This is a genomic window from Shewanella sp. 6_MG-2023 (assembly GCF_030547195.1).
Taxonomy (GTDB): domain Bacteria; phylum Pseudomonadota; class Gammaproteobacteria; order Enterobacterales; family Shewanellaceae; genus Shewanella.
Window position 1 is genome coordinate 1 of the sequence record NZ_JAUOQU010000011.1, and the last position, 57671, is coordinate 57671.

Consider the following 57671-nt stretch of genomic DNA (forward strand, 5'->3'; position numbering starts at 1 on the left):
TTGAGGCTATTGGCCTGTCGCCGTGTCAGTGGATGCGCATTATAGGCAAGTTAAGATTTAGCGCAAGGGCTTTTATGAAGAAAACGATAGAAAATGGCTTGTTCGTTGCTATTTCAAACGAAACGCACAAAAAAGGGACTAACCGTCCCTTTTAAGGCGCTATATCAGGCTTTACTCACCAAAGAATCTTGATTCTTGTTTGATGACAACGGCCTTATCATCAATGGTCGCGGCTACGATTAAGTTAATTTTAGTCACGGTTCGCTCTAACACCCCTGGATCGACAGCAATACTAATAGGTAAAGTGAGCACTTCACCCGCTTGCACTGATACGGTTTGTGGACCGCTCCATTCATATCCTTCAATACCATCCATCGAAAGTGCATATTGCTGTGCTTGCTCAGTTTTATTAAGTAGCTTTAAGGTATAGGTGTTCTGCACTAAGCCATCGTTGGTTATTCTATATAAAGCATTTCGGTCTCGGATAACATCCATTCGCACAGGGGCAATTGTGGCGCTGGCATAGATAAACACTAAGATCATGACTGTTAACGCCACACCATAACCCACCAATTTCGGTCTTATGATGCTTTCTTTAACGTTTTCTAATTTATTTTCGGTGGTGTAGCTGATAAGTCCCTTGTCATAACCCATTCGCTCCATTGTGGTATCGCAGGCATCAATACAGGCGCCGCAGTTAATACACTCATATTGCAGCCCATTACGAATATCAATACCGGTAGGGCAAACTTGGACACATAGGTCACAGTCAATACAATCACCTAAGCCCATTTCTTTAGGGTCTGCTTTGCGTGAACGTGGGCCACGGGTTTCACCACGTTTTGCGTCATAACCGACTATATAAGTGTTCTTATCAAACATGGCTGCTTGGAAGCGCGCATAAGGGCACATATGAATACACATGATCTCACGCATCCAGCCAGCATTACCGTAGGTTGCTAAGGTAAAAAATACTACCCAGAAATAAATGCCAATATCGGCATTAAGGGTAAATACATCAATATAGACTTCACGGCTTGGCACAAAGTACGACACAAAGGTCATCGCTGTAAGTAATGATATGAGTAACCAAGAAGTGTGTTTGGCTGTTTTACGCCATAGCTTATTAAAGCTCCAGGGCATCTGATCTAGCTTGATACGTTTATTTCGCGCACCTTCAAACTTCTCTTCTAACCAGATAAAGATAAATGTCCACACGGTTTGCGGACAAGTGTAGCCACACCAAACTCGCCCGAGATAGGTGGTAACAAAAAACAGTCCAAATGCGGCAATAGTAAAGAGTGCTGCCAATAGGGTTAAATCTTGCGGCCAAATAGTGAGATTAAAGATGTGGAACTTCTGTTCACCCAAATTAAACCACACGGCTTGTCTATCACCCCAAGGCAACCAAGGCAGGATAAGAAAGAAAGATAAAGTCGCCCAGCCAATACGGCGTCTTACCGTGGTCCACAGTCCTGTGACAGCACGGACATAGATACTGTTACTCGGATTAAAGCGATCCGCTTTACTGGCGTCGGGTTGATGAATCTTGATCCGGGTTTGCTTAGCATAATCTTTAGGTTGAGATTCTTGTGTCATCTTGATGCCTTACTACTCAAAAAAGGGGCAAATTCTGTTTAGGTTACAGAAAACGTTATTAATTTAGATAAAAATAGCCTGTAACTGCTACGCACTCGTTTATAGAGTGTTAATTGAGTGTATTATACTCGCATTGTTTAAACTTATTCACTTTAATTGGACTAAAAGATGAGAGGCTGGATCCTTATAGCACTGATTGGCGGCGTTATTTACTACTTTGCCACCGAAACCGACAAATTAGATGAACCTATTGCTGCAGTTGAGTCGGTATTCAACGATACAGAAAAAAAACTAAAATCAATGACGGGCACTAAGATCACCAGAAAGGAAGATATCATCCCCACCATTCCCAGTGAGGTGATTGAAAGACTGACAGCTAAAGAACTCACTGAACTGAAAAGCGTGTTTACTGACAATGAGTCTGTGAGTGCATTTAAAGATGAGTATTGCGGTTTTGGGCTGACACATCCTGCTATTAGTAAACAAAACCTGCAATTTATCTGCGATAAAATATAATTTTTGGCTTTCCTGCCCTATGTCAATTGACCTGAGAATTATTTCAGCCTAGCCTTTGGATAATCTATTGAAAAAGGCTAGCAAAAAATGACTCAGCAGGTTTCTGACATATTCGACCCAACACTTTGGGACACTGTAACTGACTTCGATTTTGAAGACATCACTTATCATCGCGCAAAAGATCAAGGTACGGTGCGTATCGCGATTAACCGCCCCGACTGTCTTAATTCATTCCGCCCAAAAACCGTTGATGAACTCTACACTGCGTTAGATCATGCCCGCCAATGGTCTGATGTCGGCTGTGTATTAATTACAGGTAACGGCCCATCAGCAAAAGGTCAGCACTCTTTTTGCGCCGGTGGCGATCAGCGTATCCGAGGTAAAGATGGCTATAAATATGAAGGCGCAGAAGAAGGTAAACCTAATGTGGCACGCATGGGCCGCTTGCACATATTAGAAGTACAACGCCTTATCCGCTTTATGCCTAAAGTGGTTATTGCTGTAGTACCTGGCTGGGCTGTTGGCGGCGGCCATAGCTTACATGTTGTGTGCGACCTCACCTTAGCTTCTAAAGAACATGCGGTATTTAAGCAAACGGATCCTGATGTAGGCAGTTTTGACTCAGGCTATGGTAGTGCTTATTTAGCGAAAATGATCGGCCAAAAACGTGCTCGTGAGATTTTCTTCCTTGGCTTTAATTATACCGCTGATGAAGCGTTTGATATGGGCATGGTTAACCGCTCTATCCCCCATGCTGAACTTGAAACTGAAGCATTAAGCTGGGCGAAAGAAATCAACAGTAAATCCCCAACCGCGATGCGTATGCTCAAATATGGCTTTAACTTGCCAGATGATGGTTTGGTTGGGCAGCAATTATTTGCTGGTGAAGCCACTCGTTTAGCTTATGGCACAGACGAAGCGCAAGAAGGCCGTGATGCATTTTTAGAAAAGCGCGACCAAGACTTTTCTAAGTTCCCTTGGCATTACTAATACTTACTGTTGCTTACTGTTGCTTACTGTTGCTTACTATCGTTAACTTAGAAGATGTTAGTCACTCATAGTAATAACTGCTAATTAAGCCGACCATTTCTCGGTCGGCTTAATTGAAAAATCAAATAACGCCTATCGATAAACTGACCTTTACAACCTAGATGATAACAATTATCATTTGCATCAAATTAATAAAACAGGTCATTTATCATGAAAAAAACAATCACTTTCGCCATCTTACATTTCTGTGTCGCTTTTACTGTCACTTATCTATTAACAGGCAGTATTGTTATCGGCGGCGCTATCGCACTATTAGAACCTGCTGTAAATACCGTAGTATTCTATTTTCATGAGAAAGTCTGGAAACGCATTGAGCAAGCTAAAGCTGAAGATACCTTGCAACAACTCAGCGCAGCTTAACCCCCATTTATAATGGCTTAGCCAATTACAGTATCAAATGATCTGATCGATCACTCTGCTTTATGCTGCTCTTTTTGCTCTAACCCAAGTTTATTGGCCAAGGGTGCAATAGCGCCGCCCTGAATAAACACAGACATCAATACAAAAAAGAACACCATGTGGACGATTTCTATCGCACCTGGTACGCCTGCCGCTGCAGGTATTAAGGCAAACACAATCGGAGTTGCCCCTTTTAGGCCTATCATTGAAATAAATAAACGCTTTTTCCAGCTGGCCTTCACAAACGGCAAGTAACATAACTGCACCGCTAACGGTCTCGCGACCAAGATAAGTAATAGCCCCGGAATAATAGAAATCCAAAAGACGTTCATTAATGTCTGCGGGAATATCTGCAGTCCGAGCACGATAAACATCAACGCCTGCGCCAACCAAGATAAACTATTAAAAAAGTGTAAATTAACCAGTTGGCCGCGCTTAATGCCATTACCTATCACCACACCAGCAATATAAGACGCCAGTAAAATATTACCGCCAAGCATCTCGGCGCTATAAGTAGCAATAATAAAGCTCGCTAACACAAATACCGGAATAAGCCCGAATTCAGCCAAACTAATTCGATTAAGCAGTAATACTGCTAATTTACCAATTAAGAAGCCCACCACAATGGCAACCAAAATCTGGCTCGCTAGGTGCAGTGATAAGGTTGAAATAGCAACCGCTTGATGAGAAGCCAGTGTCATATCGGTTAATACAATCACCATTAGCATTGCCACAGGGTCATTGGTGGCTGACTCGAACTCCAGCACAGTATCGGTTTGCTCTTTTAACTTAAGCTTTTTAGACTCTAAAATTGAAAATACTGCCGCCGCATCAGTTGAAGATACGATAGCGGCAAATAACAAGCAGGTGATTAGATTAAAATCCAGCAGTCCATAAAGAATTGCCGCAAAGATGAGTGTGGTAAATATCACCCCAAATGACGCTAATACTCCGCCTTCTTTATAGGCCACTTTAATTTTATCGGTGGAGGTATTTAAGCCACCGACAAATACAATCACATTAAGTGCCAACCCCCCTATCCATGCAGTTTGGTCGAGATTGTCATACACGAAATTAAACTCACCATTACCCAAGGATAAACCGACCCCCATAAATATCAGCAACGAAGGTATGCCTAAGGTGCGAGATGGATGGTGCAATAAAATGCCAATAACAATGAGTACTGAGATTCCAATCATGACCATTTCTGTTGTCATACATTTACCTTATATAGTGTGAATAATGTCGATGCTCTCTGCTGTAAGAGTGGGCGTTGCATGCGGTGTGCATATCTTAGTTGCTCGTAAACTTGGCAATGAAAAGGTAAAAAGACGATGTTGCAGTGTACATTGCGATGACTTAACCCCACTCAAACGGCGGTTAAGCTTACTAATTGTATATTATTTTAGCGCCTTAATTGATTGTCATAAAACTTTCATATTAGCCCAAATGTTAATAACCACTGCATAAAGAAAAACCCAAATATCGACACAAGGTTAAAATAAACTTAATTCACAATTAACTTAACACAGCAAAACAACTAGCTGACAAGCCCCGAACGCACCCAAGCACCCACTACAACTATATCCACATAAAGCCTGCAAATTTAAGAAATTAAAAGCCAACTTCCAAAATGCCTCACTCGACCACCCGTTACCGGTAACAACCAATTAACACCAACAAAACAACAATTAACCACAATTAATCCAAATTAATTTGCTCGCTTTTGACTGTAACTTAACTGTCATATTGATCTGTCTTAATGCACTCGCTTCAAATCGAACCTTAAAAGAGAAGCGCCCTAATGTTGATATCCAAATGGATTAAACGAACTACCTATATTAAGTGGAACTTGTGATGAAAAAAGTGATTGGTTTACTAACAGCTGTTGGTTTAATGGCAGCACCTCTTGTTCAAGCTGGTACAGTTACAGTGTCTGGTTCAACCTCTGTTGCCCACGTTATGGAAGTGCTGGCAGAGAATTATCAAAATACGACAAAAAAAAATGTTGAAGTACAGGGCACCGGCTCATCAGCAGGTATTCGCGCCGCTAAAGATGGCACCAGTATGATTGGTATGTCATCTCGTAATATCAAACCAAATGAATTAACGCCAAAAACAAAAGAAATTGTTATTGCTCGTGATGGTATTGCTGCTGCAGTAAATAAAGCAAACCCAGTTAAAGACCTGACTCAAGAACAAATTTCTAAAATCTACCGTGGCGAAATCAAAAACTGGAGCGAAGTTGGCGGCGAAGCACGTCCAATCGTTGTTGTTACTCGCGAAAATGGTTCAGGTACTCGTGGCGCATTTGAAGAAATCATGCAGCTACAACGTAAAGTTAATGGCCACACAGTAACTGCTATTACTCCTTCCGCTCAAGTCGGTAACGGTAACGGCATGATTAAAACCATCGTTGCTAACAACCCATACGCTATTGGTTATATTTCACTAGGTAGTGTTGATGATTCACTCAACGCATTATCAGTCAATGGTGTTGCAGCTACCGATAGCAACATTGCCGCTGGCGACTATCAAATTGCCCGCCCTTTCATTGCGTTAATAAATGAAGACGCACCAGCAACAGCAAAATCATTTATTGAATTTATTATGTCTGCAGACGGTCAAGGTATCGTTGCAGAAGAAGGCTACATCCGCGTTCAGTAATTACTGATTGAATGCATGGCATAAGAAGGCCTAGACCTTCTTATGCTGCTTTTTGTTTATATAGAGGTTGTAACATGGAAACGGCTAGCAAAATAGACATGACGACAAAGGTGTCACTGTCTCCTGCCAAGAAAATTGATTGGGTTGAACTACTCTTTCACGGGTTATTTTTTCTCAGCGCCATGGTCGGCGTGGTATCGGTCATCACTATTGGCTGGTTCGTTTTCTATGAAGGATTACCCGCATTTAAAGAAGCGGGAGTGTTAAACCTCATTTTTGGTAAAGAATGGCTACCACCTGCGCTTTACGGTATAGCCGCCATGATTGTCGCCTCGCTTGCTTCAACCATGGGCGCGGTAATGATTGGCGTACCAGTCGCAATATTAACCGCTGTCTTCTTAGCGGAAATTGCCCCAAAGTGGCTCGCCAACATTGTTAGACCTGCTGTTGAGCTATTAGCGGGTATTCCGTCGGTGGTTTATGGCTTTTTCGGTTTGATTGTTATCGTGCCAGCTATTGAAAGCATTTTTAATATTCCTGCAGGTAACACTCTATTAGCGGGGATTATCGTGTTGGCGATTATGATTTTGCCAACGGTTATTACGATTTCAGAAACATCACTACGCGCACTCACCCCGACTTATAAAGAAGGTGCTTTAGCCTTAGGGGCATCGCACATTTACAGTATTTTTAACGTATTAATTCCTGCTGCTAAAAGCGGAATTTATACCGGTGTGGCTTTAGGTGTCGCCCGCGCCATTGGTGAAACCATGGCCATTATCATGGTGATGGGTAATGCTCCTGCTATGCCAGGTTCACTACTTGAACCTGCACGTTCATTAACGGCTAACATCGCTATGGAAATGTCTTATGCAACCGGCATCCACTCAAGTGCTTTATACGCTACAGGCATTGTATTACTGGCCTTTATCGTTTGTTTAAATGCTGGACTACTTTATCTAAACCGTAAAAGAGGGCATGCATAATGACTCAAGTATCAAACAAGCAATCCCGAGTGTTTAAAGACAAGGCTGCACTGGCAGGCGTTTGGGCATCTGCAGCGCTCACCATCGTATTTTTACTTTGGGTCGTGTGGCACATTTTATCTAACGGCTTAAGCCATGTCAGTTGGGAGTTTATTACCAGTAGCTACACACGCATTGGCGAAGCATCAGGTATTTGGGCGATGATTGTATCAACCGTTTATATGGTTGGATTGTCACTGGGTATCGCAGCGCCACTGGGGATTATGACCGCTATTTACTTAACCGAATACGCCAAACCTGGCAGTAAATTGGTTGAAGTGATCCGTTTTTGTATTGAATCATTAGCCGGTATTCCATCGATTGTTTACGGTCTGTTTGGTATGACCTTCTTTGTGACAGTACTCGGCCTTGGGTTCTCTATCCTTGCTGGCGCGCTGACACTATCAATGCTGATTTTACCTGTGATAATCCGCACCACTGAAGAAGCGCTAATGGCGGTACCTATGAGCTACCGTGAAGGGGGTTATGCACTGGGCAGTTCAAAGATTTATACCATTTGGCGCCTCATTTTACCTAACGCATTACCGGGTATTGTGACCTCAATTATTTTGAGTACAGGCCGGGTTATTGGTGAGTCGGCACCGGTATTTTTAACCGCGGGCATGGTGACACAAATTCCTGAATCAGTATTAGATTCTGGCCGCACCTTAACCGTGCATTTATATAAACTCACCCAAGAATTATTTACTCAACATGAGTGGGATCAGGCCTATGCCACAGCCACCATCTTGATTGTATTAGTGCTAGTACTCAATCTAGCCACCAAAATTATCGCAGCTCGATTTGATAAACATTCACATTAAGGCAATTTAAAAATGAACAAGCTTGAAGTCAATAATCTCAACCTTTTCTACGGCGAAAACCAAGCGCTGAAGAATATTTCATTGCCTATTCCTGCTAAACAGGTCACGGCGTTAATTGGCCCGTCAGGTTGTGGTAAATCAACCTTATTGCGCACCTTAAACCGCATGAACGACTTAGTGGCAGGGGTAAAAATTGATGGTGATGTGTTATTTGAAGGCGAAAACATATATTCAGACATTGATGTAAAACAACTGCGGATGCGCGTGGGCATGGTATTTCAAAAACCCAACCCATTCCCAATGAGTATTTATGACAATGTTGCCTTTGGCCTAAAAGCGCAAGGCGAAAAAGACAAGTCAGTGATTGATAAAACCGTAGAGGAGTCTCTACGCGGTGCAGCATTATGGGATGAAGTGAAAGAACGCCTTCATAGTCCAGCACTTGGTTTATCAGGCGGTCAGCAGCAACGTTTGTGTATTGCACGTGCTATTGCTATGCAACCTGAAGTGATTTTGATGGATGAACCAACCAGTGCGCTTGATCCTATCGCCACCCATAAAATTGAAGAGTTAATGGACGAGCTACGTAAAAAGTTCACCATCGTAATTGTGACTCACTCAATGAATCAGGCAAAACGGATTTCAGATAAAACCGCCTTCTTCTGGATGGGCGAGTTAGTTGAACATGCAGATACCGCCACCTTATTCCAAAACCCAGTAGATAGCCGCACTCAAGGTTATGTTAGCGGTGAATTTGGTTAAGCTGTCTACTAAATAGTTTATCCAAGCCTGCTTATACTGCCCGCTAAAGACAAAAAGCCCGAGACTAACATGGTTAGCTCGGGCTTTTTTGATTGGTAATAAATAAGACTGCTTATTAGGCAGCCTTATTGGCCATTAACCAATATGCACTTCACCTTTCCAGCTTACTGTTTTACCAGCAATTTCAAGGCTTGTGTGGCTGTCTGCATTGACATCAGCTTTGTTTGATACAAACACATTAACCTCTTGGCCTGACACCAGCGTCAGTTTCACAGCTGATGCATCAGCTGTGTGAGTGAGTACTTCAACCTTGCTCACTTGACCGCGAGCATCAGTGCTCGCTTCAATCGCTTCATTGAAATAGCCATGGGTTTCATAGACGTTAGCAAATAAATGCGTCTTGCCTTGCTGACGTAACAGCATTACCGGCTCGCTGCGTAAGTTAAAATCAGGATCATTGGCGCCAGTACGGGCAAAAATGACTTCACTGTCTTGGGTTGCGCTGCTCACCATTGAATAGTAGCTGCTGCCCATTAACCAGCTTACCAAGCTGCCTTGCTGATCAACCTTGCCTGAAGCAATGTTCCACAAGTGCTGATAACCTGATTTTTCACCGACAGGCTTAAGCTTAGACGCCGTTTGGTACTCAAAATCAGTACGGATAATTTGACCGCTGTGATGCATTACATAATCATAGGTATGCTGCTCGTCACTGGTTAAGCGGAATAAATCCAATACGATTGGCTTAGCAATGCCGGCAACTTCGAACATCACTACTGTGCGTTGTTGATCAACCCCTGGGTAGTAGCCACGTACAAATGCACTCATGGCTTGCATGTTGTTATCACCTGCCACAAAGAAGTGCGGTTCACCCCAACGTGCTTCAGCAGTGGCGGTGTCACCTTGGTTTTGACTGGTTTCATCAACCACAACTGTATTGTGAGCAACAGTTTGCTTACAGTAGCTTTTGTTTTCAGGAATATAACGACCGCCAAATTTTGGCTCAACGTTAACCCAACGGCCAAAGCCATAGTCGTGGGTCACTTCTTGACCGTGATTAAACAGGCTGAGGTGTAAACCATCAAAATGACCGTGATCTAATGCTGAATGCAATTTATGGTCACTGCCGTGTTGGCCGTACCATAGTAGCGCCATGCTATCGTCAGCTTTAACATCACGATGACGTAAAATTGAAATACCGCCGCGCTCGCCTTGTGGGCCATCGGTTAGCTGTAAACTACCCCAGTTAAAGCCTGCGAGTTTTTCAGAGTTCGCTACACCGTCAGATAATGCGGCACCTGATCCATGTACCCAAACCTTGTCTTGATGCACTGCCATTGATTTAAGGTTGTCATCTTGGGAGTAACGCTTAAAGCACACGCTAGTGGCAATTAAAACGCCTTCATCTTTAATGTCCATGGTTTTAGATGAATCATTAAGCGCTGGCAACACACCATTAGGGAACGCGGTAGACATCACGGCGTAAGTGGTGGTTTTAATCACTTGATCTTTCAAGTTATAGATATCGATTTCAGGCTGACGACGTTGAATAGTCTCAGCAAATAAGTAAATCGGTCTAAGCGAGAAACGGTGATAATACGGACCTTCCATATAGTAACCATCTGGCGAGAACAGTTGCGTCAGCTGAGCAATAAAGCCACCTGATACGCTGTCACCCGCTAAGCCATAAAGTGCTTTATCAACACTGGCTTGGTCGTTAATGGCGTAACCACAAATACCCACACCCGCCACAGCCCAAAGGCCATGGTTATGGACGATGTCAAAATCGTGGGCATAAGTATCAACAAACAAGTCAATCATAGGACGGAATAAGTCGTTTTCGATTAACTGTTGTTCGTCAGTGGTTAACTCATGACGAATACACGAATAAGCACAAGATGCATACAGCATCCACATGTTTTCATTCAGTGTCTGATGGAAAATACGCCCCGGTGGGTTTGAGTCACGGCTAGTGTTCAGCTCAAAGCTGGTATACACCTTAGCGTACTCAACCAACATGGTTTTAGCGTAATCAAGGTAGCGCTTATCTTGAGTGATCAAGAATAAACGCCCTGCTAAATCCAGGTGGATGTAGTTTTGCTTGTGGCGGTTATGCTCATAACCGCCCGCTTCACCGTGGCCAGGAATTTCAATGCCGACAGGTAAATAAGCTTCAAGGGCTGCCACTTCAGTAGCAATAGAGCGGCCCATTAAGCTGTCTGTATTTAGATGAGTACGTAACTCGGCAGCTTCTTCAAAGCTCATTAATAATGGTTGGTAACTCATGGTATTAACCTCTTACTTCAACAGCAAAGTAACCCTGCCATTGGAAATCTTGATTGTTAAATGTCACGCTAGTTTTGCTCTCGTCAGTCACGCCAACTTGGTTACTGACCATCACAATGATTGAGTAATCTTTAGCGATAATTTCGATGACCGATCCCTGCTCATTGGTGCCAATAACCTTAACCTCGGTAATTTGGCCGCGGGCTTCAGTACTGGCTTCAATGGCTTCATTAAAGTAACCATGAGTCTCAAGTACGTTGGCAAATAGCGTGTCTTTTGCATTGCGACGTAATACTAAGCCTGGCTCGCTGCGTAAGTTAAATGATGGGTCATTGGCGCCGCTGCGAGTAAAGATAACTTCGTCTTCTTCGCTTGATGCCGTAAGCCAAGTGTAATAGCTGCTACCTTGTAACCAGCTCACTAAAGTGGTGTCTTTTGCTTTACCTTGACCAACATTCCAAAGATGTTGATAACCAAAATCATCACCTAGCGTCGATAACTCGGCGTGAGTTTGATAATCAAAGTTTGTCCGCACGATTTGACCATCGTAATGCAGTGCGTAGTCATATTGATGCGCCACCTCACTGGTTAAACGGTATAAATCAACCAAGATGGGTTGTGCTAAACGCTCGTCGTTTATCATGAGCAAGCTACGTTGCTGATCAACCCCTTCATAGAAGTCACGACAAAATGCACTCACACCTTGAATTTCTTTATCATCACCGCTAAAGAAGTGTGGTTCACCGTGGCGGCTATCAGCTAATTTAACGTCAAAGTTGTTTTGACACTTTTGATCTACCGCTACCGCATTATGGGCAATAGTTTGGCGAGCATAAGATTTGTTTTCATCTAAGTAACGACCACCAAATTTTGGCTCCACGTTAACCCAGCGACCAAAGCCGTATTCACGTAATACTTCTTGGCCATTGTTAAAGAAGCTCACTCCTAAGGTATCAAAGTGACCATGGCCCATGCCGTGTTGACCGTAGTTCATCACTAACTGGCTCACATCGCCTTTATTACTTTGCATACGTAAAAATGCCTGCGCGCCACGATCGCCATTTGGGCCTTCGTTTAGCTCAACACTGGCCCAGCATGGGTTAAGCGCTGCGTCATTGTTATCAAATGCGCTTGACAGTGCTTGCCCGCAAGCATTAACCCAAACGCTATCTTGAATTTGTGCCATACCTAAGATGTCATCATCTATACCGTAATGTTTCGCATATAAGCTCAATGCAACCACAACGCCCGCATCACAAATATCCATGGTTAATGAAGCATCATTTAATGCAGGGAATACCCCATTTGGATAAGCTGTTGCTAGCATTGCCTTAACGGTTTTGCCAATAACTTGGCCATTAAAGTTAAAGATATCTAACTCAGGGCGGTGACGGTGAATCGCTTCAGCGAATAAACATAATGGACGGATCGCATAACGGTGATAGTAAGGCCCTTCCATGTAGTAACCAGAAGGAGCAAACAACTTACTGATTTGCGCTAAATAACCGCCTTCAATGTCATCACCTTTAAGACCGTGAATAGACATTTCAACATATTCAGGCTTATCGATGGCTAAACCACACATGGCAACAGCTGCTACAGCCCAGATGCCGTGGTTATGGATGCGGTCAAAATCGAATGCATACTTATCAGTAAACATATCTAACATTGGCTGGAATAAACCATCGATAATGGTTTGCTGCTGCTCAGCAGATAACCAATGGCGAATACAGCTATAACCTAAGCTAGAATAAAGCAGGAAGACATGTTCATTGAGGATTTGATGAAACAAACGACCCGGTGGGTTAGTGTTCAATTGCTCATGATAATCAAGCTTCAAATACTTATCTGCATAAGCAAGTAACAGGTCAGCTGTATACTGAGCGTACTTGTCTTCACCTGTTACCAGAAACAAACGTCCTGCTTGGTTAATATATTGATAGTTTTGTTTGTGACGATTATGTGCATAACCACCCGCTTCACTATGGCCAGGGACTTCAACCCCTAACGCCATAAACGCGTCAGTATCTTCAATTAACTTGGTTAAGCTTTTACCCATTAGGCTATCTTTACCTAATTCATTGGCGATTGATGTGATTTCCGACTGTTCAAAAAGTACCGCTTTAATGGCTTGCGACATATTAACCTCAAACTAAAAGTGCTCATCTGAATCTAAAATAATACAAATAAACAAAAATTTCAGCATATATAAACTAATAATAGACTTGGATCACTGACTATTAGTTTTAGTTTTCACTATCAACTGTGCTTATTAAAATAATGAATAAATTACATAATTTATTTTTAACCCGATAAATCAATCAGATAGATGTATGACCTGTAAAATAATATAAAACAAATACGAAGCCGATCACAGTTACGGTAGATTTGTATTACAAATAAAAGTATTTTACTAGTACACTTAGATCATACTAAACAAGGTGGCGTTCGATTAACGTACAAATTGAGCGGCAACTTTAGCCAAGATAAATAGTCGATACCACAAAGTTCAATCAAGCACTAAGGCCTGATGAATATAGCTTACTTGCTGCTATCGACAATAAAAGGAGATTGTAATGAACGCATTTTATGAAGACGACAAAACCGCTTGGGAAGACCTAGGTGATGGTTTGAGCCGCAAAATAATTGGTTATACTCCTGATTTAATGGCTGTATTTGTAAAATTTGATAAAGGTGCCATCGGCCACCCGCATACTCACGACATTCACGATCAAATTGGTTATGTGGCTGCAGGCAGCTTTGAAGCTGAAATCGATGGTGTTAAAAAAGTGCTTAAAGCTGGCGATGCTTATATTGCGCCTAAAATGGTGATGCATGGTGCCGTCGCGTTAGAGCAAGACAGTATTTTAATTGATATGTTCAATCCTGCTCGTCAAGATTTTCTATAAAACCAAATAGGAGCTGATATGTCTATGTTAAAGGTCGGTATCATTGGCGAATGCATGATTGAACTGCAACAACGTGATGGCGAACTTGTCCAAAGCTTCGGTGGTGACACCCTGAATACTGCGGTGTATTTATCTCGATTAACTCAAGATAAAAATATGACCATCAGCTACTTCAGTGCCTTAGGTCAAGACCCCTTCAGCCAAAACATGCTTAAAAGCTGGCAACAAGAAGGCATAGATACCCAGCACGTTCAAATTATGTCTGAAAAGCTGCCCGGTTTATACGCTATCGAAGTCGATGACGAAGGTGAGCGAAGCTTCCATTACTGGCGTAATGATGCCGCGGCAAAATTCTGGTTAGAACACGCTTCAGCAACACTGCTAACAACGATCAGTCAATACGATGTGTTGTACTTATCAGGTATTAGCTTGGCGATTTTAACCCCTAAAAGCCGAGCAATACTGTTCGACGTCCTGCAAAAGTGTAAAGACAATGGCGGCAAGATTATTTTTGATAATAACTTCCGTCCCAGATTGTGGCAGTCACATCAACAGGCCCAAGAAAGCTATCTTAAAATGTTGGCCCTAACCGATATTGGCTTACTCACGTTTGAAGACGAACAAGCCTTGTTTGGTGACACGCAACTGGCAACCTGTATCGATCGCAGCCTCAGTGCAGGCATGAGCGAAGTAGTCATTAAGCGCGGTGCAGAAGAGTGCCTCATCGTCACCAAAGACGGCCAAGTTAGTGTGCCAGCCACCTTAGTAGAAACTGTGGTTGATACCACCTCAGCGGGCGATTCATTTGCTGCTGGGTATTTGTCACAACGTTTACTGGGCGCAAGCCAACAACAGTCAGCGCTTACCGGTCATGCATTAGCAAGTGAAGTGATCCAGCACAAAGGTGCCATCATTGATATCAGCGTAATGCCAGCAATACCAATGGCCTTTGATTCATAGCGCTAAGTATTTTCTGCAACAGTTTTAGGTAATCCATTTGGGCGAATTACCGCTAGTTATTATTCAAAAGGAAACAATATGAGCACGCTAAACGAAAGACTAAAACAGCTAAAAGTTATCCCGGTCATTGCCATAAAAAATGCCGATGATGCGGTGAAACTCAGCCAAGTTTTAGTTGAAAATGGTATGCCTTGTGCGGAAATTACCTTCCGTACTCCAGCAGCGGCTCAAGCCATTAAGAATATGCGCGCAGCTTACCCTGATATGTTAATTGGTGCGGGCACGGTATTAAATTCAGCAACGGTAGATGCGGCTATTGATGCAGGCGTGGATTTCATTGTTAGCCCAGGTTTTAACCCAAGCACGGTTAAATACTGTCAGCAACGCGGTATGCCGATTATCCCTGGTGTAAACAACCCATCATTAGTTGAGCAAGCAATGGAAATGGGTTTAGACACAGTTAAGTTTTTCCCAGCAGAGCCTTCTGGCGGCATATCAATGCTAAAAGCATTAACCGCTGTTTACCCAGTAACTATCATGCCTACTGGTGGCGTTTCACCAAAAAACATCAATGACTACTTAGCTGTTGATGCTGTGGTTGCCTGTGGTGGAACTTGGATGGTGCCAGCGAATTTAGTTGATAATCAGCAATGGGATGAAATTGGCCGTTTAGTTCGTGAAGCGGTAGCTGCACTAAACTAATACCTGTGGTGAATATAATGAGTTGCTGCAAATGAGCAAGTTGCAGCGCTTATTAAAAGATTAACAGAAAGACCAAATCATCATTTTAAATCCGATATAAAAGCTAGTGCAGAAACTAGCGAAAACCTAATCCCCATGCTCAAATAATAATAAAAAAATCATACTCCCACTCCGGTGGTATTCTTTCCCCAATATGGATATTGGGGATTTTTCGCTTTATGCCTGCAGCTAACTAAACCACGATTAAACCACAACGTTAAGGGCGATAGACCTGCTTAATCTCTCCTGTTTGATTGCCAAATAATTTCGTGCATAAGGCCAAATAAAGCTCTGCGGTAGCCACTGCATCAACCGAGGCACTATGACCATGGTATTCAGGTAAACCGTAACGCTGTCGTATCGATATCAGTCGATAATCACCATCTTGTTGACTAGCTTTGTTCAAGGTCATCGACTTTTCAATCGCTAAGGTATCAAGCCACAACAGTGGCATGGGTGGTAGCTGATATTTTTTCATCAAATAATGATCAATAAACTGCTGCTCAACTTGCTTACCATGCACTAACAGTAACTTACCCTGCATCTGCCGAAACAGATGCTCCATCACAATATCCAACTTCTGCGCCCGATTAACCATCTGCGGCATAATGTGGTTTATCACCGCGGTTTCTGGCCTCACCACACCTTTAATATAGGTATGGCCGACACTGGCTAAGTCAATTCGCTTGCCACGCATAGTAACGTAACCAACACTCAAAATATGATCTTGCTTAGCATCCAAACCACTGGTTTCAATGTCTAGCGATAAATAGGTGAGTTCAGTGACCTTAGCTCCAAGCTCTGGCAACGGCTGGGTTAATAACGCCAATAAAAAATCCGGTAATTGCGGATGCGCAGCAATATAATCCTGCCTGGCTTTATTGAGTCGCGTTAGTGGGTGAAAGTGGTTTAGCCATTTTTTTATCATTTAATTACCACTAAAGCGAAGCTTGGCCGCATCCTGAAGGTTACTGATAATTCTAAAAGCATCTTTTAAATGTTTACGCTCAAATGAGCTGATCGAGCTCGGCTCCATGTGATTATTGGGTTTTTGCCCCTGACGCAATGCCGATAGTTGATGGTTATAACGCACTTGAGTCACAAAATAGAAGGCCTCAATAATATCTTTAAAGTCATCTTCATGGAGTAGCTTTTGATTCACGGCATACTCAAAACGATGTCGAGTCCCTGACTCTGAACACCCCACAGCTAACCCATAAATACGTGCTAAATCGACAATTAAATTCAAGGCATACTTTTTAATATTAAGCACCTTAGTGTTATTACCGCTTTTTTCTACCACCAATTTATTAAAAATCCCTAAAGGTGGCTGCACTCGAACGGCATCAGTAACCAGCGAATGCAAAAACTGATGATCTTGGGCAATTAATTGATGTAAGTGCTGCTGCAGTTCAGCGGAAAAATTAGCATTGCCATGTAAGCTTCGCACCTCTAAAAATACGCTGACATTCATCAGCATGCCATATTGGGGATTGCTGACCCACTTGCGGTAAAACTGTTTCCATACAGATAAGGTCTGACACCATTTAGGGTTCGATGCCATGTAATGACCGGTACAGGTGGGATAGCCGCAACCATCCAAGCCTTGATTAACGAATTCACTAAGCTTAATAAAGTAAACTTTATCTTCTTCTGTCGCACTGTCATCCATAATAATGGCGCTATCTTGATCTGACAGCATATGAATTTCATTGCGGGCGTGGGAGCCTGCAACCACCCAATTGTAATCACAAGGTGGTGCGCCAAATTGCTCTTCGGCCATTTGAATTAAGCGGCGATTATAGGCATCCATGATCATCGACATCACTTGGCCGATAATTTCGGCGCTTACCTTGCCATCAACTAGGGCCTCAAAAATCGCTTGCCGCTCTGAAGTTAACTCTGCCAACCCTGCTGTAGTCTCGGTGTATTTGATTTTCTCAATTAAGAAAATCGCCTGCATCCGATGTTTTTGCACCAAGTGCGACGAGGTTAGTAACCCCAAAACTTCATTGCCACGTACCACAGGTAAGCTGCGAATACCCGACTGCATCATTAAAGATGCCGCTTTTAAAATTAAATCATCAGGGCCAATGGTAATAGCAGGCGTAGTCATTACCGTATGAATAGGCAAACTAATATCAAGGCCATCTGCAATGACTCGCTTGGTCATATCTCGGTCGGTAATAAGGCCAACAATGTTAGCGTCTTTTTTGATAACTGCGGTTGAGGTGCGGCAGGTATCACGCATTTCTTTGGCGACATCTTGAATGCTCATATCAATATCAACCACTGCAGCATGACCACTGGCCACTTCAGAAACTTTCTTTAAAAATAGGCCTTTCTCTTTATTGGACCACACCACATTTAAGGCCGAACGTAAGCGCAGTTGCGCCGCTGAGGAGATACTTTCACTAAACTGTTGATGTTGGGCGGTCAGTTTAAGCAGTTTTGAATGAGGAATTAAATACAGCAAGGTGTTTTCGATGGCGGTCGCGGTATAACCATCGAGGATATTCTTTAGGGGCTCTAAAAAGGTAAACCCGAATAAGTCTTCAGGGCCCATTTTTGAACGCAACACCCCGTCAGGCTTACGCTGCTCCATGGAGCCGGTACGAATAATATATAAATATTTTTCATTCGAACCGTCGCTGAATTGGATCTGCTCACCACGGCCAAGGTAGGTAATACTAATGCAGCTGGCAACATCTTTTAAAACGTCCCCTGACAGTTGATCAAACGGGTCAATTTGCCCAATAAAATCAACAATATTAGGAATTAGCGATTCATCCATTATCTTCTCTCAATCAGCGACGGGTAGATACCAAGGTCAAAAACCTTGGCATTTGTATGATTTAATATTAACGCATTTTGAGGAATAAAACGTTAACCAGACAGCAATCTTCTGCGAAAAACTGCTACTTTTTAACTTATAGAACAGCTCACAAAAAAAGGCCAACCTGTCAGTAACAAGTTGGCCTTTTTTAGCGATTAAAGCTTACTGCTGAATCGCTTCTAATTCTTGGTCACTTTGATTTAGCAACTCTTCACTGGCTTGACGAGCCTTTTCTGCATTACCCGCCATAATCGCTTCGTAAATTAAACGATGCTCTTCAATACAGGTAGTGCCACGCTTTGAGGCATGGTGGAAGAAACTCTTAAACATGGTGGTCAACACATTGGCAAACGGTAAAAAGAAGCTGTTACCAGTCGAAATAAAGATTAACCGATGAAACTCTAAATCGGCATCGACCCAACCTTCATGGTCAAACCCTTTAGAAATTCGATCCATTTCTTGAAATAGTGCGGATAACTGCATCCGCTGCTCAACCGTGGCATTGCGGGCGGCGCAAGCACAGGCTTCAGGCTCTATCGCTTTACGCAGCGATAAAAACTCTTGATAGAGATGCTCGGTTTTTTCCATGTCAATGAGCCAGTCAAGTAATTGAGAATCAAGATAATTCCAATACTCTTGCATTCGCACTCGGGTACCGACTTTGGGCTTAGACTCCAACAAACCTTTAGAGGTCAATAGCTTAATCGCTTCTCGCAATGCGGTACGGCTGACACCAAACTGAGTACAAAGGTCCATTTCCCCAGGGATAATCTCACCCTGTGGCAAATCACCAGAAATAATACTACGAGCCATTTCACATGCCACTTGCACATGTAAGCTGCGTTTTTCGCCACCAATTGGTGTAAATTTTGTGCTCATGTAGTAATACCCACCTATGATTTACACATTAATTAATACAAAAGACATAATAACTTGTATCACAAAGATACAAAGCAAAGGAGCCTTGCTGATAAGCAGAGGTTTAACAATGGCAATTGATAACCACAACATTTTAGCTAAGTTAGGCCTTGACGCAAATATTAAAGTCAGCAGTATAAAATATTTTTACATTATATATTAGATGATTAGCAAGTAATAACAGTGAAATCTATTATACTTGTCAGCTAATAAAGTTTGTTAAACTATGTCTTTTACAATGAACTATAACGCCGACTGATACTCTTTTAACTAGTATTTGGCATCGTTTAACATTCACCAGTTTTAGACCAGTAATAATATTAATGTAATTATAATAACCTTAATTGAAGATTAATACTTAATCCTTGTTCATAGTTAATACTGACAAGCTCACAAAAATCAAAAATAATCTTTATTTCAGTGTTAAGGGTAAAAAAAATGCTGCCTGTCACCAAGGACAAAGCAGCATTTCAAGTCAGACTTCTTGTTAATTAATCACTAAAAACCAAGGAATTAGATAAAATCCCAATAGTTATTTATTCATTAAATTAACAGCTAAACATTAGAAGCTGTATTTATAACCAAGCTCGATAGCGTTATCACGCTTACCGTACCAATCGTAACCACTGTTTTCTACCATATGGCTGTCTTTAAGCATCTCAGTTTTCAGCTTAAATTTACCGTATACTGTGTGCTTTTTCGCATGTGGGAAACGGTAGTTCGCGGTAAACTCGTGCTCAAATAAACTGCGATCACCATTACTGTATACATGCTGCTCTACACCACTGTCGTTCTTGTATGATGAGATTTTGCTATAGTGGATCAAGTTATAAACAAAGCGGAAGTTATCCCAACGGTACGTCAGCCACATGTCGTAACGCATTTCTTTGTTTTTGTCATCGCGGTAGTAGCTATCGGCCGGATCATCTTTTAGTGAGATACGGTCAAGGTGCTGACTATAACGTGCACGCACTTTTACCTGCCAATCGCTATTAATTTTATAACCATAGTAACCACCAAATCGGATACTGTTGGCAGTTTCTTTGGTTTGATAATCTAATACTGGGCCCGCCTGGTGCTCGTTATTATCGCCCCAACGCGTTTGATAATCTGTTTTGAATGTCAACTCGTACTGCTCAGGGGCAAAACCCACTTCTTTTTCAGACTTGCTGCGATCATATTGCCACGCTTGTTCAACACCAAACTTAAAGCCGTTGCGCATACGATGGCCAAACTCGACTTTAGGGCGGTCGGTACGACCATCAAGCAGTTTATGTTCCCATTTAATGGCAATGGTACTTTTACCAGGGCGTAGATTATCATCATCTTCTGCTGCAGCGTTAAAGCTTAAGGCACCTAAAACAGCAATTGCTAAATACTTTTTCATTCTGATATTCCTAATTATTTTTTTAATCAAATCCAGTTAATAACGCGAGCTTATTCAGCTGACTCTGGGCCAACCTCTGCTTCAGTAAGGATCACTAAGCCTGTTGCGCCTTTACCAGCAACATTACCTTCTGGAGTTGCAAGGAATAATTTTGAATCTTCAGCAGATTCTGTTAATTCAGCAGTGCCATTACCTAAGTTTTCACGCTCTCCTGTCACTTCTTCGTAGTTACCATTGCTTGATAACGTGGTTACCGCAAACATGTTGCCAGACCAAGTAGAACCTTCACCAAGTAAGCAGTCATCACGTACACCCTTGTCACTAGAATCAACACCGTCAACACCGTTTGCCACTAGGTTGTCGGTAAGATTAACCACTGAGTCATCGGTACATGCACCAGATTTACCAAAGATGAAACCTTGTTTGGCACTCACAATCGTGTTGTTAGCAACTGTTGATGGGGCTTTGAGCGTTACGCCAGAATCGATTTCTTCATCTAGTACTGAAATAGCGCCCACTTCATTACCGGTTTTAGAACGGCTATTGTTGTAGACATAGTTATTAGTCACTGTGTGGCCTTTAGAGATAATACGAATACCCGCTTCGTACTTACCATCATCTTCACCTGAGCCATCGTTGATCATAATATTGCTAGCTACAGTGTTGTTTTCACCACCTTCTAATGACACAAAGCCATTGCTGCTAATAAAAGTGTTATTTTCAATAGTGTTACTACTTAAACGCACATAGATCATCCGGCGTGATGCATTTACGTCAGTAAATAGATTGTCGCTGATGAGTGTATTGGTCACATAGTCTGTTTTAGATGAGCTTGAAGTGCCTAAACGAATCGCAAACACGTCATTGGTGCCGCTAAAAGGGTTATCAAGGGCTAAGTTGCTGAAATGGTTGTGACTAATAACCACATCTTTATGTGATGAACTCGTACCTTGAACAGTAATGAAAGAGCCTTCTTCTGTCGGTTTGTTAGTAAAGGCGTTATAGATGATTTGAGTGCCTTCACCGCGCACCATAATCCAATCTAATGGATCATCCTGGCCATTTGATGCAAGGTTTTCACCATCAATGGTCAGTTGTGATAACACCACGCCAGCAGGCTTACTCTCAACGGTTTCATAAGCCTCACCCATTGATGATGAAGTACCTACGTTGATTAGGGTGGTGGTTGAACTGTCTTTACAGATTGGAGTAACGTCTTTAAAAGTAATGTTACGTAACTGAATGTTATCAGCAGAGATAACCACACAACCTTCGCCACCTGTAATTTGTGCCGCCGCGCCATATTCAGAGCCTTCTAGGCCATCATAAGTCGGTTCACCACCTAATAATACTAATGGGGTTTCACTGTCTAAGACTAAATTGCTTAAACCGCTAAAGCTGGCAGTATTATCTAATAAGATAACGATTTGACCATCTTCATTAACGTCAGTCGCGCCGTCAATAGCCGCTTTAAGAGTGCTCAAATCAGCATCACTAAATACCAAATCAGGGACTAAATCGCCTACCGGTTCAATTGGGTCGGTTGGATCTGTTGGATCTGTAGGGTCTGTTGGATCTTCAGTTATCGGCTTATCATAAAAATCACAGGCAGATAGCGTTGTTACAGCGAAAACAGCACTAATAAATAACGATAATTTATTAAGTTTCATACAACTTCCTTTTTTCTAAGTTTATTATTTTAATCGAATTCTTTTTTGCATTACTTTTGGATTGTGTAACTGGCACCAACATCTGCCATGGTCAGTACTTTTAAGCCCTTCGCGCCCACATCTAAATCTGCCGCTTCAAGCAAACCATTCGGTGCAACAATAAGCTTTGGCTCAGCAGTGCTAATACCTTCTGCTGGTAAATCTACCGCTTGGATAGGACCAAAATAGACTTCGTTGTTATAGGTAGGGTTAACCAGCTTAGCTACTTCATCATTACCTTTTAGGGCTAAAGACTTTTTCACTGCGGCGTAAGATAAGTTGTTATTAAAGGTCATATCGACACCAGCAAATACCGTCGATACTTTTTGATTGTCATAGAGGCTTACGCGGTGTTTTTTGTCTGAATATAAGACGTTTTGACGCGAGTTAATAACAGTGTTGTTTTCGATTAACACCTTGTTTGGCGTCGCTTGTTTGTTTAAGCCTTTACCTTTGACGTCTTGGCTTAATCGCTCACCTTGTTGCACATCGGTAATGCCGGTATTAATGGCGATGCCACCACGGACATTGCCGGTACCCATGACTCGCTCAATATAGTTGTTACGAATGGTATGGCCTTCATCATATAAACGAATACCACCTGAGTAACGTTTGCCATTACCAAGGATGACATTGTCTTCAACCACATTATTGATACCGTGACGCAATGACACCATTGAAGCGCTGTTAATAATGGTGTTACCACGTAGCACGTTGCCAGCTGACTTAAATGACACTAACTCTGTTTCACCATCACACTCGTAAAATAGGTTACCTTCAATGGTGGTTTTTGATGGATAGATTGAGCTTTTTGAATCGCCGACACGAATGGCTTCCCAGCTATTTGAGTTGTAACGGATCGCATCGCTAATATCGAACTCTTCATACTGGTTATGCTTTTGGTCATAAAACAAATTACCTTTAATGACATGGTTATCTGCAGTTTCGTCACCTTTAGCTTTCTGAATACCTATCAAGGTGCCGCGTTTATGCTTACCTTCGAAGGTGTTGTTCAATAATTGATTGTTTTTGCCGTAAAGCGATAACCATAAATACTTTGGATATTCATCACGCTTAGAATCTGGCTGATAAGCGTATTTATCATTGAAGAAGTAAAACATCGAGTTTTGTAGAGTGTTGTTATTACCGCGGAAAGTGATGCCGCCCATACGCTCAGCAGGGCCACCTTCGGTAAAGACCACACCATCGAGGGTAATATTGTTACCCACAAGGTTTAGCTGCACTAAGCCGGTAAACCAAGTTTGCCCTGGTACTTTTGCTTTAATAACAACGTTACTCGCGGTGATATCGAGACGACCTAAATCAGCATATTTGCCCGGTTCAAGAATTAACTCTTCCCCATCAGCAAGTGAAGCCAGCTTGCTTTTTAACGCTGCGCTATCAATGGCCTTGATTGAGCCTGAAGTAATCACTGCTTTTTCGTGAGCAACAATATTGTCTATTGCGACCTTATTAGTCTGTGTACCCTCATCAACTTTTGAATAGTTTTCGGTGGCACATCCGCCCAGTAAACTTAACGTAACTAAACCTGCAATTAAGCTAATCTTCATTAAACCGTCCCCTTATTTGTATTATGTTATTGTTTTATTTTTGTCGTATCATATCTGTGATATTGCGCAAACTTTTTTAAACTTTTTTATTATCAAAAGTGCAACAATCAAAATTAAACAATATAAACCATAAAAAACAGCAACTTAAAAAACTTGACCATTTAAGTCAAAAAACGTTAATCTTGTTTTTTGACGCGGGTCACATTTATGGTTCGGATAATAGCAATCAAAAAGCACTGGATCTATTGTATTATTTATTAATTAGAGGGGATTTGGATAAAAAATGACTAAAAAGACATCAGTGCCGCTTTTAACCAGTGTTATTTTTATGCTAATTGCTTGCGGAGGTGGCAGTTCAGAAACGGTTCCGCCTGAAGAAACGGTTCCGCCCGAAGAATGTGAAAGTTGCAGCTGGAACATAGATCAATGGAAACTCACCCTACCTGTGAGTAAAGATGATTACTACGGCACGGGTGGCGACTCTGCCGCAGAGCTAATTCCAGCTGATTGTAGCGGTAAAACTCGACTATCAAACGACACCAACGAACCCTACTTCTGGGTTGATGACAGTGATGAGCGCATGTATTTTCAGGTCAACTTAGGTGATAGTGGCGCGACTACCATCAATTCATCTTATGTACGTTCAGAATTAAGAGAGCTATATCACTATCAAACCCAAGACCCTTGCAGTAGCAGCAATCAAAACTGGGCTATAAATCAACAACATCAACTATCAAGCAGCCTGCGCATAGAGCAATACCCACAGATAAATGGCCAAGATCCTAAAGTGATTGTCGGCCAAATCCACGCTTATCAAATAAAACAAGCACTGGTTAAACTGCAATGGGATGGACCAAACAAACCAATCCGCGCCATTTTGAACGATAGCTTTGCCCCTAATAACGACAGCTGTGATAGCTGCCAGTCGTTCAGTGTTGAACTAGGCACAGTGGATGCCGGTACTCAGTGGCACTATGACATTGTGGCCAACCAGCAAGGATTAACAATCACCACTGAGATCAATAATACCACCACAGCAAGAACCCTAGCTTGGGGCGAGCCTGTACTGGCAAAAGACGGTAAGTATTACAGCTTAACAGAAGCTTGGTTAGAGGAGACTTACTACTTCAAAGCTGGAATTTATCCGCAAATCCAACCTGACGAAGACTACCAAAATCAGATTTTTGAAGTGTCATTTGACAAGATCACAATCCAGCACCAGTAGCGTTAAACGTAAATGGCAGCCGTAATATAAGGCTGCCATTAACTTATAAGCGTTAATTCCATTCAACCCAAACGCCGCATTAATGTATGACAAATTTACAATAAGGGTTAGCAGCACTATTTACTATAAACCTTATATAAGCAGTGGCTGACGCCATATAAGATTACACTCAAACCATTAATTAAAAAACCAAATAAACCTAAGCTAGTAGCAAATGGCGCAATAGTTTGCCATTAACACAATACAATAAGATCTGGATCACAGCATCGAAACCGCTAGACAACTACCCTATTTGTATTATTTAATCTTTATAACAAATTCTATGAAGGATGATATTGTGACCCAAATGACCCTACGCCCAATTGCACTACTTATAAGTGCATTAGCACTCAGTCACCAAGTACAAGCCGCCGATTTTGTGTTCTTAAATGAAGATGTTTTGCAGCAAAATCGCACCATCCTTCAAAGCAAAGATGCTAGCGCCTCAATGAAGCAAGCTTATGAACGCTTGCTTGAAGAAGCCGACATCGCCATGAAACAAGCGCCTTTTAGTGTGGCTGAAAAAGGCATGACTCCACCAAGTGGCGACAAACATGATTACATGAGTATCAGCCCTTATTGGTGGCCAGATGAAACCAAAGCTGATGGTTTGCCGTGGATCCGCCACGATGGCAAAACCAACCCAGCCTCAAAAACCACAGAAACTGACTCTAGACGCATTGGTAACTTTACCCGCTCAACCCGCGCGGTCGCCTTAGCGTATTACTTTAGCCAAGATGAAGCCTATGCCAAAAAAGGCATCGAATTTGTGCGTACATGGTTCTTGAATGAAGCCACTAAAATGAACCCTAACGTCAATTACGGTCAAGGGGTTCCCGGCAGAGCAGAAGGACGTCGAGGCGGTATTATTGATACCCGCACCCTTGCCGACAGAATGCTAGATGCCATTGCTATTTTGTCGCAATCAAAGCATTGGACTGAACAAGATGAGCAGCAAATTAAGCAGTGGTACAGCGAGTACTTAGATTGGCTAATTGTTGATGATCTGTCTGGCGGCCCTAAAGGTGAGGCGGCAGCGGCTAATAACCATGGCACTTGGTATGACTTCCAAGTGGCCAGCATCGCTTACTTTATTGGTAATGATCACCTGACTAAACAGATGGTGCAAAAAGGAAAAATGCGGGTTGATACCCAGTTTGAAGCTGACGGCTCACAACCCCATGAGATTGAGCGTACTCGTGCCTACCATTATCACTATTTCAGTATTGTGCCATTAGTGGGCATTGCTGAACTCGGTGAAAAAGTCGGGGTTGATTTGTGGAACTATGAAAACGACAAAGGCGGCTCGATGGCTCAAGGTATCCAGTTAATGGCCAACTACCATGATCCCGCAGTGAAATGGCCTTACTCACAAAAAGATGACCGTCGCCGCGTTGAGCGCATGACTAGCATCTACTTAAAAGCCGGTGAGTCACTGAATAAACCTGAGTGGATAAAGCTTGCCAAAGACACCGACTTTAGCCAGTTCAGCGTTAAAAAGAACTTAGCCGAAGTGTGGGAGCAGCGTGACATTGAGCTGCTTTATCACAAGCAATAATCATTAATAAAATCCTAACACCCAGTCGCAAACGCTACTGGGTGTGTTATTTATAGTGTCAAACAGGAGGCAAGATGCCACACCGTTTAATAAAAACTACCATTGCTACAGCGATGACAATAGGGCTTTGTTCAAGCGCCTATGCCGCCACAGACTTAGCCACTCAGCAGCAAGCCTACAAAGCCAAACTCAGCCAAGCATTAAGCCCGACGCTGGCACCTGCGCAAAATTTTGATTTATCGCAAATGAAAATCAATCTGCCTATTCCTGATCATCGCCCTGCGCGCCAAGGTCAAGTAATGGAAATTGAAGTGGATGAACTTAACGATAGCGTGCGCCCGTACACTAACCACTTTTGGTTTTACAGCCACCCTGAAACTGGCGCCATGGTAATGGCATCACCTAACACAGCACCCACTACTAAAAACAGCGCCAATGCCCGCTCTGAACTGCGGATCATGCTCAATGGTGAAGGGACCAAGGTCAACCCCAAGCACCCAAGCAATAACTTTGTCATTGATACTCACCCTAACAAGCAAGCTTATGGCGCTATCGGCGGCCAGTTAAGTGCCACCGTTGCGGTTGATTGGGTTAGTGTTAGTGGCGATGACAGTAAATTCCCATCCCACTCGGTGGTGGTTGGCCAAATTCATGGATCAAGTAAAGTTGAACCACTTAAAATTTACTACCGCAAAATGCCAAACCATGAATATGGTTCACTGTTTTGGAACTATGAAGTTTACCCAGCAGATATAGACCAACGCTACGATATCCCTATTCCAATTTGGGGCAGCGATACGTTAACCAAGCAAAGTGACGACCCTGTTGATGGCATCAAGCTAGGGGAGCTATTTAGCTATGACGTCAATGTTGTTGGCAGCTTGATGACGCTAACCTTTGTCAAAAATCCCGGTACTGATGCCGCCCAAACCAAGGTATTTAAAACCGATTTAAGTCAGCCTTACCCAGGTCACCCCATTGATCAAGGTTATGGCAGCGACAACATGTACTTTAAAGCCGGTGCTTATAACCAATGTAATCAAGGTACTGCGCACCCAGTTTGGGGCACGGGATGCACTAACAACGGCGTCGCCGCAGGAGATTACACCCAAGTGAGTTTTTATAAGCTGAACTTGAAACAGTAGTGTTGTGGGTCATTTAAGTCAGTAACTAAGCCAGCTACAAGCTGGCTTTTTTTGGCTAAAAATAACACTCATTAGCTAGCATTTATCGTTAATTTCGAGCTTGAGATCTTGATTTTTTAAACTGCAAACGAAGTTTGATAACTAAAAACCTATCGCCATAACCTTATTGTGCCCAGCAGGTAATAAGCACCGAAAATACAACAAATGACAGAACTGACAACCCAAAATGTTAGCGAGTTTTGGTGCACCAGGGGATCGGATGTGAAAAACGGTACAATTAACCCTGCAATACCGCGCACTAAATACACTGCGGAGATTAAGACTAAGCAGGTTTTTAATAGAGGAAGCTTGAAGATAACCCCAGCGCCAGATAGGGCGTAAAAGCCCCAGCCCGCTAGAATAGCAGCGATGATAAGCGTGACTATCGTTGGGTATGAGTCACCAGCTGCAGCCATCTGCGCCATCCCCTCTCCAGCACCGAAAAAACGGTACCAATCCGGCCCGCCGAAAATACAGCCGATGTGTAATAACGCAGCGAAAAAGCTTAAGTACGCAGCAACAATAAGTAAATTATTTCTTTGCATCTAAATCCCTTTAGAACATAACGTTTATAGCCAGCCAATGACTGTACATTCAGCAAAGCTATTGATTAATAAGTACTCTAGCAAATCAAAATCGAAATCGAAATAACGAGTAGGCTTAATGGCCAACACTCACTTCTAATTACAACGTTAATCTTTTTAAATCAGCAAACCAAGTTTGAAATACTCAATTTCCCATTGGCAAATAGCCAAAAAAAAACCACCTAGATAACTAGGTGGTTTTCATGGTCAACATTTTGTAGGGAACTGAGTTAACGGTTCAATCTAACCATATTTAAAGCTTAGCTATTGCTTGCTTCTGCCTCAAGGGCTGCATCTTCAATCTTGTCGTCTACCGCTTTAATCAACACTAGACCCACGGTAAGTACAATGCCGCCACACAAGATAAAGATAAAGCGTCCGGTCATTTCGTTAGGAATGAAGAACATCGACATGATCCCAATACCTGCCACCGAAATCAGTGAACCGAGCATTTTACGTTGCTTGTTATCTAATTTCTGCTGCTCTTCACCTTCTGAAATCAACGGTGTATCAAGGTTCTCGAAGAATTTATCTACATCTTTTTGACGCTCTGCAGTTAATGGCTTGTAGAACAATGTTGATGCCACGAAGAAGCCAGCAGTAAACACTAAGTGACCCACTAAACCAATGGCAACCACAAGCTCTGACCACTCACGAGAGGTTAACTGATTGTCTAAGTTAAACGCAGTTTCTATCATTTCTGGGGTAATAATAAAGCCCACAAAGAATGAAACAAAACCACCGACAACTAAGGTACCCCAACCAGCCCAGTCCGGCGTTTTCTTAATAAAGAAGCCACAGAAAGCAGGGATAGTCATCGGGAAACCAATCAAGGCGCCCACGTACATCATGGTATCGAATAAGCTTAACCCTTTGAGCGAGTTGATAAACAATGCCACCAAGATAATCGCAACACCAAAGAAAGTAGAGGTTAGCTTAGAAACCACCACTAGCTCTTTCTCGTTCGCTGTTGGGCGAACAATCGGCTCATAGAAGTTTTTAACAAAAATACCTGAGTTCTTATTCAGACCAGAATCCATAGAAGACATGGTTGCTGCAAACATGGCCGCAATCAATAACCCAACCATACCTGCAGGCATGTAAGTTTCTACAAAGTAAAGGTAAGCAAAATCAGAGGCTTTGCCAGCTGCATCTGGGTAAGCCAGTGCCAAGTTAACCCCTTCACCAGCTATAAACCAGCTTGGCATGAACCAAATTAATGGGCCCATGGTCATTAAAATACACGCTAACAATGCTGCTTTACGGGCATTTTTAGAGTCTTTTGCAGCAAGGTAACGGTATGAGTTCAGCATGTTATTGGTAATACTGAACTGCTTTAAGAAGATAAACACACCCCACATAGCAAAGATGCTCAAGTAGTTCATGTCGTTACCAACAATGAATGACTCAGTTGGGAAGTTTTCAATGATGTTATTTACACCACCACCTTGAATAATTGCCACTACCGCACAAGTAACGGTTACGGCCATAATCACCAGCATTTGCAAGAAGTCTGAGGCGATAACCGCCCAAGAACCACCAGTCACTGACATCACTAATACCACAAGACCCGTTAGGATAATGGTGGTGGTCATGTCAAAGCCAAAGATGCCAGAGGCAATAATAGCCAAACCATTTAACCAAATACCCGCGGTAATAACGCTGTTTGGCATGCCAGTCCAAGTAAACACTTGCTCGTTAACTTTACCGAAGCGCATTCTAATGGCTTCAATTACGGTAACAACGCGAAGTTGGCGGAATTTAGGAGCGAAGTAGAGGTAGTTCATCAGGTAGCCAAAGGCATTGGCTAAGAACAATATTGCGACGGCAAAACCGTCGGTGTACGCTTTACCTGCAGCACCGGTAAAGGTCCAAGCACTAAACTGCGTCATAAACGCCGATGCACCAACCATCCACCACAGCATGTTTCCGCCGCCACGGAAGTAATCACTTGTATTGTTAGTGAACGTTCTAAACATCCAACCAATACCAATCAGGAATAAGAAATATATTCCGACAACAATCGTGTTAAGTTCCATTGTTCAACCTTAATCTAATACGCTTGAGTTGACTATAATCTAAAAGCCCCATTTAATTGTACTACAATATAGCAAATGTGTGATCAAACACATAATAGTTATTCGGCTATTTTATTTGCAGTCGCATTTTATGATTTAGATTCATTTTCAACAAAAACCAAAAATAAAATAAAACGATAAAAAACAGGAGTATATCAAGTTTAAGTGAGTGAGTTCACACATTTTATCTTAAAGAAAAAACACAAATAATTATTACATTATGACAGTTAAGAGTAGTTACTCTTTCACCACAACCACCCAATTGTAGTATTTATTAACCATTTAGAGAGAGATTTCACTCACGAAGATTAAACAAAGTCACTTTCAAACCACCTCAAAAAGCTGTTATGTGTGTAAAATACACTTAATTAATATTCAAAAAGTTTGACAGCACTGCACTCATAGTAAGTGACAGCAACAAGCATTAAAATAGCACCTAAGTGCGTTGCCCACTTTCTCAATTAGCAGCTTAAAAGATGTCGCTAACCTTACTGAATGAGACTTTAATGGCAAAACCCAACCCTAAAGGCCCTAGTCGCACTGTCGATATCTTCTGTGGCAAATGTAAAACCCAACTTTTTAAGTACCGCAAAGGGGGCAAAGGCGCATTAGTAAAATGCTTTAAAGAGCGCATTGTAAATGATTACACTACCAGCCCATGTATATGTCCGCAATGTGAAAGCACTTTTGCCAGAGACACCTTGGTTCGTGGTACCCCTGCCTTTAAGATGATTGGCGGCAAGGTAACCATGAAATAAAGTCTATTAAGTCGCTGCGTTATTCAAGTCATCGCTTAACAAGCTAATCGACCCGCTGCTGATAAAGCCCATAAAAAATGCCGCCCATTACCATAAGGTATTGGGTGGCATAACGGTTTCATACTAACAAGCAGTCTCACCTAGCGTTTACATCCAGGTAAGCACTTATCATCATTAGTCTAAATGGCTTACCGCTTCTAATGTCAGCTTGATCATGTCATTCAAGGTCTGTTGACGCTCTTCAGCGCTCAAGTGTAAACCTTGTCTTAAATGATCGGTCACTGTCATCATTGCTAATGCATTAGCGCCGTATTCCGCAGCGACGCCGTAAAGCCCAGCCGCTTCCATTTCAACGCCTAAGATGCCGTACTTTTCCATTAGGTCGTAACGTTCTTCATCTGCACTATAAAATAAGTCAGAAGAATATAGGTTACCGACATGGTAACTTGCACCTTGTTTTTCAGCTGCATCAGCCGCTAAACGCAACATGTTAAAGTCAGCAATCATAGCAAAATCGGTATTAGCAAAGCGCGAACGGTTAACCGCTGAGTCTGTGCTTGCACCCATTGCCATAACCACATCCATCAATTTAATTTTATCGCTCACAGCGCCACAAGAACCGATACGGATAATGTTCTCAACGCCGTATTCGGTGATCAACTCTTTAGCATAGATAGAGATTGACGGAATGCCCATACCAGAACCCATAACTGAAATCGGCTTACCTTGAAACTCACCGGTATAACCCAGCATGTTACGAACATCAGTCACTAGCTTAGGGTTATCAAGGAAGTTTTCAGCAATATATTTAGCACGTAGAGGGTCGCCAGGCATTAAAACTGTCTTAGCAAAAGCACCTTCTGGGGCATTAATATGTGGGGTCATGTGTTACTCCAATAAAAAGCCTGCTACTGATAAGCAGGCGTAAAAAATTAAGGTTATTAGCCGGCTAAGCTAAATAATAAACCGGCAATAGTACCGCTCATTAAGTTTGCTAGTGCAGCGGCAATTAAGGCTTTCATGCCAATTTCACCTAGGTCATGACGACGCTCTGGGCACAATGCCGCTAAACCGCCAATCACCATGGCGAGTGAGCCAATGTTAGCGAAGCCACAAAGGGCAAAACTGATAATAATTTGGGTTTTTGGCGACAGCTCTGAAGCCACTTTTAAGAAGTCGAGATAGGCAACAAACTCATTAATCACCATTTTTTGGCCGATAAATGAAGCCGCTTGGGTCGCTTCAGACCAAGGCACACCCATTAACCATGCAAGTGGCGCTAATAAGTAACCTAAGATGGCTTGTAGCGTTAGATCTGCAATACCAAACCAACTACCTACGCCACCGATAAGACCGTTAACCATTGCAATCAGTCCCACAAATGCAATCAGTAGCGCAGCAACCATCATCACCTGCTGTATGCCCATCGCTGCGCCATTGGCGGCAGCATCAAGTACATTGCTCGGTTTGTCTTCTTGCTCATCCATGACCTTACCAATGTCATTGCGAGGCGTTTCAGTTTCTGGCCACATAATTTTGGCAAACAACAGTCCTGCTGGTGCAGTCATAAAGGCAGCGGTCAGCACGTACTTAATATCAACACCCATTTGGATATAACCAATCATGGTGCCACCAGCAACAGAGGCTAAACCGCCAGTCATCACTGCAAATAGCTCTGAGCGGGTCATGTGTTTTACAAAAGGACGCACCATTGAAGGGGCTTCAATCGGTCCCACAAAAATATTGGCGGTTGCCGATAAGGACTCAGCGCGGCTAGTGCCAAGTATTTTTGATAATGCGCCGCCAATAATGCCAATAAACAGCTGCATGATGCCAAGGTAATACAGCACGGCGATGAGCGAGCTAATAAATACCACAATAAATAACACGTTAATTAAGAAGATGAATCCAACACTGAATTTGGCTAAGTCACCAAACACGAAGCTTAAGCCTTCATTGCCGTAGCTAATTACGTGCATCACGCCATTAGAAGCGCTATCCAATATGGTTTGACCCATTGGCACGTACATTACAAATGCACCAAAGGCGACTTGGAATGCTAACGCACCGATAACCGTTCTTAGGTTAATAGCCTTTCTTCGTTCTGACAGTAAAACAGCTAAACCAATCAAGGCACACATGCCTAGTAAACTGATGAAAACATCCATACATTTTTAACTCACTAAACTCTACGATACGAGCAGTTTAGCGAGCAATGGCACGGACTCAAGCAATAGATACCAGTCGGGATGATTATTTTTATTAGACGATTAAAAGCCTGATAACGCCTTATAAATAACAACACAAAGCCTAAATGGCGCTTTCATAAGGAGCAGGCAGGCAGGTAGCAATCAAATTACAACTTAAAAACATCACCAACATCAACCTCACAAGGGTGACCAACTGAATCAATAGAGGCGTGATTTCAAACAGAATAAAATGTCACTTTATCCGATCAAATTATTACAACTAAGTAATTTTACAACACTAAAAAACGTTAAAAATTAGCCCCAAAATGCTTCACTTTCGAAGTACTCAAACAAGAACAATGATTCAAATAAGATAGATGAAGATGAAAAAGCCCGTTAAACGGGCTTTTTATTTAGAATGACCATTAAATAGCACTGCGGTAACTGTAACGATAAATCAGTTCGTATTCAGTTTGGTCACTGGTAACTTGGTCGATAGCCCTGCTGCGATGGCAACAAAAGCCGCCGAGATCCACAAGCAGGCTTCTAGACCATAAAACTGAAACACTGCCCAGATAATACCGTACCGATTAATCGCCCCATGGCGTTAGCCATATAGTAAAAGCCCACATCAAGGGACACTTCATCACTGTCGGCAATAATTGTGACTATTAATTAGTGCGTAAATTAGTGCGTGCTCAGTTTGGTCACAGGTAACTTGGTCGATAGCCCTGCTGCAATAGCAACAAAAGCCGCCGAGATCCACAAGCAGGCTTCTAGGCCATAAAACTGAAACACTAGCCCAGATAATACCGTACCGATTAATCGCCCCATGGCATTAGCCATATAGTAAAAGCCCACATCAAGGGACACTTCATCACTGTCGGCATAGCTCACGATTAAATAGCTATGCAGTGATGAGTTCACCGCAAACACAGCGCCAAATATCAGTAAGCCAATGATAATGCTGCTTTGCACATAAAAGTCCATCTGTAACGCCAGTGCGATAGCCGCAGGAATGACGCATAAATAGCTGGCCCACAATACCGCTGCACGGCCGCTAGGCACTTGGCCATGCTTTTTACCAGTAATGTAAGGTGCGAAGGATTGCACAATGCCGTAACCAATAACCCAACTTGCCATAAAGCCGCCCACCCACCAGTGATCCCAATTAAAGGTCACCGCCAAAAACACTGGCAAGGCCACCACAAACCACACATCACGAGCGCCGAATAAAAACATTCGCGCTGCAGACAATATGTTGATTGAACGACTTTTTGAAAACACCTCTTTAAACTTAGGCTTACTCTTGGCTTTACCTAGATCCTGCTTAAGCGTAACTAAGCTAAATAGCCATACCAGCGCCAACAGTGACGCCATTAAGATAATCGCCCCTCTGAACTCAAGTAATGTCAGTAATAAGCCGCCTAAGAAGAAACCCACCCCTTTTAAGGCATTTTTAGAACCGGTAAGAATAGCGACCCACTGATATAATTTGCCCTCAGCCCCTGCTGGCACCAAGAGCTTAATGGCGCTTTTAGCACTCATTTTATTTAAATCTTTAGCAATACCTGACAATGCCTGTGCCAACATGACATAGCCAATACTAAGCATGTTAGCTGGAACCGCTAACATGGCTAAGGCGATAATTTGCAGCCCTAAACCAATATTCATGGTTTTATTCAGCCCCAAACGCGCCCCAAGCCAACCGCCCACTAAGTTAGTGACCACCCCAAAGATTTCATAAAACAAAAACAGCATGGCAATATTGAGCGGGCTATAACCTAAGTGGTGAAAATACAGCACCACCAGCATCCGCAGTGCACCATCGGTTAAGGTAAACGCCCAATAATTACCGGTTATCACCAAGTACTGCTTAATCTGTGGTGATAAATTGCTTAATGATAAAAGCCCCATTAACTCATAACCTATATCTAGTTTTTGTCAGCCAAACCAACCATGCGTACCAATTCCGCAGTGCGATTTGCATAGCCCCACTCATTGTCGTACCACACATACAGTTTTACTTGAGTGTCATTGACCACCATAGTGGATAAGGCATCAATAATGCTTGAGCGCGGGTCGGTTTTATAATCGATTGAAACCAGCGGACGCTCCTCATAACCTAAAATATCTTTAAGCTCGTTTTCTGCAGCCTGTTTTAGTACTTGGTTAATCTCAGCAATATCGGTTTTACGCTCAACTTCAAATACGCAATCGGTTAAAGAGGCATTGGTTAATGGCACTCGAATCGCGTGACCATTAAGCTTGCCTTTTAGCTCAGGGAAAATATGGGTAATTGCCGTTGCTGAACCTGTGGTGGTAGGAATTAAGCTAGTGCCACACGCTCGGGCGCGACGTAAATCTTGATGCGGTGCATCAATAATGGTTTGGGTGTTAGTAATGTCATGAATAGTGGTCATCGAGCCATGCTTAATACCAATTTTTTCATGAATAACTTTTACCACAGGGGCTAAACAGTTAGTGGTACAAGAGGCTGCGGTCACAATAGGGTGAAGCGCTTTATCATATAAGCCTTCGTTAACACCCATCACGATATTCAGCACGCCATCTTCTTTAACCGGCGCAGTAACAACGACCCGTTTTACGCCTTGATCTAAATAAGCTTGCAGCAATGCTTTGGTTTTAATTTTACCCGACGCCTCAACCACTACATCACACTGTGACCAGTCAGTATCTTGGGTTGCCACATTTTGAGTACATGGGATGGTTTTGCCATTAATGACCATGGCTTGAGTGCCATTCACTTCAGTATGGCTTGCTTCATGATGCCAACGGCCATGAACAGAATCAAAGGTCATTAAGTGCGCTAGTGTTGCGGCATCGCCCGCGGGATCATTGATATGCACGATTTCAATGTCATCCCAATCAAATGCGGCGCGCATTGTTAAACGTCCCATACGGCCAAAGCCATTAATTCCGATTTTAATCGTCATGTGAAAATCCTCTGCTATTACTAATCAATTACTTTTAAGGTTATTTTGAAATAGGTGAACATTACTTACAAAAACTGGCCTTATTCGGACGACATTGCATCAATGCCAATCTTTGTAAGTCTTCTGAAATCAATGGAATATTATTTTCAGTAGTTTGGGCAATAACACACTTAGCCCACATGGGTAAGTCTGGATTAATGCGGTAGAACACCCATTGGCCATGTTTTCTGTCGGTGATAATGTTGGATTTTTTGAGTACCGCTAAGTTGCGAGAAACCTTAGGTTGGCTTTCTTCTGCCAATGCTTCTATTAACTCACATACGCATAACTCACCATGATAATGCGTCAGCATTAAGGTTTTTAAGCGGATATCATCAGTAAGACTCTTATAAAAAGCTGTTGGTTCAAGGCTAATAGCTAGCTCAGGGCTGCTAGTTGACTCTACGGAAGCTGTTCCTGTAGTTGGTCCAGTAGTAGATTGGATTAACTCATCTTCAACGAGAATGAACATCGATAGACGATTATTGATTTCAGTGAGTGTCGCAGAAAAAGCGTTGCTGTCTACACGCATTTTAGGATCGGAAAAATCCCACGCAAACTGCTTACCAGCTCCAGGGTAACTCCGGCATTCATTATTCGCTCGGTCACATAAGGTGATAACGTAATCAAAACTTTGCTTAAAGTCAGTTATATGATTAGACACTAAGTTTTGAGTATCAATACCGAAACGACTTAGCGCGTCAATTGCACGATCATCCACTTTTTCAGGATGTGTACCTGCACTAAAAACATCAAACCTATCACCCGCGCGATGCTTTAATAAAGCTTCAGCCATTTGGGATCTTGCTGAGTTACCCGTACACAGGAATAACACGGTCTTTTTTTCGATAGTCATATATATAATAACTCAAACTGAACATTTGAAATATTATATATATGAAATACCATATGCAAAGAATTTTAGTTATCTATATTTGATTCAATATTTTTAAGCATTGCCGACATTATTTGTTGATTACTGAGAGAAGACTTTTGGCACAAGGTAATACTGACAAAGTTGTTGCGCTATTACCAAATTGCTATACCCTGATTCTTCGTTTGTTTTGTCATTTATATTTCTAGATACTTGGCTTAGCTTCGCTACCTCACTAGGATGTAAAAATGACACCCTCTTTACGCGTTCGTTACCAAACGATTGATGTTGGTCAACATGATATTCATTTATGTACTCTGCGTGATAAACAACAGTATAGCGATCCTGAAAACATTGCAGAAAACCTAGGAATATCTTCAGCCTCTTGGCCTATTTTGGGGGTGGTTTGGCCTTCAAGTATCGTCATGGCTAACCATATGTTGAATTTTGATATTCTAGGTAAGCGTATTCTTGAAGTAGGTTGCGGCATGGCTTTATCAAGTCATGTTCTCAATAAGCGCCAAGCTGATATTACCGCAACAGATTACCATCCTGAAGTTGAGCCTTTCTTAGTAAGAAATACTGAACTTAATCATGGGCAAGCCATTCCATTTGAACGAGCTGACTGGGCTGATGATAAGAGTTAGTTAGGCAAGTTTGATATAATTATTGGTAGCGACTTATTATACGAAGATGAACATATCGCTTTATTAGCAAGCTTCATCCAAAATCATGCTAATGAAAAATGCGAAGTCATTCTTGTGGATCCTGGTAGAGGACGTAAGAATAAACTGACTACCAAAATGACTGAATATGGTTTTACTAATAACCATATTAAACCAGCTAACACTGATTATTTGCAAGAACACTTCAAGGGTTTCATTCTGCGCTTTGAACGTTAGATTTTTTAATTTAATCAAATAAAAAAGGCTTCCGAGGAAGCCTTATTAGATCGTTCTAAAGCTCACTTTTTTATTTTCCAGCCTGTGTCAGTCAAAAACACTGTAAACATAACAAATATGATTGGCGCAAAACATGTCAATGATAACGCAGCTTTAATACCATATTGAGAAGCTAACCAGCCTGTCAGGGCAGCACCTGAAGCACCGCCAAAACCAACCATTGAAAGGATAAACCCAGTCCCCATTGAGACTGCTCTGGGAGACATGCCGGTCTTATAAAGCGAGCTGAAAGCGAGAGGGACAAAGTTATATGCGGCATACCCTGCAATAAAAGAGATCAAGGACAATACCAGGATATTGTCGAACAACATCAAACCGTAATAAGCAAACGGCAATACGACGCCAGACGCTATGATAAAGGGTTTATCATAGCCACACTTTTGTGCCAAAACAGGGGCAACTAAGCAAGCAATGGCAGATCCTATAGGCAGAAAACCAAGAACCATGCCTGCTTCTGTTATTGAAAAAGAAAGCGTTTCAACTGCATAGGTAACCCAGAATGTATATATCGCTATCCAAGTTAGCGACGTGGCAGGCCACGCCAAGGCTAACAGCCATGTGTTTTTATAAGCTAATGCTTCTTTCAGAGGCTGGAGTACAGCCACTTTTTCATAACCGACTGAATTTAACACTTGATGTCGCTCTTCAGCCACGAGAGCCCAAACTAACGCAAGTAAAAGAGTAAATAGTCCCATAACGATCATGACTTCGCGCCAGCCAGCCATCATCGCCAAAAACATTGGAAATATCGCGGTACCCAATAGCTGTCCTGCTGGAGCAGTAAACATCTCGATACCGTTTACTACACCCATTTTCTGTTTTGGGATCCATTGGATCTTAAACACAACCAACACTGAAATAATGCCAGCAGCGATACCCATAACAAACAATCGGCCCACAAACAGCATCAATGTGTTGGTTGCAAAACCTTGTAAAAGCATACCCACGCCAAGAAGCACAAGCATGTTAAGCAACACCGTCTTTGGCTTTCCTTTGCTAATTAAGCAGATAATTGGAATGGTTAACAGCCCCCGACCAACCCAAGCGATGCAACTCAGGTATCCAGCGGTTTCCAGATCGAAGCCAATATCTGATCTCATATCAGGCAAGATCACCCCAAAGGCAAAGTTGGTTAAATTGGCCACCATAAATGCCAACCATACTATCCATAAAATTGACCAGCCTCGAACAGGTATTTTATCCTCTGTGATCATTGGTGCTATTCCTGTAACGAAGATTAAAATGGATCAATTAATACCAACATGATGATGCACTGACTGTGATTGTATTTGGTGCTAGTGCTAGTACCACACATGCCGCTTAAAATAGTTTCATACTGAAAATTTAGTACTCTGGAACCAAGTGTTATTTACTCTTCACAGCATTAAGAGTTATAAAATTGGAATATATAGTAAAAGCCCTTATTGAATAGAGATAACGCGCACAATAAGGATTATTCAGTGCGGCTTACTAAGCCATGAAATGTAGAAATTCGCGAATCGGCAGGTGAGTTCTTATTTAGGCTCGTCATGTCCATACGAAACAAAAAAAGGCGTAACGGTTATGTCCCGCTACGCCAACTTACTTATCAGTGCTTAGCCTCTCCAGAAACTAGATTCTATGACCGACAATTTGTTAAAAACACAGATTACATCTCTTCAAACCAAGTACGATGACACTCTGAACATACTGGCTTTTTGGTTTTATGCTCTGCGTGGCAAGCTAGACAACTCGCACCTTGCTCATAATGTACGCTTTTATGTGGGTTCGCTTCTGGCATTTTCAATTGAGATACATCAATTTCAATCTCACTAATTGAGCCATGACAGTCCTGACAGGCACTATCATCCACAAACTCTTTGGCAGAACCGGTATGGCATACATCACAGTTGTTGTCATCATACAAAGCTTCGTGATTAACACGACCTTGCATACCTTTGTTCATCTCAGTCAAATCGCCCGCAGTGGCACTACCTGCCATAATCAGAGCAATACTGATGATAAAAATAATCTTTTTCATTGGATATTCTCCTATTAAGCGTCTGCTTTAATGGTATTTGGAATGATAAAACCGATAGCTAAGCCTTCAAGACATGCACACGAACTCAAACGAGCATGACCATGAACACCACCAGTAGCTTCACCTGCAGCATAAAACTTCTTCATTGGCGCTAGCGTCTTGGCATTGATAACACGACCATCAAGGTCAGTTTTTAAGCCGCCCATACAATAGTGAACTTTAGGCCAAACTCTTGATACAACAAAAGGTGCAGCTAATTTAACGGCTGTATCCATCTTACGGCTAAAATCAGGGTCATTTTTATCAGCAACGTAACCATTCCATTGCTTAACAGTCGCCTCTAATTGCTTTAATGGCACATTAAACTTTTTCGCCATTAGCTCAAGAGAATCAAATTCCCAAGCCATTTCATCGCGAACAGCACGCGTCACGCGGCTATCACCTAGATGGTCATTTTTATTAAAAAAGACCAGTGGATAAGCAGGAGAACCATCTTTATGACGACAAGCCATAATAGCCGTAGAACAAGTCAGTCTATCAGCACGTTCGTCCATGATCCGTGTACCCGTCGTTGGATTAACGGCAATACCTTTATGCCAACCAATGGATAACAAGGCATTAGACCAACCAAAACCACCTTCATCAGGCGAACCCCAATGACCCGTTTGGATCATATTCATATGAACCGGTAACGCTCCGTGAGTCATGGCAGCTAAAGTTGCTTCACCCGTTGCGCCAAGGTGGTTAGTACAATCTAAAGACGGATCAAGAGATGGATCAACAATCGATCGCAACTTCATGTTGCGAGAGAATCCGCCAGAAGCCATCACCACACCTTTACGTGCTCGGATATTGACCAAGTGACCAGTATCTTCTTCAGGGAAGCGATAGCCTTTACGGACCACAACGCCTAAGATCTCATCTCCATCCATAATGAAGTCTTCAACTTTATGCTGTAGACGGTAATCAACGCCTTCGCGCACACCAGCTTCATACAACTTAGTGATAATACCGCCACCAGTGCCAGACTCTAGTCGAACAGCACGGGCCTTATTATGACCACCGACTTGGATATTAAAGTCTTTTTTGAATTTAACCCCTGCATCAAGACACATGTTATAAGCAGGAAGCGCCATCTCAGCTAACCGAGTAAGCATTGCTTCGTTACCCATACCGCGAGCAGCTATCATCTGATCTTTAACTAGCTCAGCAGGACTGTCATCAGTAACACCTTGAGCGAGTTGAACAGGGTTACGTGGTACAGCAAACCAACCGCCATTAATGGCAGAATTGCCACCAATGACTTGCATCTTTTCTAGCACGGTAACTTTAATACCGGCACGATTTGCGTTTACAGCCACTGATTGACCAGCAAAGCCAGAGCCTATAACTAACAAATCAACTTCTTCGTCCCACTTAGTGGCACTAAGGTCATTTGCTTGAGCAGGCAAACACGTGGTCAACCCTGCCGCTGCTGCAGCAAAACCTGCAGTCTTCTTTAAAAATGAGCGTCTATCAGACATCGTTATTTCCCCTAAGTAATACTAGAATTTGAAAATGCCACCAATTGAAAAGTTGTCATCGCTGTTGGCAAAACGGTCTCCATCAAAGTCAGCGTAATCAGCTGTATCTTCAGTGTATTTTGCTGCTTCAACATAAAAAGTAAGTTGCTTACCGTAATGATATTTAACGCTAGCGATAATTAACCCAAGGTCCTCAAAATCACTCTCGAAAGTTTTATGTTGATAACTCACACCAAAGTCAATCTTATCTAGGCTATATGAAGCAGCACCGACGTAAGTATTATCAGCGCCGTTAAAGCTGTTTTCGGTAACTTCTGCGGTTGCCGCCAGCTTTAAATTACCCACTGTGTAATCTGTACCGAATGAAAAACGGTCATAGGCGTCTACTGTTCCATCAGGGCCAGCATATTCATCAAAACGTAAGTAGTTAAAGACGGCATTAAAGTTACCGTTTGAATACAATAAACGGCCCATTAGCGCATCATCACTAGCTTTGTTAGCTTCGTTATAAGTCACAATGGCTGTTTTCATCTGCCAAGTACCAAGATCTGTCGCCCATTTAGGTGATACGTAGCACAACACGTTATCTGTGTATTGGCCTTGCTCATACAGCATCTTGTTCTTACCAGATGGGTCATTAGTATTGTTGGCGTGAATATCGGTACGAGCATATACGTCTGCATAGCTACCAGAAGCACCTTTACCGACATACAATCCACCGTATTCAGTGGCAAAATACAAGCTGGCATTGCGAACTTCTATATCATCGAAATTATCACTATATTGAGCAGAAACATTGTAATAAGTGGTAATACTGTCGACAGCATACTTACCTTTAGCACCTAAATTTACCTGTTTGGCTTCAGCATGAAAGGTACTGCCCTCACCAGATTGCCAAATAGCTTGGCCTTGAATATCACCATAAATATCCCAAGTAGCTGGAGACTCTTCGGCAAAAGCTGTTGAAACCATCACTACTGACAAGCTAGCCGCAATAATAGAAATTTTAAACATTTCACACTCCCTAAAGACTTAAATTTGATTAGTTCACTAAAACTAAAAAGGCGGAGCAATCGATGAATTTTGTACCCATTTAATATGGTTCGCCTTATGGTTTTTAATTTACCAAGCCTAATTTTTTATAACGGTGAAGGGAGTAAAGAAAATGTTTTCTAAAAAAGTACCTTTAATCAAACTCACAAAATAAACACCTCTTTTTTTATAATCTAAAGCGATATTTAATGAGTCAAGTCACAATTAAACCAATATTATTGAACTAAAGAGTGAGACGAAGATCTAGAAAGTTTTTTCACTTGTTACACATAAGTAGAAATTTACTACTAGGTCACAACACAGCAAAGGCATCGATGGTACAGTCGTTAATTAAGATCATGTTTTTTTTTTGCTTTAATATTATTTTTAGGTAGAGTTTATGCAATGCCCGCAGAACGATAGCGCTTTAATGCGAACGAACCTCATCTTAGATGCTACTGAACGTCTAGTAGAAGATCAGGGCATTGTTTCCTTCAAAGTATCTCAAGTTATTAGTGAGTCAGGCTGCGCTAATGCCAGTTTCTATAAGTTATTTGAAAGCAAAGAAGATTTAATTATTTGTTGTTTTTTACGCAATGCTACCAGCAATCATTTTCAGGATTTTATGGATGCTAATCCTAACCTTTCCAGCCTAGATAAAATCTTATTACCTATAATGTTCACTTTTGAGACTCTTCATTTTTCACCCGTGTTTAACATTATCAGGCAAGTTGCTGTAAACCGTTTAGTATGGGCATTAGCAAGTCCAGAAAAGGGAAAACTCATCGAGCACAGAGTTAATATTTTTTGGCAGTGGGTCCACAAGTTCATTGAAGATGCGGCTGCAAGCAATGATTTAATCGCTGATGAAAGCCAAGTATTTGAGTTGACTCAAGGGATCACCTTTTACCTTACTGGTGCGCTTAATGCTTTCCAGTCTCAATTGATCCAAGGGGAGTTTTTAAAAGAAGCACGCTTAACGATGTTTCGTCATTTAGAGTTATTATTTGATCACTATAACTGGATAACCCCACTTACTTTCAATCAGTTTGAACGGATAGGTATGAAGGTACATATTTATTATCAAAAAAATAAATCAGATAGAAATAGCTGCGAGCGCTGTCAACGACAGCAACATGAATACGCAGGTGATAAAATAGCTTAAAACAGCTAGAAATAAATATAAAAAAGCGACTACTCTATGAGTTAGTCGCTATCTTTATTGCTAGTTTCGAACTTTATTTAACTTCCACAAATGCTTATCTCTCAACTTACTACTCTACGGTAACGGATTTAGCCAAGTTACGAGGCTGATCAACATCTGTCCCTTTAATTAATGCCACATGGTATGACAATAACTGTAATGGAATGGTATAAATCAGCGGCGCCATAAACTCATCACAATGTGGTACTGGGATAACCTTCATGGTGTCATCAGACTCAAACTCGGCATCTTTATCGGCAAACACATACATTAAGCCACCACGAGCACGCACTTCCTCTACGTTTGATTTAAGCTTTTCAAGCAGCTCGTTGTTGGGTGCGACAACAATAACCGGCATGTCAGCATCAATAAGTGCTAATGGGCCGTGCTTTAGTTCACCAGAGGCATAGGCTTCTGCATGAATGTATGAAATTTCTTTCAGCTTTAGTGCGCCTTCCATTGCGATTGGGTATTGATCACCTCGGCCTAAAAATAGTGCATGGTGCTTGTCGGCAAAGTCTTCGGCTAGCTCAGCAATGGCATCATCTAAACCAAGGGCTTGCTCAACTTTCGCAGGCATAGATTGTAGGCTTTGGGTGATAGCGGCTTGCATTTCTTCACTCATGCCATTGTGACGACCAATTGCTGTGGTTAGCATTAATAAACCAGCCAATTGCACGGTAAAGGCTTTAGTTGAAGCCACACCAATTTCAACGCCGGCTTTCATCATGTAAGCCATATCAGATTCACGCACTAATGATGAACCAGGTGCATTACAGATGGTTAAGGTGGCTTTATAGCCCATTTCTTTTGCTAGGCGCATTGCCGCTAAGGTATCTGCAGTTTCACCAGATTGAGAGATGGTGACCAGCAAGCTGTTCGGGAACAGGTGTGACTTACGGTAGCGAAACTCTGATGCAATTTCGACATTACAGGATACGCCTGCCCAGTCTTCTAACCAGTAACGCGCCGCCATCCCCGCATGGTAACTGGTACCACAGGCAATGATTTGTACGTGTTTGATGTCTTTTAAGAACTCGGCTGCGTTGTCACCAAAAGCTGAATCCAATACTTTACCACCAGCAATACGACCTTCTAAGGTGTGGGCTATCGCCGTTGGTTGCTCATAAATTTCTTTAAGCATGTAGTGACGGTATTCACCTTTATCACCGGCATCGTGGGTGACTTCTGACTCTTTCACTTCACGCTCTACTGCATTGCCATCAACATCAAAAATATTGACTTCGCGGCGAGTCACTTCTGCTACATCACCTTCTTCTAAAAAGGCAAATGAACGGGTAACAGGTAATAAAGCCAGCTGATCTGAAGCGATAAAGTTTTCACCTAAACCGTAACCCACAACTAACGGGCTACCACTACGGGCAACAACCATGCGAGAGTTATCACGGCGATCGACAACTACAGTTCCGTAAGCACCTTCTAGTTGTTTAACAGCAGTTTGCACAGCGGCAACTAGGGTGTCATGTGTTTTCAACTCGTGATGAACAAGGTGACAAATCACTTCGGTGTCAGTATCTGATGCAAAGCTGTAACCCAAACCTTTTAGCATTTCGCGCAGTTTATTATGGTTTTCAATAATACCGTTATGCACTACGGCAATATCGCCTTCAGACACATGTGGATGAGCATTACGCTCGCTTGGCTCACCGTGGGTTGCCCAACGGGTGTGCGCAATACCTGTGCCGCCAGCCAGTGGTGCTGCGGCTAACGCATCTGATAACTCTTGTACTTTACCGACGCGGCGAGTACGGCCAAGTTGATCATTATTGATGATGGCAACACCTGCAGAGTCATAACCACGGTATTCAAGGCGCTTAAGGCCTTCTACTAAAATTTCAGCCACATCTCTTTGCGCTACTGCGCCTACGATTCCACACATAATTTATGTCCAATTATTTAATTTAGTAAAAATGAAAAACTATTCTTTGTGAGGAGCCAAAATGACTCTCACACCATATTCTGTAATTGTGGCCACAGTCTCTGCAGGTAGCTTGTCATCAGTGACTAATACACTGATATTGCTCCAAGGTAATTCGAGGTTGGGGATCCTGCGGCCAAACTTGTCCGATTCAAGCATCACGATAACGTCTCTTGAGACCTCTGCCATCACTTTGCTTAAGCCAGTTAATTCGTTAAAGGTGGTGGTGCCACGGGCTAAATCAATGCCATCTGCGCCAATAAATAGCTGGTCAAAGTTATATGAGCGTAGTACTTGTTCCGCTATTTGACCTTGAAACGACTCTGAATGCGGATCCCAAGTGCCGCCGGTCATCAATAATGTCGGCTCATTTTCTAACTCATGGATGGCGTTTGCCAGTTGCAATGAGTTCGTCATCACTAACAAACCGCGCTTATGATTGAGCTGTTGAATTAACCCTGAGGTGGTACTGCCGCTATCAATGATAATGCGGTTGTGATCGTTAATTAATTCAGCCGCAGCTTTGGCGATTGATAATTTATTAGGGGCTATTTTGCTGCTAAATGCCTGAGTGACTTCATCAGGTATAGCAACTGCGCCACCATAGCGGCGTAATAACAGTCCGGTTTTTTCTAAAGTGGCTAAGTCTTTACGAATGGTGACTTCAGAAGTTTCGAACCGTAAGGATAACTCATCAACACTGACTTCACCTTGGCTATTCAACAGGCTAATAATGCTATGGCGTCGCTGCTGTGTGTTTCTTTTATTCATGTTCAGTAGCTTAAGTTTCGGTTCGAAAGGCATATTATAACTAAACGAAACTTTTTTACTAGCCTTTGAAAGTTAGCTATTTCAAATTTAGCCCAACAAAAAGCCCCTATCATTGATATAGGGGCTTGATATTGATAATCAAAAGTTAAAGTAAGCTAGCAGTGTCACTGTAACAATTGTGGCAGTAATTTACTTAATGCCTTATTAATACTTAGAATTTTGCTTCAAATGCTAAGCTAAAGTTCCGTCCCTCTCCAACGGTGACATCAGTTTCTGAACCACCATCAAGATAGTCGGTATCAAATAGGTTTTTGATATTCATGCGTACGCTAATATCGCTTCCCATTACCGGCATTGAATAGGCAGCACCTAAGTCAAAACGAACATAGTCGTCTTTTACAATGGCATTACTGGTATTAGCAAAACGTTCGCCAACATATATTGCCCCGAAATTAAAGGCTAAGTCTTGGGTCATTTCGTAACGAGTCCAGATATTCGCCGATAATTCAGGCGCATCTACTGGGGTTTTGCCATTCAAGCTATCTTGATCTGGGCGGATATACTCTGCATCTAAATACATCATTGAACCGGTCATAAACCATTTATCGCTTATCTGGCCTTGTGAACCTATTTCAAAACCTCGATGGCGCTGCTCACCTGATTGAGTGGTAATGGTTTGCTCAGAGTTTTCAATCTGCTCTTTTACTGTGACATTATTCACTGTGATATCAAATACAGCGCCAGTCAGCAATAAACTGCCGTCAAATAGCTCCCACTTGGCACCAAGTTCATACTGTTCGCCGTATTCAGGATCAAGGTTCATTTGGTCATTAAGATCATTAATATCGTTAACCATACCTTGTGGTGTGAAGCTTTTTGAATAATTAAGGTAAATGCTTGCGCTTTCTACTGGCGAGTAAATAAGCCCAAACTTAGGTGACACTGCATAGCTATTGTTACCAGCACCTTCTTTCTTTTGCTCGTCATAACGCATACCAGCCAGCGCTTTCCATGAGTCATTGATTGTTATTAAATCTTGAATATAAAAGCCGTAATGCTTGTATTCACTTTCAGATTTAGTGTCATCATTACGATAATCAAGTTGAGGGTTAGGCATGGGCAGCCCAGGCATCACAACTTGATATTTGTCGCCAGATTCTTTGAGCTGACCGTAATAATAATCAAGCATATTGGCGCCAATTAACAATTGATGACCTAAATTACCAGTTTGAAAATTACCCGTTAAATCAACAAAGCCAGTCTTATGCTGCCAATCATCATAACGATCAAATGGACTGATATAGTAGCCATCTGTTAGCGGATCATCACCACATGCAGTACATAGGCTTGGCGATGAATCTAAACGCTGACGGTTAAATTGTTGGTCGTTATAACCAGCTTTAATTTTCCAATCATCAGTTAAATGATAAGTTAATTCAGCACCTAAATTACTAATGGTGTTATCGGTAAATGCCCAAGGCATATCCCAAATCGTGTCACGTCCACCAATAAGTTCTCCATCAGCATCTAACCAACCACCACGATCGATTCCGGTTTTGTCTTGGGTATGGTCATATTTAACCGACAACAACAAATCATCAGTGACATCAAACTCTACATTTAAATAGCCTAACCAACGATCTCGTTCTTGATTAGAGTCATCGCGGTACTCTCGCCAATACTGGGTATCTTGTTTCACCAGCACGGTGCGATAGCGCAGCGTTTGCGCTTCATTCAAACTGCCACCCGCATCAAGTTGCAAACGAGTAGAACCATGCTCATCAATGTCAAAACCGATATCGATCATTGAATCATAAGTCGATTTTTTGGTAACCATATTAATCAGTCCACCGGGACCTGACTGACCGTACAACATGCTTGAAGGCCCTTTTAACACTTCAACTTGCTGTAATGTTTCGATTGGCTGTACATAGTGAGACCACTGCTGCTGACCATTAATCAAGAAACCTGAGCCTGAAGATAGCTCAAAACCGCGAAGGTTAAATACCTGACGATTCCACTTTTCACTGCCGCCAGTCACACTGGAGTCATTAACTAGCACTTCTGATAAATTCGTGGCTAATTGCTCGTCGGTAATAAAATCAGGAATGACGGTAACTGATTGAGGGGTATCTAAAATGCTAATATCACCGCGCATTGCGCCAGATGCCGTACCGACTTTATAGTCATTGAATTGTCTACCTGTGACTTCAATATGCTCGATACCTGGAGAGCTGGCTTGATTGGTATGGCTCTGCTCTTCTGCTATAACAGACATTGATAAAATTGCACTCGTTACCGCAAGTGACAAACAAGATAGCTTTGTTAACATCTTCACCCTCTAAAGTTTCGCAATTGTGTATTTATGTGGCGCAACTATAAATGAGAATGATTATTATTAAAGTTTATTTACATTGCCTTTACCTTTGTGTTTTTTATGTAAAAAAAAACGACAAGCAACTATGCTTGTCGTTTGATATTTAATCGTTTTTTAGTCTATTTGGCTTTTTTAACTGGTCTTGCCCAACCACTGATATGGCGCTGTTTAACACGAGTAATAACTAACTCGCCTTCAGCGACATCTTTAGCAATTGTTGAACCAGCACCCAAAGTGGCATTTTTACCTATGGTCACTGGGGCAATTAATTGAGTATCACTCCCCACAAATACGCCATCTTCTATGGTGGTTAAGAATTTATTCGCACCATCATAGTTACAGGTAATAGTACCTGCACCAATGTTAACCCCTGCGCCAATATTGGCATCGCCTAAATAAGCCAAATGGCCAGCTTTAGAACCTTCACCTAACACTGCCTTTTTCATTTCAACAAAGTTGCCAATATGGGCATTATCTTTTAGCTCAGCGCCTGTACGTAAACGAGCAAATGGTCCAGCACTGGCTGCAACTCCAAGCTTTGCCCCTTCAACGATTGAGTAAGGCTTAATTTCAGCATTATCAGCGATAACGCAGTCAGTTAATATCGCGCCTGCGCCAATAGTGACATTGTTACCTAAAGTCACTTTGCCATTAAAGATGACATTCACATCAATCATCACGTCCATACCCACGGTCACATCACCGCGGATATCGATACGGCTAGGATCACGTAAATTTGCGCCAGCCAGCATTAACGCTTCAGCTTCACGGGCTTGATAAGCACGTTCTAATTGCGCTAACTGAACGCGGTTATTAGCGCCTTCAACTTCCACTGCTGATTGTGGCTGCGCGGTATCAATTGCCACTCCATCTTCGTGGGCCATAGCAATAATATCGGTTAGGTAATACTCACCTTGGGCATTACTGTTTGAAAGACGCCCTAGCCACGCTTTTAATTGCTTACCAGGTACCGCCATAATGCCGGTATTCACTTCATTGATAAGTAGTTGCTCAGCATTAGCATCTTTTTGCTCGATAATACCAACAACCTTGCCACCTTCGCGCACGATACGGCCATAACCGCTTGGGTTAGCTAAATTAACTGTTAATATTGCTAAACCATTTTCAGGGCGAGCAGCAAGTAGGCTTTCTAAGGTAGACTGCTGAATTAACGGCACATCCCCATATAAAATCAGCACAGTGTCATCATCGTTAATGTTTGGATTGGCTTGCGCGACGGCGTGGCCTGTACCTAATTGCTCAGCTTGCAATACCCAATTAACCGCTTGCTCACCTAAAGAAGCTTGTAGCTTGCCTGCGCCATAGCCATAAACCAATTGAATAGCGTTTGAGCCTAATGAGTTTGCAGTATCAATAACATGTTGCACCATGCTTTTGTGGGCAATAGGGTGCAGTACCTTTGGCAAGTCTGAACGCATCCGTGTTCCTTTACCAGCAGCTAAAATTACAACATTTAATGACATCGGGATTCCTTTATACAAGTATTCAATTTTGGCTAATGCAGTTTATTGACGCTGATTTTAACCTAGATTGTGGGGGACGGGAAATCAGCATGGAAATTATTACACTATTAGTCAAAAATTGGCGTATAAGCACGACTATTATGATGCAATTGATTCAAATTCTAGATACAAAAAAGGCGACCCTAGGGTCGCCTTTTCAAAACAATAACCTTTATCTGGCAATGTTCTTTTTGATGGTTTCAACAACACGAAGTTGAGCTAATGATTTAGCTAATTCAATTGTTGCAGCTTCATAATCAAAGTCAGCACCAGCATTAGCGATATTCGCTTCAGCCTTTTGCTTAGCTTCTAATGCAGCTTGCTCATCAATATCATCGGCACGCAAAGCGACGTCAGCAAGAACAGAGATTGAAGCAGGTTGTACTTCCAGGATTCCACCTGAAAGATACATCACTTCTTCACTACCATCTTGCTTGATCATGCGCGCCATGCCAGGTTTGATTCTAGTAAGTAATGGAGCATGGTTAGGCATAATGCCTAACTCACCCTCGGTGCCGCTCACTTCTAAGAAGCTTACTTCACCGCTGAACATGCTGTTTTCAGCACTTACTATATCAAGTTGGACTGTCATGGCTGCCATCAAGTTCTCCTAAAATACTAAGCTAATGCTCAGTTATTTTGCTTTGTTAGCTTTCTCGACAGCTTCGTCGATTGAACCAACCATGTAGAACGCTTGCTCAGGAATGTGATCGAACTCACCATTCAAGATACCCTTAAAGCCACGGATGGTGTCTTTAAGAGAAACGTATTTACCTGGAGAACCTGTAAATACTTCAGCAACGAAGAAAGGCTGTGAAAGATATTTTTCAATCTTACGAGCACGGAATACAGTTGTTTTATCTTCATCAGATAATTCATCCATACCTAGGATCGCAATAATATCTTTCAGCTCTTTGTAGCGCTGAAGTACAGTTTGAACGCCGTTCGCAACATCATAATGCTCTTGACCAACTACCAATGGATCTAATTGACGTGAAGTCGAATCCAATGGGTCAACCGCAGGGTAAATACCTAGCGATGCAATGTTACGAGACAGTACAACAGTCGCATCTAAGTGAGCGAAGGTTGTTGCTGGTGACGGATCGGTTAAGTCATCCGCAGGTACATATACCGCTTGTACAGAGGTAATAGAACCAGACTTAGTTGAAGTAATACGTTCTTGTAGAACACCCATTTCTTCAGCTAGTGTTGGTTGGTAACCTACTGCAGAAGGCATACGACCTAACAGTGCAGATACTTCAGTACCGGCTAAGGTATAACGGTAGATGTTATCAACAAATAACAGTACGTCACGACCTTCGTCACGGAATTTCTCAGCCATTGTCAAACCAGACAATGCAACACGTAAACGGTTACCTGGAGGCTCGTTCATTTGGCCATAAACCATGGCTACTTTGTCGAGTACGCCAGAATCTTTCATTTCGTAGTAGAAGTCGTTACCCTCACGAGTACGCTCACCAACACCAGCGAATACAGAAAGACCTGAGTGTGCTTTTGCGATGTTGTTGATTAATTCCATCATGTTGACGGTTTTACCAACACCAGCACCACCAAATAAACCAACTTTACCACCCTTAGCGAATGGACATACAAGGTCAATAACCTTGATACCAGTCTCTAAAAGTTCAGTTGAGCTTGATTGATCTTCATATGAAGGAGCTTCACGGTGAATTTCATAACGCTCTTCTTCACCAATTTCGCCACATTCATCAATAGGCTCGCCCAATACATTCATGATACGGCCAAGGGTTGCAACCCCTACCGGAACAGAAATTGGTGAACCTGAGTTTGCTACCTCTAGACCACGACGCAGACCATCAGAAGAACCCATAGCGATGGCACGAACAACACCACCACCTAGTTGTTGCTGAACTTCCAGCACCAAACCATTACAGTCGCCTTCACCTGTGATCTTCAGAGCGTCATATACCTGAGGTACAGCATCTTGTGGAAACTCTACGTCCACAACCGCGCCAATTACTTGGACAACAGTACCTGTGCTCATGATTAATCCTCTAAACTTGTTTTCGTTACCTAACCTAAACCGCTGCAGCACCTGCAACAATTTCCGACAATTCTTGCGTAATCGCAGCTTGTCGTGCCTTGTTGTAGACTAATTGCAGATCATTGATCAGTTCGCCAGCGTTGTCTGTTGCCGCCTTCATCGCTACCATTCTGGCAGCTTGCTCAGAGGCAATATTCTCAACAACACCTTGATAAACTTGAGACTCTACATAACGAGTCAGTAATACTTCCAAAATTTCTTTTGGATCTGGCTCGTAAATATAATCCCAAGGATACTTAGCTACTTCTTCTTCTGACTTAGGCAAAGGTAGCAGCTGCTCGATCACAGGAGTTTGAGTCATTGTGTTAACGAATTTGTTGAACACAATAAACAAACGATCCAATTTACCTTCGTTGTAAGCTTGTAGCATCACACGTACGGTACCGATTAAATCGGCTAATTTAGGCGCATCGCCTAAACCAGATGCATGGGCAGAGATTTCTCCACCAAAGCTTTTGAAGAACTGCACACTTCGTGCACCAATAGGACAAAATTCAACATCTGCCCCTTGGTCTTTCCAGCTCTTCACGTCTGACACAACCTTTTTGAAAAGGTTAACGTTCAAACCACCACAAAGGCCACGGTCGGTTGACACAACAATGTAACCAACCCGCTTGGCATCTCTCACTTCCAAATATGGATGTTTATATTCAAGAGTACCTTGCGCAACGTGACCGATCACCTGACGCATATGCTCTGCATATGGACGACTTGAAGCCATGCGTTCCTGCGCTTTACGCATTTTGCTGGCTGCAACCATTTCCATAGCAGAAGTGATCTTCTGAGTGTTTTTAACACTCGCGATCTTGGTTTTAATCTCTTTAGCGTTGGCCATCTTTACTCTCCAATTCTGGACCGGAGGTGTCTTACGACACCTCTATTCATTACCAGGTTTGGGTTTCAATGAACTTGTCCATGCCCGCTTTTAATTCACTTTCAATGTCTGCATTGTAGTTGCCAGTTGCATTGATAGTTTTAATAAGCTCAGCATGTTCGCTGTTCATATATGAAAGCAGAGCGGCTTCAAAGCTACCGATTTTACTTAATTCTACAGTCTTCAAGTAGCCTTTTTCAGCAGAGAAGATTGAGATAGCTTGATCAGCAACGCTCATTGGAGCATATTGCTTTTGCTTCATAAGTTCGGTAACACGCTCACCATGCTCAAGTTGAGCACGAGTTGCATCATCTAAGTCAGATGCAAATTGTGAGAACGCAGCAAGCTCTCGATACTGTGCTAACGCGGTACGAATACCACCAGACAGTTTCTTGATGATCTTAGTCTGAGCCGCACCACCAACACGAGAAACAGAAATACCTGGGTTAACAGCAGGACGTAGTCCTGAGTTAAACAAGTCAGTCTCAAGGAAGATCTGACCATCTGTAATAGAAATTACGTTGGTCGGTACGAATGCAGATACGTCACCAGCTTGGGTTTCAATAATAGGTAACGCAGTTAAAGAACCGGTTTGACCTTTTACTTCACCGTTAGTGAACTTTTCTACATAGTGCTCGTTTACACGTGAAGCACGCTCTAATAAACGAGAATGTAGATAGAATACATCACCTGGGTATGCTTCACGTCCTGGTGGACGCTTCAATAGTAGCGAGATCTGACGGTAAGCAACTGCTTGCTTAGATAGATCATCATATACGATTAAAGAATCTTCACCGCGGTCACGGAAGTATTCACCCATAGAACAACCTGAGTAAGGTGCTAAGTATTGTAATGCTGCAGCTTCAGAAGCTGTTGCAACTACAACGATAGTGTTAGCTAATGCACCGTGCTCTTCAAGCTTACGTACCACGTTAGCGATTGTAGAAGCTTTTTGCCCTACTGCTACGTATACACATTTAATGCCTGAATCTTTCTGGTTGATAATTGCATCAATAGCCATCGCTGTTTTACCAGTCTGACGGTCACCAATGATCAATTCACGTTGTCCACGACCGATTGGGATCATTGAATCAACGGCTTTATAACCAGTTTGGATAGGTTGATCTACTGACTGACGTTCAATAACACCAGGAGCAATTACTTCAACAGGAGAGAAACCATCGTTGTCGATAGGTCCTTTTCCGTCAATTGGCTCACCAAGAGTGTTAACAACGCGGCCTAATAAACCACGACCTACTGGTACTTCAAGAATACGACCAGTGGTCTTAACTTTTGCGCCTTCTGCTAAATTAGCATAAGGACCCATTACTACGGCACCGACAGAATCACGTTCTAAGTTCAACGCGATTGCAAAACGGCCACCAGGCAGTTCGATCATTTCACCTTGCATTACATCGGCTAGGCCATGAATGCGAATGATGCCGTCACTTACTGCAACGATTGTACCTTCGTTGCGAGCTTCACTAACGACGTCGAACTGCTCGATCCGCTGCTTAATCAGATCGCTGATTTCAGTGGAATTCAGTTGCATGCTCAAACTCCCAATTACGATTGTAGCTTATCAGACAAGCGCGATAAATTACCGCTAACAGAGCCGTCAATGACTAAGTCGCCTGATTTAATAATTACACCACCAATCAGTGATGCATCTACGCTACAATTCAGCTTTACTTTGCGTGCGAGACGTTTCTCAAGAGAAACACTAATTTGCGTTTGTTGCTCAGAGCTTAGCTCAGTCGCTGAAACAACATCGGCTTCAACTTCTTTTGCCCACTCATTGCGATATTCAGCAAAAAGTAGCGATACTGTAGGTAGTATCTCTAAACGACCGTTTTCGGCCATAACCTTCAAAAGGTTTTGACCTTGCGCGTTCACTTGATCACCACATATTTCTATGAATAATGATGCAAGCTTGGCACTCGCTAATGAGCCACCTAGCAACGGCTTAATTGATTCGTTTTCACTTACCAATGCCGCGAAGTTAAGCATTTCTGCCCAAGCTTCAATTGCTTTGTGCTCAACAGCGAAATCAAAAGCTGCCTTTGCATAAGGACGAGCAATGGTGCTTATTTCAGCCATAACTCCGCTTCCTTAATTAAATTTCAGCAACAAGTTTATTAACTATGTCACTGTGAGCTTCTGGGTCAATCGAACGTTGAAGAATCTTCTCTGCACCAGTGATGGCAAGAGTAGCAACTTGCTTACGCAAGTCATCTTTAACGCGATTACGTTCGTTTTCAATTTCAGCTTGACCTTGAGCAATGATTTTCGCACGCTCTGTATCAGCTTCCATTTTTGCTTCTTCAACTATTTGAGCTTTGCGCTTATTAGCTTGCTCAATAATTTCGTTAGCAGTCGCCTTCGCTTCTTTTAGTTGCTCATTTGCTTTCGCTTGAGCCAACTCTAGATCTTTTGCAGCACGTCCTGCATCAGCTAGCCCATCGGCAATTTTCTTCTGGCGTTCTTCGATAGCGTTCATCAATGGCGGCCATACAAACTTCATGCAAAACCACACGAAGAGTGCAAAAGAAATCGCTTGGCCTAGCAGGGTAGCGTTAATACTCATAACGACAACTCCTTCTAAGGGGGACGATTAGCCAGCTAGAACATCACTTAATTGACCCACAAACGGGTTAGCGAATACGAAGAATAATGCAACACCAACTGCAATCATTGAGATCGCATCAAGTAGACCAGCTACGATGAACATCTTAGTTTGTAATGCTGGAGCTAGTTCTGGTTGACGAGCTGAAGCTTCTAAGAATTTACCACCTAAGATAGCAAAACCAATACCAGTACCTAGCGCTGCTAAGCCAATCATGATCGCAACAGCTATTGCTGTAAAGCTAATTACAGTTTCCATTTTATCTCCGATAAATAACTAATTTTAAATAAATTAATGTTCTTCATGTGCCATGCTTAGATATACAATCGTAAGCATCATGAAGATAAACGCCTGCAGCACAATAACCAAAATATGGAAAATAGCCCAAGGCACTGATAGTGCAAACTGAGCCCACCAAGGCATCAGTGCTATCAGAATAAAGATCAACTCACCTGCATACAGGTTACCAAACAGACGAAGCGATAATGAAATCGGCTTCGCAACCAAGGTTACTGTTTCCAATACTAAGTTTACTGGAATTAGTGCCCAATGATTGAAAGGTTGTAAGGTCATTTCTTTTGTGAAACCACCAAATCCTTTAACTTTAATACTGTAAAAAACAATCAACGCAAACACGCTCAAAGCTAAGCCAAGAGTTACGTTTAAGTCAGTTGTTGGTACAATTTTAAGGTAAGGAACACCTAATAATCTGTTTGCGGCTTCAGGTACAAAGTCAACCGGAATTAAGTCCATTAAATTCATCAGGAAAACCCAGACAAAAATAGTCAGACCTAATGGTGCGATAACTGCGTTACGCCCATGGAATGAGTCTTTAACGATTTTATCAACACCTTCCACGCACATTTCAACGAAACATTGAAATTTGCCTGGAACGCCAGTTGTTGCTTTTCGTCCTACTTTGTAGAAAGCCCACAAAAATAGAACCCCAAGACCTACTGAAAACAAAAGTGAGTCAATGTGCCAAGTCCAAAACCCGGCATCTTGACATGCATAGTTAAAAGCGATTCCGCCATCGGCAGAACACATTTTCGCATTAGTCAGGTGATGCTGGATATACTCGGAAGCATTT

General features: G+C 42.3%; 49 protein-coding genes and 1 pseudogene (1 of these 50 running past the window's edge). 16 read left to right on the top strand and 34 right to left on the bottom strand.

Going from position 1 to position 57671, the window contains the following annotated elements; all coding sequences use genetic code 11:
* Positions 1-171: 171 nt before the first annotated feature.
* Complete coding sequence (gene ccoG, locus Q4533_RS08250) at positions 172-1599, bottom strand: cytochrome c oxidase accessory protein CcoG (protein WP_303502580.1); 1428 nt, start codon at positions 1597-1599, stop codon at positions 172-174.
* Positions 1600-1767: 168 nt separating this feature from the next.
* Between ccoG and Q4533_RS08255 the strand changes: the two genes are divergently transcribed.
* The 3 genes from Q4533_RS08255 (at position 1768) to Q4533_RS08265 (ending at position 3525) form a co-directional block, all read left to right on the top strand.
* Positions 1768-2115: a hypothetical protein gene (locus Q4533_RS08255; RefSeq protein ID WP_102475837.1), complete on the top strand. Its 348-nt coding sequence runs from the start codon at positions 1768-1770 to the stop codon at positions 2113-2115.
* Between the two features lie 87 nt (positions 2116-2202).
* A complete protein-coding gene (locus tag Q4533_RS08260; RefSeq protein ID WP_303502581.1) occupies positions 2203-3105 on the top strand; it encodes a 1,4-dihydroxy-2-naphthoyl-CoA synthase in 903 nt (300 codons plus the stop codon).
* 210 nt (positions 3106-3315) lie between these two features.
* The gene (locus Q4533_RS08265; RefSeq protein WP_102439900.1) at positions 3316-3525 is read left to right on the top strand and encodes a DUF2061 domain-containing protein; all 210 of its coding nucleotides are present in this window, start codon (positions 3316-3318) and stop codon (positions 3523-3525) included.
* Positions 3526-3575: 50 nt separating this feature from the next.
* Here Q4533_RS08265 and Q4533_RS08270 read toward each other — a convergent pair whose 3' ends face one another.
* Entirely contained in the window at positions 3576-4781 is a 1206-nt protein-coding gene (locus Q4533_RS08270) for a potassium/proton antiporter (RefSeq protein ID WP_102475839.1), read from the bottom strand.
* Positions 4782-5421: 640 nt separating this feature from the next.
* Between Q4533_RS08270 and Q4533_RS08275 the strand changes: the two genes are divergently transcribed.
* From Q4533_RS08275 to pstB, 4 genes are all read left to right on the top strand, one after another.
* The gene (locus Q4533_RS08275; protein ID WP_303502582.1) at positions 5422-6231 is read left to right on the top strand and encodes a phosphate ABC transporter substrate-binding protein; all 810 of its coding nucleotides are present in this window, start codon (positions 5422-5424) and stop codon (positions 6229-6231) included.
* A gap of 74 nt (positions 6232-6305) precedes the next feature.
* A complete protein-coding gene (gene pstC, locus Q4533_RS08280) occupies positions 6306-7217 on the top strand; it encodes a phosphate ABC transporter permease subunit PstC (RefSeq protein ID WP_076541861.1) in 912 nt (303 codons plus the stop codon).
* Positions 7217-8080 carry a phosphate ABC transporter permease PstA gene (pstA, locus tag Q4533_RS08285; protein WP_076541860.1) on the top strand — a complete coding sequence of 288 codons (864 nt, stop codon included), beginning with the start codon at positions 7217-7219 and terminating at the stop codon, positions 8078-8080. Before pstC ends, pstA begins: the two co-directional genes overlap by 1 nt.
* A 12-nt stretch (positions 8081-8092) precedes the next feature.
* The gene (gene pstB / locus Q4533_RS08290) at positions 8093-8842 is read left to right on the top strand and encodes a phosphate ABC transporter ATP-binding protein PstB (protein WP_303413193.1); all 750 of its coding nucleotides are present in this window, start codon (positions 8093-8095) and stop codon (positions 8840-8842) included.
* A 135-nt stretch (positions 8843-8977) separates the two neighbouring features.
* Here the strand turns inward: pstB and Q4533_RS08295 are convergent, their stop codons facing one another.
* Both Q4533_RS08295 and Q4533_RS08300 read right to left on the bottom strand, forming a co-directional pair.
* Entirely contained in the window at positions 8978-11128 is a 2151-nt protein-coding gene (locus Q4533_RS08295; RefSeq protein WP_102475843.1) for a heparinase II/III family protein, read from the bottom strand.
* A gap of 4 nt (positions 11129-11132) precedes the next feature.
* Complete coding sequence (locus Q4533_RS08300; protein WP_303502583.1) at positions 11133-13268, bottom strand: heparinase II/III family protein; 2136 nt, start codon at positions 13266-13268, stop codon at positions 11133-11135.
* A 436-nt stretch (positions 13269-13704) separates the two neighbouring features.
* Between Q4533_RS08300 and Q4533_RS08305 the strand changes: the two genes are divergently transcribed.
* From Q4533_RS08305 to Q4533_RS08315, 3 genes are all read left to right on the top strand, one after another.
* Entirely contained in the window at positions 13705-14037 is a 333-nt protein-coding gene (locus Q4533_RS08305) for a cupin domain-containing protein (protein ID WP_102437243.1), read from the top strand.
* Between the two features lie 18 nt (positions 14038-14055).
* A complete protein-coding gene (locus tag Q4533_RS08310; RefSeq protein ID WP_102437245.1) occupies positions 14056-14997 on the top strand; it encodes a sugar kinase in 942 nt (313 codons plus the stop codon).
* Positions 14998-15075: 78 nt separating this feature from the next.
* Positions 15076-15699: a bifunctional 4-hydroxy-2-oxoglutarate aldolase/2-dehydro-3-deoxy-phosphogluconate aldolase gene (locus Q4533_RS08315; RefSeq protein WP_102437247.1), complete on the top strand. Its 624-nt coding sequence runs from the start codon at positions 15076-15078 to the stop codon at positions 15697-15699.
* A gap of 256 nt (positions 15700-15955) precedes the next feature.
* On the opposite strand, the gene Q4533_RS08320 is transcribed toward Q4533_RS08315, so the two are convergent.
* The 6 genes from Q4533_RS08320 to Q4533_RS08345 form a co-directional block, all read right to left on the bottom strand.
* Positions 15956-16666: a 3'-5' exonuclease gene (locus Q4533_RS08320; RefSeq protein WP_102437249.1), complete on the bottom strand. Its 711-nt coding sequence runs from the start codon at positions 16664-16666 to the stop codon at positions 15956-15958.
* A complete protein-coding gene (locus Q4533_RS08325) occupies positions 16667-18532 on the bottom strand; it encodes a DUF294 nucleotidyltransferase-like domain-containing protein (protein ID WP_102475846.1) in 1866 nt (621 codons plus the stop codon).
* Between the two features lie 204 nt (positions 18533-18736).
* Positions 18737-19453: a FadR/GntR family transcriptional regulator gene (locus Q4533_RS08330; protein ID WP_076541842.1), complete on the bottom strand. Its 717-nt coding sequence runs from the start codon at positions 19451-19453 to the stop codon at positions 18737-18739.
* A 601-nt stretch (positions 19454-20054) separates the two neighbouring features.
* Complete coding sequence (locus Q4533_RS08335; protein ID WP_102436346.1) at positions 20055-20879, bottom strand: hypothetical protein; 825 nt, start codon at positions 20877-20879, stop codon at positions 20055-20057.
* Between the two features lie 50 nt (positions 20880-20929).
* The gene (locus tag Q4533_RS08340) at positions 20930-22549 is read right to left on the bottom strand and encodes a chondroitinase-B domain-containing protein (RefSeq protein ID WP_303502584.1); all 1620 of its coding nucleotides are present in this window, start codon (positions 22547-22549) and stop codon (positions 20930-20932) included.
* Between the two features lie 50 nt (positions 22550-22599).
* The gene (locus Q4533_RS08345) at positions 22600-24159 is read right to left on the bottom strand and encodes a polysaccharide lyase 6 family protein (protein ID WP_303413210.1); all 1560 of its coding nucleotides are present in this window, start codon (positions 24157-24159) and stop codon (positions 22600-22602) included.
* Between the two features lie 283 nt (positions 24160-24442).
* Here Q4533_RS08345 and Q4533_RS08350 point away from each other — a divergent pair, with 283 nt between their 5' ends.
* From Q4533_RS08350 to Q4533_RS08360, 3 genes are all read left to right on the top strand, one after another.
* Positions 24443-25384: a polysaccharide lyase family 7 protein gene (locus Q4533_RS08350; protein ID WP_102475851.1), complete on the top strand. Its 942-nt coding sequence runs from the start codon at positions 24443-24445 to the stop codon at positions 25382-25384.
* Between the two features lie 346 nt (positions 25385-25730).
* Entirely contained in the window at positions 25731-26981 is a 1251-nt protein-coding gene (locus Q4533_RS08355) for an alginate lyase family protein (protein ID WP_102475882.1), read from the top strand.
* A gap of 74 nt (positions 26982-27055) precedes the next feature.
* Positions 27056-28126, top strand: coding sequence for a polysaccharide lyase family 7 protein (locus Q4533_RS08360; RefSeq protein ID WP_102436354.1), 1071 nt, complete (start codon positions 27056-27058; stop codon positions 28124-28126).
* Positions 28127-28275: 149 nt separating this feature from the next.
* Here Q4533_RS08360 and Q4533_RS08365 read toward each other — a convergent pair whose 3' ends face one another.
* Both Q4533_RS08365 and Q4533_RS08370 read right to left on the bottom strand, forming a co-directional pair.
* Positions 28276-28710, bottom strand: coding sequence for a hypothetical protein (locus tag Q4533_RS08365; RefSeq protein WP_102436356.1), 435 nt, complete (start codon positions 28708-28710; stop codon positions 28276-28278).
* Positions 28711-29009: 299 nt separating this feature from the next.
* Positions 29010-30788, bottom strand: coding sequence for a transporter (locus Q4533_RS08370; protein ID WP_102436358.1), 1779 nt, complete (start codon positions 30786-30788; stop codon positions 29010-29012).
* A 545-nt stretch (positions 30789-31333) separates the two neighbouring features.
* Here Q4533_RS08370 and Q4533_RS08375 point away from each other — a divergent pair.
* The gene (locus Q4533_RS08375; RefSeq protein WP_102475883.1) at positions 31334-31585 is read left to right on the top strand and encodes a hypothetical protein; all 252 of its coding nucleotides are present in this window, start codon (positions 31334-31336) and stop codon (positions 31583-31585) included.
* A 174-nt stretch (positions 31586-31759) separates the two neighbouring features.
* Here the strand turns inward: Q4533_RS08375 and deoD are convergent, their stop codons facing one another.
* The 6 genes and pseudogenes from deoD to Q4533_RS08405 all read right to left on the bottom strand — a co-directional run bounded on the left by deoD (position 31760) and on the right by Q4533_RS08405 (position 37626).
* The gene (deoD, locus tag Q4533_RS08380; RefSeq protein ID WP_102436360.1) at positions 31760-32470 is read right to left on the bottom strand and encodes a purine-nucleoside phosphorylase; all 711 of its coding nucleotides are present in this window, start codon (positions 32468-32470) and stop codon (positions 31760-31762) included.
* 56 nt (positions 32471-32526) lie between these two features.
* Positions 32527-33753, bottom strand: coding sequence for a NupC/NupG family nucleoside CNT transporter (locus Q4533_RS08385; protein ID WP_102436362.1), 1227 nt, complete (start codon positions 33751-33753; stop codon positions 32527-32529).
* Positions 33754-34231: 478 nt separating this feature from the next.
* Positions 34232-34431: pseudogene (locus tag Q4533_RS08390) on the bottom strand (hypothetical protein); the annotation flags it as partial.
* A 30-nt stretch (positions 34432-34461) separates the two neighbouring features.
* Positions 34462-35691, bottom strand: a complete 1230-nt coding sequence (gene arsJ, locus Q4533_RS08395; RefSeq protein WP_303502585.1) for an organoarsenical effux MFS transporter ArsJ — start codon at positions 35689-35691, stop codon at positions 34462-34464.
* Positions 35692-35708: 17 nt separating this feature from the next.
* Positions 35709-36731: an ArsJ-associated glyceraldehyde-3-phosphate dehydrogenase gene (locus tag Q4533_RS08400; protein WP_102475855.1), complete on the bottom strand. Its 1023-nt coding sequence runs from the start codon at positions 36729-36731 to the stop codon at positions 35709-35711.
* A gap of 61 nt (positions 36732-36792) precedes the next feature.
* The gene (locus Q4533_RS08405; protein ID WP_303502586.1) at positions 36793-37626 is read right to left on the bottom strand and encodes a metalloregulator ArsR/SmtB family transcription factor; all 834 of its coding nucleotides are present in this window, start codon (positions 37624-37626) and stop codon (positions 36793-36795) included.
* Positions 37627-37892: 266 nt separating this feature from the next.
* On the opposite strand from Q4533_RS08405, the gene Q4533_RS19685 reads away from it, so the two are divergent.
* Positions 37893-38291 (top strand): methyltransferase, encoded by a 399-nt coding sequence (locus Q4533_RS19685; RefSeq protein ID WP_368389874.1) that lies wholly within the window; start codon positions 37893-37895, stop codon positions 38289-38291.
* Positions 38292-38608: 317 nt separating this feature from the next.
* Here the strand turns inward: Q4533_RS19685 and Q4533_RS08415 are convergent, their stop codons facing one another.
* The 4 genes from Q4533_RS08415 to Q4533_RS08430 all read right to left on the bottom strand — a co-directional run bounded on the left by Q4533_RS08415 (position 38609) and on the right by Q4533_RS08430 (position 43163).
* Positions 38609-39820, bottom strand: coding sequence for an MFS transporter (locus tag Q4533_RS08415; RefSeq protein ID WP_303502587.1), 1212 nt, complete (start codon positions 39818-39820; stop codon positions 38609-38611).
* Positions 39821-40254: 434 nt separating this feature from the next.
* The gene (locus tag Q4533_RS08420) at positions 40255-40626 is read right to left on the bottom strand and encodes a cytochrome c3 family protein (protein ID WP_303502588.1); all 372 of its coding nucleotides are present in this window, start codon (positions 40624-40626) and stop codon (positions 40255-40257) included.
* A gap of 14 nt (positions 40627-40640) precedes the next feature.
* The gene (locus Q4533_RS08425; RefSeq protein ID WP_303502589.1) at positions 40641-42149 is read right to left on the bottom strand and encodes a flavocytochrome c; all 1509 of its coding nucleotides are present in this window, start codon (positions 42147-42149) and stop codon (positions 40641-40643) included.
* A 21-nt stretch (positions 42150-42170) separates the two neighbouring features.
* The gene (locus Q4533_RS08430; RefSeq protein WP_303502590.1) at positions 42171-43163 is read right to left on the bottom strand and encodes a hypothetical protein; all 993 of its coding nucleotides are present in this window, start codon (positions 43161-43163) and stop codon (positions 42171-42173) included.
* A gap of 448 nt (positions 43164-43611) precedes the next feature.
* Between Q4533_RS08430 and Q4533_RS08435 the strand changes: the two genes are divergently transcribed.
* On the top strand, positions 43612-44346 hold the full coding sequence (locus Q4533_RS08435) for a TetR/AcrR family transcriptional regulator (protein ID WP_303502591.1): 735 nt from the start codon (positions 43612-43614) through the stop codon (positions 44344-44346).
* A 109-nt stretch (positions 44347-44455) separates the two neighbouring features.
* On the opposite strand, the gene glmS is transcribed toward Q4533_RS08435, so the two are convergent.
* From glmS to atpB, 12 genes are all read right to left on the bottom strand, one after another.
* A complete protein-coding gene (glmS, locus tag Q4533_RS08440; RefSeq protein ID WP_303502592.1) occupies positions 44456-46285 on the bottom strand; it encodes a glutamine--fructose-6-phosphate transaminase (isomerizing) in 1830 nt (609 codons plus the stop codon).
* Positions 46286-46324: 39 nt separating this feature from the next.
* Positions 46325-47095: a DeoR/GlpR family DNA-binding transcription regulator gene (locus Q4533_RS08445; protein WP_102436374.1), complete on the bottom strand. Its 771-nt coding sequence runs from the start codon at positions 47093-47095 to the stop codon at positions 46325-46327.
* A 211-nt stretch (positions 47096-47306) separates the two neighbouring features.
* Entirely contained in the window at positions 47307-49427 is a 2121-nt protein-coding gene (locus tag Q4533_RS08450; RefSeq protein ID WP_303502593.1) for a TonB-dependent siderophore receptor, read from the bottom strand.
* A 164-nt stretch (positions 49428-49591) separates the two neighbouring features.
* Positions 49592-50956 (bottom strand): bifunctional UDP-N-acetylglucosamine diphosphorylase/glucosamine-1-phosphate N-acetyltransferase GlmU, encoded by a 1365-nt coding sequence (gene glmU, locus Q4533_RS08455; RefSeq protein ID WP_303461160.1) that lies wholly within the window; start codon positions 50954-50956, stop codon positions 49592-49594.
* 211 nt (positions 50957-51167) lie between these two features.
* Positions 51168-51596 (bottom strand): F0F1 ATP synthase subunit epsilon, encoded by a 429-nt coding sequence (locus tag Q4533_RS08460; RefSeq protein WP_076541813.1) that lies wholly within the window; start codon positions 51594-51596, stop codon positions 51168-51170.
* Positions 51597-51629: 33 nt separating this feature from the next.
* Positions 51630-53021, bottom strand: a complete 1392-nt coding sequence (gene atpD / locus Q4533_RS08465; RefSeq protein WP_102436380.1) for a F0F1 ATP synthase subunit beta — start codon at positions 53019-53021, stop codon at positions 51630-51632.
* Positions 53022-53055: 34 nt separating this feature from the next.
* Positions 53056-53916: a F0F1 ATP synthase subunit gamma gene (atpG, locus tag Q4533_RS08470; RefSeq protein WP_102436382.1), complete on the bottom strand. Its 861-nt coding sequence runs from the start codon at positions 53914-53916 to the stop codon at positions 53056-53058.
* Between the two features lie 49 nt (positions 53917-53965).
* Positions 53966-55507: a F0F1 ATP synthase subunit alpha gene (gene atpA / locus Q4533_RS08475; RefSeq protein WP_102436384.1), complete on the bottom strand. Its 1542-nt coding sequence runs from the start codon at positions 55505-55507 to the stop codon at positions 53966-53968.
* 14 nt (positions 55508-55521) lie between these two features.
* On the bottom strand, positions 55522-56055 hold the full coding sequence (gene atpH / locus Q4533_RS08480) for a F0F1 ATP synthase subunit delta (RefSeq protein WP_102436386.1): 534 nt from the start codon (positions 56053-56055) through the stop codon (positions 55522-55524).
* Between the two features lie 16 nt (positions 56056-56071).
* Positions 56072-56542, bottom strand: coding sequence for a F0F1 ATP synthase subunit B (gene atpF, locus Q4533_RS08485; RefSeq protein ID WP_076541804.1), 471 nt, complete (start codon positions 56540-56542; stop codon positions 56072-56074).
* A gap of 27 nt (positions 56543-56569) precedes the next feature.
* Positions 56570-56839 carry a F0F1 ATP synthase subunit C gene (gene atpE / locus Q4533_RS08490; protein WP_102530773.1) on the bottom strand — a complete coding sequence of 90 codons (270 nt, stop codon included), beginning with the start codon at positions 56837-56839 and terminating at the stop codon, positions 56570-56572.
* A gap of 33 nt (positions 56840-56872) precedes the next feature.
* On the bottom strand, positions 56873-57671 hold the 3' portion of the coding sequence (gene atpB / locus Q4533_RS08495) for a F0F1 ATP synthase subunit A (RefSeq protein ID WP_076541877.1). The gene runs 23 nt beyond the window's last position; only the last 799 of its 822 coding nucleotides appear in the window; its start codon lies beyond the right edge, outside the window — the gene reads right to left on this strand; its stop codon occupies positions 56873-56875.

Coding starts and splice junctions, on each gene's coding strand:
- atpH (WP_102436386.1), bottom strand. CDS start 56,055: ATGGCTGAAATAAGCACCATTGCTCGTCCTTATGCAAAGGCAGCTTTT.
- Q4533_RS08335 (WP_102436346.1), bottom strand. CDS start 20,879: ATGAAAAAGTATTTAGCAATTGCTGTTTTAGGTGCCTTAAGCTTTAAC.
- ccoG (WP_303502580.1), bottom strand. CDS start 1,599: ATGACACAAGAATCTCAACCTAAAGATTATGCTAAGCAAACCCGGATC.
- Q4533_RS08300 (WP_303502583.1), bottom strand. CDS start 13,268: ATGTCGCAAGCCATTAAAGCGGTACTTTTTGAACAGTCGGAAATCACA.
- Q4533_RS08420 (WP_303502588.1), bottom strand. CDS start 40,626: ATGAAAAAGATTATTTTTATCATCAGTATTGCTCTGATTATGGCAGGT.
- Q4533_RS08435 (WP_303502591.1), top strand. CDS start 43,612: ATGCGAACGAACCTCATCTTAGATGCTACTGAACGTCTAGTAGAAGAT.
- Q4533_RS08315 (WP_102437247.1), top strand. CDS start 15,076: ATGAGCACGCTAAACGAAAGACTAAAACAGCTAAAAGTTATCCCGGTC.
- Q4533_RS08305 (WP_102437243.1), top strand. CDS start 13,705: ATGAACGCATTTTATGAAGACGACAAAACCGCTTGGGAAGACCTAGGT.
- Q4533_RS08460 (WP_076541813.1), bottom strand. CDS start 51,596: ATGGCAGCCATGACAGTCCAACTTGATATAGTAAGTGCTGAAAACAGC.
- Q4533_RS08350 (WP_102475851.1), top strand. CDS start 24,443: ATGACTAAAAAGACATCAGTGCCGCTTTTAACCAGTGTTATTTTTATG.
- Q4533_RS08445 (WP_102436374.1), bottom strand. CDS start 47,095: ATGAATAAAAGAAACACACAGCAGCGACGCCATAGCATTATTAGCCTG.
- Q4533_RS08375 (WP_102475883.1), top strand. CDS start 31,334: ATGGCAAAACCCAACCCTAAAGGCCCTAGTCGCACTGTCGATATCTTC.
- deoD (WP_102436360.1), bottom strand. CDS start 32,470: ATGACCCCACATATTAATGCCCCAGAAGGTGCTTTTGCTAAGACAGTT.
- Q4533_RS08345 (WP_303413210.1), bottom strand. CDS start 24,159: ATGAAGATTAGCTTAATTGCAGGTTTAGTTACGTTAAGTTTACTGGGC.
- pstA (WP_076541860.1), top strand. CDS start 7,217: ATGACTCAAGTATCAAACAAGCAATCCCGAGTGTTTAAAGACAAGGCT.
- atpD (WP_102436380.1), bottom strand. CDS start 53,021: ATGAGCACAGGTACTGTTGTCCAAGTAATTGGCGCGGTTGTGGACGTA.
- Q4533_RS08365 (WP_102436356.1), bottom strand. CDS start 28,710: ATGCAAAGAAATAATTTACTTATTGTTGCTGCGTACTTAAGCTTTTTC.
- arsJ (WP_303502585.1), bottom strand. CDS start 35,691: ATGGGGCTTTTATCATTAAGCAATTTATCACCACAGATTAAGCAGTAC.
- Q4533_RS19685 (WP_368389874.1), top strand. CDS start 37,893: ATGACACCCTCTTTACGCGTTCGTTACCAAACGATTGATGTTGGTCAA.
- Q4533_RS08415 (WP_303502587.1), bottom strand. CDS start 39,820: ATGATCACAGAGGATAAAATACCTGTTCGAGGCTGGTCAATTTTATGG.
- atpA (WP_102436384.1), bottom strand. CDS start 55,507: ATGCAACTGAATTCCACTGAAATCAGCGATCTGATTAAGCAGCGGATC.
- Q4533_RS08320 (WP_102437249.1), bottom strand. CDS start 16,666: ATGATAAAAAAATGGCTAAACCACTTTCACCCACTAACGCGACTCAAT.
- Q4533_RS08330 (WP_076541842.1), bottom strand. CDS start 19,453: ATGAGCACAAAATTTACACCAATTGGTGGCGAAAAACGCAGCTTACAT.
- Q4533_RS08255 (WP_102475837.1), top strand. CDS start 1,768: ATGAGAGGCTGGATCCTTATAGCACTGATTGGCGGCGTTATTTACTAC.
- pstC (WP_076541861.1), top strand. CDS start 6,306: ATGGAAACGGCTAGCAAAATAGACATGACGACAAAGGTGTCACTGTCT.
- glmU (WP_303461160.1), bottom strand. CDS start 50,956: ATGTCATTAAATGTTGTAATTTTAGCTGCTGGTAAAGGAACACGGATG.
- Q4533_RS08430 (WP_303502590.1), bottom strand. CDS start 43,163: ATGTTTAAAATTTCTATTATTGCGGCTAGCTTGTCAGTAGTGATGGTT.
- pstB (WP_303413193.1), top strand. CDS start 8,093: ATGAACAAGCTTGAAGTCAATAATCTCAACCTTTTCTACGGCGAAAAC.
- Q4533_RS08450 (WP_303502593.1), bottom strand. CDS start 49,427: ATGTTAACAAAGCTATCTTGTTTGTCACTTGCGGTAACGAGTGCAATT.
- Q4533_RS08340 (WP_303502584.1), bottom strand. CDS start 22,549: ATGAAACTTAATAAATTATCGTTATTTATTAGTGCTGTTTTCGCTGTA.
- Q4533_RS08310 (WP_102437245.1), top strand. CDS start 14,056: ATGTCTATGTTAAAGGTCGGTATCATTGGCGAATGCATGATTGAACTG.
- atpG (WP_102436382.1), bottom strand. CDS start 53,916: ATGGCCAACGCTAAAGAGATTAAAACCAAGATCGCGAGTGTTAAAAAC.
- Q4533_RS08270 (WP_102475839.1), bottom strand. CDS start 4,781: ATGACAACAGAAATGGTCATGATTGGAATCTCAGTACTCATTGTTATT.
- atpF (WP_076541804.1), bottom strand. CDS start 56,542: ATGAGTATTAACGCTACCCTGCTAGGCCAAGCGATTTCTTTTGCACTC.
- Q4533_RS08325 (WP_102475846.1), bottom strand. CDS start 18,532: ATGGATGAATCGCTAATTCCTAATATTGTTGATTTTATTGGGCAAATT.
- atpE (WP_102530773.1), bottom strand. CDS start 56,839: ATGGAAACTGTAATTAGCTTTACAGCAATAGCTGTTGCGATCATGATT.
- Q4533_RS08275 (WP_303502582.1), top strand. CDS start 5,422: ATGAAAAAAGTGATTGGTTTACTAACAGCTGTTGGTTTAATGGCAGCA.
- Q4533_RS08370 (WP_102436358.1), bottom strand. CDS start 30,788: ATGGAACTTAACACGATTGTTGTCGGAATATATTTCTTATTCCTGATT.
- Q4533_RS08400 (WP_102475855.1), bottom strand. CDS start 36,731: ATGACGATTAAAATCGGAATTAATGGCTTTGGCCGTATGGGACGTTTA.
- Q4533_RS08265 (WP_102439900.1), top strand. CDS start 3,316: ATGAAAAAAACAATCACTTTCGCCATCTTACATTTCTGTGTCGCTTTT.
- glmS (WP_303502592.1), bottom strand. CDS start 46,285: ATGTGTGGAATCGTAGGCGCAGTAGCGCAAAGAGATGTGGCTGAAATT.
- Q4533_RS08405 (WP_303502586.1), bottom strand. CDS start 37,626: ATGACTATCGAAAAAAAGACCGTGTTATTCCTGTGTACGGGTAACTCA.
- Q4533_RS08360 (WP_102436354.1), top strand. CDS start 27,056: ATGCCACACCGTTTAATAAAAACTACCATTGCTACAGCGATGACAATA.
- Q4533_RS08355 (WP_102475882.1), top strand. CDS start 25,731: ATGACCCTACGCCCAATTGCACTACTTATAAGTGCATTAGCACTCAGT.
- Q4533_RS08425 (WP_303502589.1), bottom strand. CDS start 42,149: ATGTCTGATAGACGCTCATTTTTAAAGAAGACTGCAGGTTTTGCTGCA.
- Q4533_RS08295 (WP_102475843.1), bottom strand. CDS start 11,128: ATGAGTTACCAACCATTATTAATGAGCTTTGAAGAAGCTGCCGAGTTA.
- Q4533_RS08385 (WP_102436362.1), bottom strand. CDS start 33,753: ATGGATGTTTTCATCAGTTTACTAGGCATGTGTGCCTTGATTGGTTTA.
- Q4533_RS08260 (WP_303502581.1), top strand. CDS start 2,203: ATGACTCAGCAGGTTTCTGACATATTCGACCCAACACTTTGGGACACT.